A 41,734-nucleotide genomic window follows, 5' to 3' on the forward strand; every position below is an offset into this window, starting at 1 on the left:
CCACACCCCGCGCCCCAGAACACCCGCCCCGTCGCGGGGGCGCGTGGGGGGCCCCCTCCGGGCGGGGATACCGGGTGCGGGGGCTCCTGGCCGCGCCCCCGACCCCCCCGGGCGGGTGGGGGGGACCGCCCCCGGCCCTAACGCGGGGGGCGCGCCCGCGCCGGGCCCCCGCCGCCGTCGTACGTCCGGGGTCGGCGTGAGTACCGGGACGGTCGGGGCGACGACCGGGGCCGGACGCATGGCAGCGGTCACCGTCTGCGGCGCCACGGCGGGAATGCTGCTGCTGGACATCCACAAGGTCTCGCTCGCCATCCCCTCCATCGAGCGGTCCCTGGGCGCCGGACCAACCGGGATCCAGCTCGTCTCAGCCGCCTACGTCGTCCTGTTCGCCATCACACTCGTCCCGGCCGGGCAGATCGGAGACCGCGGCTACCGGATGCGCCTGGCCTACCTGGGCCTGTGGGGCGGACTGCTGGCCGGCCTCATCTGCACGCTGGCCCCCAGCATCGAGGTGCTGGTGCTCGGACGAGCCCTGGCCGGCATCGCGGCAGGAATGCTGATGCCCCAGATGATGGGCATCGTCCAGCAGCTGTTCGAGCCGGCCGAACGGGGTCGCGCCTTCGGCCGGTACGGCGTGTGCGTGAGCCTCGCGACGGCGCTCGGGCCCAGCCTGGGTGGCGTCCTGATGGCGCTGCCCCAGCTCGGCTGGCGTGGGGTGTTCGCGCTCAACGTGCCGATCATCCTGGGCCTGCTCGTCGCGGCGTACCGGGTACTGGACGGCGTGGCTGCCACGCGGGCCGAGGAGCAGCACCGCCTCGACGTGGACCTGACCGGGGTCCTCCTCGGCAGTACGGCGTTGGTGCTCGTGCTCGCACCGCTCGTCACCACGACGGGCCGGGCAGACGACTCGCCCGCACGGTGGCTGGTCCTGGTGCCCGCCGCTGCGCTCACCGCGGCCTTCGTCGTGCACTGCCGGCGCCGCAGCGCCCTCGGCCGCACCAGCGTGGTGGACCCCCGCCTGCTCCGGATCGCGACGTTCCGCAGCGGCGTGCTGGTCTCGCTCACCTGGTTCGCCAGCGGTCCCGGCGTCAACCTGGCGCTGATGATCTACCTCCAGTCGGCGCGCGGCCTGAGCGCCCTCGAGGTCGGCCTGCTGACCCTGCCGGCGTCGCTCACCTCGGTTCTCGGCGCCCACCTGGGCGGTCGGCTCGTCGACCAGTGGGGCCGGGCCCTGACCGTCGCCGGGATCCTGGTCTCGGCGGGCGGAGTGCTGGGTGTCCTCGGTCTGGTCCGGGCCGAGGCGCCGACCGCGACCTTGGCGGTCGCCCTCCCCTGCCTCCAGCTGCTGTCGGGCCTCGGGGCAGGGCTCGTCGTCTCGCCGAACCACACCCTGACTCTGCAGGACGTGCCCCGCGACCGCGGCAGTGCCGCCGGCGCCATCGGCCAGCTCGGGCAGCGGATCGCCAACAGCCTCGGGGTCGCGAGTGCCTCGATGGCCTACTACGCACCGGTCTACGGCGCCGGTCTGAGCCTGCAGTCAGCGCCGGAACAGGTCCACCGCACCGCGCTCTTCAGCGCTACAGCCGTCGCCCTCGGCTTTCTCGTCGTCGCGCTGCTGGTGGCCGTACGTGACCTCGTCCTGGCACGTGCCCGACCTGGTGTCCACCGTCCACCGGGTCGTTGAGGGGTGGTCGCTGCCGCGATCTCCACCACGGGACCTGACCGAAATGCCGCAGAAATGCAACCGAATCACCCTCGCCTCATGATGTCGCTACCGTCGCCTCCGGATCGGGCGAGAGACTCGTGCCGACCGGTCGGACGGAGGTCGTGGATTGCGGGACGACAGGCGGCACCGTCCCCAGTTCCGCGACCGGTCCGTCTTCGACGGTCTGGCTCGGCGCCGGGTCGACCAGGTCGATCTGGTCGCCCATTCCGTCGCGGTCCTCACTCCCTCGCTGAGCGCCCTGGGTACGGGGCTGGCCCTACCGGCCATGGTCGGGCCGGGCTTCTGGGTGAGCACCCTTCTCGGGTTCGGTCTCGCGGCGTTGCTGGCGCTGGTGTTCGACCAGTTCGCCTCCCGCTTCAACGCCGCCGGTTCTCTCTACACCTACGTGGCCAAGGGCCTCGGCACGTCGATCGCGCTCGTGGTCGGCGTCGCGATGGTCCTGGGCTACGGCGCGCTAGCCGGGTTCGGTCTGACCGGTGGCGCCCGCCGGCTCGAGGCCGCGTGGATCGCCAGCGGCGGCGACGAGCCCGGCGAGCACACCGGCCTGCTGCTCGTGCTGCTCCTCACCGCCGTCTGCCTGTTCGTGATCCATCGCGGCATTCACTGGTCGACTCGCGCGGCGTTGGCGACCGAGGTGGTGAGTGTGTCGCTGCTGGTCGTCATCCTCGCTCTGTGGCTGATCCGCTACGGCGTACCGGGCCCCGAGGTCTTCTCGCTGGCAGGTGCGTCGCCGGAGCGGATCATGGCCGGTGCCGCGCTGATCGCCACCCTCACGGTCGCCTTCGAGAGCTGCGCCTCGCTGGGACTCGAGGCCGATCGGCCCTTGCGGGCCGTTCCGGTCTCGATGCGCATCAGTCTGCTCGTGGCAGGCGGGCTCTTCTTCGCTGCGAGCCTGGTCGGCACCGTCCAGCCCACTCGCGACTCCGCCATCACGTGGCGCTGGTTCGCCGTCGGGCATCAGGTCTCCCGCCTCGACGCCGCTGCGCTCGTCATCCTCGGCATGTCGATGGTGGCCCTCGCGCTGTGCGTGTGGACGGCACTGTCACGACTGCTGTTCTCCTTCGCACGCGAGGGCATCGTGTGGGCCGGCCTGGGGCTCACCAACCCCCGCGGCGTTCCCGTCGTCGCCACCTGGTGCGTGGTCCCCGTCGCCCTGGCCGGCCCCCTGGTCGCGTGGGTGATGGGGAGGAGCGCGTCCGCAGCGTCTTGGAACCTGCTCCAGGCCACCACCGTCATCATGTGCATCACCTATGCCTGTACAGCGCTGGCGCTGGTGCCCTTCCTGCGCTCGCTCGACGAGCTTCGGCCGGCGACGGCGGCGCTGGCGATCCTGGCCCTGCTGGGGGTGGGCAGCGTCACCTGGCGCTGGGCGACCGGCAACTTCTCCTCCCTTGCGGTCTCCTTGGTGTGCGGCACCGTCGTTCTCGGTCTGGGTTGGCGAGTCGTGCTGGGCGTCCTCCTCCCCCGCCGGCTTCGCCGGGTGGGCACGCACGAGGAGCCACTGGCGTGCGACGTGCTGATCCCCGCGGCGCCGGAGGACCATCCTGACCGCCGGTGACGGGGGCGACGGCTTCCTGGCACGCCAGCCCGCAGCCGTCGACAGCGCCTTCGCGGTGCTCGAGGCCGTGGCCGAGCTGGGGGCAGGGGTGAGCACGCGCGAACTGGTGGATCGGCTGCCGATGTCGCGGGCGACCGTCTACCGGATCCTGAAGCACCTGGTCGCCCAGGAGTACCTGGTCAGGACGCCCGACCTTCGCGGCTTCGCCCTGGGCGCGCGCGTACGGGCGCTCGGCGTCGCGGCCGCCGGCCTGATGGAGCCCGAGTCGGCCGAGACGGCGGGCTGAGCGTCCCGGTCGTCTCATTTGGACTCACACCGTCGTAGCGCCGGCGGAACGGTTCCGGCACCCAGCGGTGATCGACTCGGGTCCAGGTCGGCTCGTGCGGGTCGGCCCTGAGTGACCTGAGCGAAGAGAGAGTCCATGTACACACGAATTCCCCAGTTGCGGAGCGGGATGCGCCGGGCCGGTTCGGTGCTGCTCGCCGGATCGGTCCTGTCGGCCGGTGCGGTGACGGCAGTGACGGCCGCACCTGCGAGCGGAGCCGTCGACGCTTCGGCGCTCATCCTGGCGGACACCGATCGGGACGGGGTGCTGAGTGCGGCAGACGCCGAGGGCCGCGACGCCTGGTCGCAGGACCGAGGCGCCTTGTTCCTGGCGAACCTGGACGACGACACCAGCCGGTGCCCGACGATCGCCGCCCACGGCAGTCAGCTCACCGACGTCCAGCTGGCGTCGTGCAACGACGCCGCCGACCGGACCGTCAACGGAGACACCGACGTCAAGGACCTCGCCCGCGTCCAGGTGCAGCCCGTCGACACCGACGAGGTCGGCTCGATTCGCGTCGAGCTCCGCGGGGTCGGTGCGGCCAAGGTCAACGTCTTCGTCAAGGGCGGTGACGGCGCCTCGGCAGAGGACTGGACCCCGCTGGCCGCCAACGGCGCCCTGCCCGCCGGCCTGATCGGCGAGGGTGTCGAGCTCGGGGTCGAGGGCAAGGACATCATCCGCGACGGATCGTGGGACGGCACCGTGGTCCTTCGGGTCGTGCATCGCCGTGGCACGACGCAGGTCGCCACCGACCAGGTGGAGATGCGGGTCGCGCCGCTGCTGTTCGCCACCGATCGCATGCCGATCCAGAAGCTCTACATGGCCGACAACGAGACGTCCGTCTACGAAGGGGCCGAGCTGCCCGAGCCGACGGCGGGACTGCTGCGCAGCCAGCACAACGCCGAGGCCCTGGCGACCGACTTCCTGGCGGGCATGGAGCGCATGGGCGCCGATGTCGAGCTGGAGCGGCTGCCCAGCCTGCAAGGCGCCCGCGGTGGCGGCAACGGGACCGACATCTGGACGCAGGACATCATGGAGCCCGGGCTCATGTCGATCCCGTCCGCCGAGGGCGAGCAGCAGATGCGCGTGTTCGTCCGGGCGCCGGTGCGCGACGGTCGCGACAATGCCGGTGGCAACCCGTTCCGGCAGACCGGGCGGGTGGTCTTCACCGAGCTGCGGGGGCCCGACGTCGCTGGCATCCAGCACTTCGATCCCGCCTACGTGCCGCCGACCATCCCCGGGATGAGCTACGACAGCCGCGGCTCCACCGGCAACTACGGCACGATCCCGGCCTACGAGCACGACGGCAAGAGGTACCCGCTCGGCCGCAAGGTCCTCGGGGCCGTACCGGGGACGGAGTACACGGCTGATCCTGCCTTCAACAAGATGCTCGAGCTGCAGGGCTTCCAGGACCCGATCACCCTGGACACGAGCTGGCTGAGCGTCGGTCACATCGACGAGTTCATCTCGGTGATCCCCGCCGACAACGAGCGCGGCTGGGCTCTGGTCGCCGCGGACCCGCAGCTGGCCATGAACCTGCTCGAGGAGCTCGTCGACGCGGGCCGCGGTGACGAGCAGCTCTACGCGCCCTACGGCCTGGTGCCGCCGACCGGATCGAACCCGCCGAGCATGACGGTGGCCGAGGCGGTCAGCGACGCGCGGATCATCAGTGGCGTCGCGATCGGCCACGCCGGCGTCAACCGTGGACTGCGCGTCCTTCGCGAGGAGGTCGGACTCACCGAGGACGACATCATCCGCGTCCCCGTGCTCTACCGCGACAACGGGTACGGACGGGTCGGCGTGCAGATTCCCAACGCCGCCAACCTGATCGGCACGGGCCACAACGTGGTCTTCATCCCCAAGCAGCACGTGCCGGCGGTCGACGGCCAGGATCTGTTCCAGGCCGAGATCGAGACGCGGTTCGCCGAGGTCGGGACCGACATCCAATGGGCGGAGGACTACTTCTACACCAGCCGCAGCGGGCAGATCCACTGCGTCACGAACACCCTGCGCGACACGACCTACGGCGACTCGTGGTGGTCCGAGGGCGAGGAGCGGTCCGAGGAGCCGGGACCCCGGGAGTTCGTCGCGCTCTCACAGCCCGCGGTCTCCGGCGTACTCGAGGCTGGTCGGACGCTGACGGTCCATCAGGGCGCCCTGACTCCGTCACCGGACTCGGTCTCCTACCAGTGGTACCGCGGGACCACCGCGATTCCGGGCGCGACCTCCCCGCAGCTCGAGCTCAGCGCGGCGTGGGCCGGACAGACGATCCAGGTCGCGATCGTCAGCCGCAAGGCGGGCTACTCGACGCTGACCACGGTGACCACCATCGGCACGGTTCCGGGCAGCTTCACCCAGGCCAAGCAGCCCTCGGTGCGCGGTGTGAAGAAGGTCGGCCGGACGCTCACCGCCCGGCCGGGGTCGCTGAGCCCGGAGGCATCGAAGGTCAGCTACCGCTGGTACGTCGGCAACAAGCCGATCGCTGGTGCCACCACGTCGCGGCTGAAGCTCGAGAGGCGGTGGGCCGGCAAGTCCGTCAAGGTCGTGATCACGGCCCGGACGCCCGGCTACACGCCGCTCAAGACGACGCTCAAGGTGGGCAAGGTGCGTCGCTGAACCCCGGGACGCCGAACACCAGGCAGTAGCCGCAGACGCCCGTCCCTCCCGCGGTCCGCGGGAGGGACGGGCGTCTGCGAGGTCGAGGCACCGCGCAGAGTCAGATCGACACGGTTGTCGCTACCTCCACCGGCTTCTCCACCGACGCGGAGTCCAGCTCCGGCAGCAGCCGGTCCAGCCATCCCGGCAGCCACCAGTTCGCGTCGCCCAGCAGCTTCATGGTGGCCGGCACGAGCACCAGCCGTACGACGGTCGCGTCGAGGAAGATCGCCGTGGCCAGTCCCAGTCCCGTCATCTTGATCGCCGGGTCACTGCCCAGGATGAAGCCGGAGAAGACCGCCACCATGATCAGCGCGGCTGCGGTGATGGTGCGCCCGGTGTTGGCGATCCCCGCGACGACCGCGCGGGTGTTGTCGCCATGGCGGCGGTACTCCTCGCGCACCCGCGACAGCAGGAACACCTCGTAGTCCATGGAGAGCCCGAACAGGATCGCGAACATGAACAGCGGGATGAACGACACGATCGGCACCGTCGACTCCACGCCGATCAGCCCGGCCGCCCAGCCCCACTGGAAGACCATAACCAGCACGCCGTACGCCGCGCCGACGCTCAGCAGGTTCAGCAGGACCGCCTTCAGCGGCACCAGGACCGACCGGAACAGCAGCATGAGCAACAGGAACGACAGCACCAGCACCGCCGCGACGAAGCGCGGCATCCGCTCCTGCACCCGGTCACCGAGGTCGGCGAAGGTCGCGGTCTGGCCGCCGACGTGGGCGGTCGCCGCGGTGCCGTCGAGCACCGTGGGGATGACCTCGCTCCGCAGCCGCGCGACGGTCTCCTGCGTGGTCTCGTCCTGGGGCGACGTGGTCGGCTGGGCCACCAGGGTCGCCACGCCCGCGGCGACGTCGATGGTCGGCTCGCCGACCGAGGTGATGCCCGGGTCGGCCGCGACGGCCTCGGCGAGCGGCGTCACGACGGACTCGTCCCGCGAGATGTCGACGGCGATCACCAGCGGGCCGTTGGCGCCCGGGCCGAAGCCGTCGGCGATCAGGTCGTAGGCGCGTCGTTCGGTCCGCGACTCAGGCTTGGTCCCGTCGTCGGGGAAGCCCAGGTTGAGGGCGAGGACCGGCGCGGCCAGGGCGACCATGAACACCGCTCCTGCGACGAGGTACGCCGTGGCGTGACGCGTCACGTGGGTGCCCCACCGGGTCCAGCCGGCGCTCGGCCGGTGTGGCGTACGCCGGCGTCCGTTGATCCGGTGCCCCGCCAGTCCGAGGAGTGCCGGCAGCAAGGTGACCGAGGCGAGCACCATCACGAGCACCATCGCGGAGATGGCGACCCCGCCACCGGTCACGAACGGGATCCCCGCGACGAGCAGCCCGAGGATCGCCACGACGACGGTGCCTCCGGCGAAGATCACCGCCTGTCCCGCGGTAGCCAGGGCCCGGCCGACCGATTCGGCGACCGGCATCCCGAGGGCCAGGTTCTCCCGGTGCCGGGTGACCAGGAAGAGCGCGTAGTCGATGCCGACGCCGAGCCCGACCATCGCCGCCAGCTGCGGCGCCCACGCCGGGATGTCGACCAGGTACGTCACCAGCTTCATCGACGTGATGCCGATGACCAGGCCGAACAGCGCCATCCCGATCGGCAGCCCCATCGCGACGAACGAGCCGAAGGCGATCAGCAGGACGATCATCGCGACGACGATCCCCGCGACCTCCCCGAGCCCGGTGGGTGCCTCCTCGAACGCGAAGAACAGGTCGCCTCCGGCCTCCAGTGTCAGCTCCGACCCGTCACGCAGGTCGGCGACGGCGTCCTTGAGGTGGCCCAGGTCGGAGGCATCGAGGTGCTCGATCGCGGGGTACTGAACCCGCACGAGGGCGACGGTGCCGTCCGGGGAGACGTCGCTGGTCGTCATGAGCACGCGAGGAAGTGCCGCGAGAGCGGCCTCCACCGGCGCCAGCCGTGCCGCCGCGTCGTGGGCCTCGGCCTCGAGGACGACGTGGGCGGTGACCCCGCCCTCGTCGGCCTGGGCCTCCGCGAGCAGCTCCGCGGCCTGGTAGGAGTCGAGGCCGGGTGCCTCGAAGCTCTCCTCGAGGTCGCGCCCGAAGGCGACGGAGGAGGAGATGACGACGAGCGCGAGGACGACCCAGGCGCCGATGGCGACCCAAGGCCGGGTCGCGGCGGACCGACCGAGTCGGTGGAGGAGGTTCGACATGTCTCCACGGTGACCCGGCGGCGGACGATCCGCATCGGGCCAAGGACCGGCCAGCTCCTCAGCCGAAAGTACGACGAGCAGCTCGTGCTTGTGCCCCGTACGACGGGCGTCTCCGCTCTCTAGGCTGCAGAGGTGCCCACCGCCTTCGTCCGCTCGATCCTCGCCGAGCCCCGTGCCCCGGACCTTCCGGCACGGGCGTGGTGGGACTGGGCCCTGGTCGCCGCCCTGCTCGTCGCGGCCGCGGCCGAGGCGACCTTCCGCGCCGACGTACCGGCGCGGCCCCTGGCCACCGTGGTCGCGCTCCTGGTGATCCCGGCCCTGCTCTGGCGGCGTACCCATCCGCTCCGGGCGACCGCGATCGGCTTCGGCGGCGCGATGGTCATGCACGTCCCGATGCTCGTCGACGGCATCGCCAACGCCGGGCTCAACACCATGGTCTGCCTGCTGCTCCTGCCGTACGCCTTGTACCGCTGGGCCTCCGGCCGCGAGGCACTGATCGGTACGGCGATCGTCGCCGTACCGGCAGTCCTGGGTCTCGCGACCAGCGGGAACCTCGGGGACGTGATCGGTGGCACCACCGTGCTGGTCGCGGCGTTCGCCCTGGGGGCCGCGATGCGCTACCGGGCGGTGGCGCGCCAGCGCGAGGTGCAGCAGGTCCGGACACTCGAGCGCGGCGAGCTCGCCCGCGAGCTGCACGACACCGTCGCCCACCACGTGTCGGCCATCGCGATCCAGGCCCAGGCGGGCCGGGCGGTGGCCGCCATCGACCCGGCGTCGGCAGTCGAGGCGCTGGCGGTGATCGAGGCGGAGGCGTCCCGGACCCTGCACGAGATGCGCACGATGGTCCGGGTGCTCCGTGACGGCGAGGTGGCGGACTACGCACCGCAGCGCGGCATCGCGGACCTGGACGAGCTGACCCGGATGAGCCCCCTGGTGCGGGTGCACCGCGACGGTGACCTCGCCGACCTGCCGCAACCGGTGGAGACGGCGGTCTACCGGATCTGCCAGGAGGCGGTCACCAACGCGATCCGGCATCCGCTGAACGCCACGTCGGTCACGGTGGAGGTCACCGGGGACGTCGGCGTCGTACGGTTGCGTGTGCACGACGACGGCGAGGCGGCCCGCCCCGCGACCACCGTGGGCTACGGCCTGCTCGGGATGGCAGAACGCGCGAAGCTGCTCGGCGGCGTCTGTCAGGCCGGGCCGGATCCGACCGGCGGCTGGACCGTCGAGGCGACCCTGCCGCGGGAGATGGCCCGAGAGATGGCGCGGGAGGTGCCGCAGTGACCATCCGGGTGGTGGTCGCCGACGACCAGATGCTGGTCCGCACCGGGCTCACCACGATCCTCAACGCGCAGCCCGGGATCGAGGTCGTCGGCGAGGCGACGGACGGTCACGAGGCGGTGGCCGTGGCACGCGAGCTGCGTCCCGACGTCTGCCTCTTCGACATCCGGATGCCCGGCATCGACGGCGTCGAGGCCACCCGCCGGCTCGCCGGCCCCGGCGTCGAGAACCCCTTGGCCGTCGTGATCATCACGACCTTCGATCTCGACGAGTACGTCCATGGCGCCCTCAAGGCCGGCGCCCGGGGCTTCCTCCTCAAGGACGCCGGTCCCGAGCTGCTGGTCCAGGCGATCAACGCAGCCGCGAACGGCGATGCGCTCATCTCGCCCGACATCACCCGCCGCCTGCTCACCACGCTGGCCGGCCTGGAGCGAGCAACGCCCCCGGCCCAGCCGATCGAGCCGCTCACCGAACGGGAGGAAGAGGTCCTGCTCACCGTCGCCCGCGGGCGTACCAACGCCGAGATCGCCGAGGAGCTGCACATCACCCTGAGCACCGTGAAGACCCACGTCGCCGCACTGATGAACAAGATCGGTGCCCGCAACCGGGTCGAGGTCGCGATGTGGGCGTACGAGACCCGGCGCGTCCAGGGATAGGGCCGGGCGGCGGGGACGACGGCGTGGCCGTTCCCGTCACGTCGGCGGGGTGAGACGCGGCCGGAACAGTCCGAACGCCTTCAGGAGCCTCAGGCCGACGACCGGGAAGCGCCGGTGGAGCCAGGTGACGAGTGCGAGCTGCCAGGGGAAGATCACCTCACGTTGGTCTCTCCGGATCGCCTGCACCGTCCGACGCGCGACCGCCTCCGGTTCGAGCACGGGGAACCAGCTGGACATGCGGGGATACCAGCCCATGTCGGCGTCATTGCGCTCGAAGTAGCCGGTGTTGACCTCCGAGGGACACACGAGCGAGACGCCGACGCCGTAGCGGCCGACCTCCTCGCGGAGGCTGGTGGAGAGGCCGACGATGGCGTGCCTGGTGGCGGTGTAGGGAACCATGAACGGCAGCGGGAAGTAGCCCGCGGGACTGGTCATGTTGACGATGTGGCCCTCGCGGCGGCGGACCATGCCCGGAAGGACTGCCCGGCTGGCATGCAGCGCTGCCGCGAGCGGCAGGTCGATGGTCATCGCGATCTCGCGCTGCTCGATCTGCTGCAGGGGCTTGAACGTTCCCGCGCCCACGTTGTTGACGAGAATGGCCACCGGCCCGAGGTCGCGCTCCACGTGGGCGACCATGGCTTCGATCGCCTCCGGATCGCTCATGTCGCACGGATACGACCGGGCGGATGCGCCGATCTTCGCCGCCTCGGCCTCCAGGGCCTCACGTCCGCGTGCCACGAGCGCCACCTGTACGCCTTCGCGCGCCAGCTCCTCGGCGATCGCCGCACCGATCCCCATCGACGCACCGGTGACGATCGCGACCTTTCCCTCGAGTGTGCGCATGACGACTCAGGCGTCGTAGTCGACCGCGACCGACGGTGTCGTCGGACGGGACTGGCAGGTGAGCACGTGGCCGGCCTGGAGGTCAGCCGCGGAGAGGGCGAAGTTCTGCTCCATCGCGACCGACCCCAGCAGCACCTTCGCCTGGCAGGTGCCGCAGGCACCTCCGAGGCAGGCGTACGGCGCGTCCAGTCCTGCCTTCAGCGCCGCCTCGAGGACGGTGTCTCCGGCTTCCAGGGAGACTTCGTGCTGGCGGCCGCGCAGGGTCACGGAGGCCGCCGCGGAGGTGAAGCCGTCGGCGACCCTTGCCTTCTGGTAGCCGTGGAAGAGCTCGACATGGACGCGGTCCGGCTCGGCTCCTCGTTCGAGGAGCAGGTCGCGCAGGTCGCTCACCATGGCGACGGGACCACACAGGAACCACTCGTCGACGGTGCTCGTCGGGAAGTCGGCGCCGAGCCATCGTTCGAGCTTGGAGCGGTCGATGCGCCCCCGGAGATGAGCCGGGTGCCTCGGCTCGCGGGAGCGCACGTGGAGGTTCCGGAGCCGGTCCGCGTAGCGCGCCTCCAGGTCCGCCAGCTCATCGCGGAACATCGTGCTCTCGTCGTCCCGGTTGCCGTAGACCAGGGTGAAGCGGCTCTCGGTCTCGACGGCGAGTGTCGTGCGCAGGATCGAGAGGATGGGAGTGATGCCGCTGCCGGCGGCGATCGCCACGTAGTTCCTTCTCGCGAGCGGATCGAGCGGCGTGCCGAAGGAGCCGGTGGGGGTCATCAGCTCGAGCGTGTCGCCGGCGCGGAGCCGGTCCATCGCGAACGTGGAGAAGGCGCCCTCGGGAATGTGCTTCACGGCGATCTCCAGGCTGCCGGAGGTGGCTGCCGAGCAGATGGAGTAGTTGCGGCGTACCCCTTCGCCGCCGAGGTCGGTACGGACCGTGACGTGCTGCCCGGGCTCGAAGGAGAACTTGTCGAGCAGCCGGTCCGGTACGTCGAAGCGGATCAGCACACTGTCGGCGGTCAGCCGATCGACGCCGGCGACGGGGACCGGATGGAACTCCGCGGCCCGGGCGGAGGATCGCTTCGGCATCCGCACCGGGAGAAGGCGGGCCAGCTTGCCGTTCAGCCGTTTCCACTCGCGGTACTCGTCAGCGTCCAGCTGCTGGCCGAACACCGTGCCCACCGCGGCGTCACGCTCGAGGTATGCCTCCTCGTTGCGCCGCCACGCCGCGACGTAGCGGTAGAACGGGATCGAGGGGTGCAGGTGGTGCACCAGGTGGTAGTTCTGCGAGAGGAGCAGCGGGGTGAGGACCCACTCGGAGCCGACGCGGTTGCGGGTCGCGCGGTAGCGGTTCTCCTGCTGCGTGTCCTCGAGGTCGTGGTGGGGCAGCCAGTCGAACCACCAGGCCAGGACGAACATGGCGACCCGCTCGGGGATCAGGTAGAGCACCGCCAACGTCCACAGGTGACCGGTCAGCGCGCATGCGACGATCACGGAGACGCTCAGGACCATCAGCAGCGACGTCTCCAGCACCTCTGCCCGGGGCCGGCGCCTCACGTTGCGCACCAGGAAGGTCAGGTACGGAAGGTCCATCAGCGGAAAGCGCACGGGGACCTGCCACCACGGTGCGCCGCTGACGAAGTGATCCGGGTCGTTGTCGTCGTCGTTGGTGTTGCGGTGGTGCTCGATGTGGATGAACGCGAACGACCTGAACGAGATCAGCGACGACACGAACAGCATCGCGACCCGGCCGAAGGCCACGTTGACCCAGCGGTGCGTGCTGATCGAGTAGTGCGCTGCGTCGTGCAGCACCGTGAACAGCACGAAGATCGCGGTCGCGCTGAGCAGGATCGTCACCGGCTCCGCGAGCGCCCCACCCAACGCCGCCCATGTGGAGAAGGCGAAGAGCGCGAGGGCTGCGCAGAAGATGGCCACGATGGGCCACGAGATCGTCGGAACCCTCTCGCCCGGGTCAGGGAGCGCGTGACGAGAGGCGGCGGATTGCTCCGTGGTTGCTGACATGCCTGGCAACGTACGAACCAGGAACCGGCCCCGCGAGGGGTGCCGAGCCCATGCCCATGTGCGGGCAGCACATCACGATCAGGCCTGGCCCGACACCGGCGCCAGCACCACCGGGCCAAGGACCTGAGCCAGACGCAACGCAGCGTGCAGCTCGGCCACGCGCTCGGTCGCCGCACGCCCTCGTCGCTCCTCGGCCCGCCGCATCCGCTGGAGCACCGTGTTGCGATGCACCCCCAGCGCCTCGGCCGCCGCAGCCAGTCCGCCCTGCGCGTCGAGGACCGCGAGCAGCGCCCGTCGCTCCTCGTCCTCCCGCCGGCCCACGACCGCCAGGGCACCGAGCTCGGCAGCGACGAAGGACCGGGCCAGGTCCAGATCGCCGCTCATCGTGTCCACGAGCGCGATCCCCGCGTAGGACGTGACCGGTGCTGAGCGCCCACCGAGCTCGACGATCCGTCGTCCGCGCTGCGCCTGGACGTGCGAGGCCCGGAAGCCCCCGGCATCCTGCGCGGGCATGCCCACGGTGACCCGGACAGCATCCGGTACCTGCTCGACCAGAGACCGGAGATCGCTCTCCGCGACCCCAGGGGCGGCGGGCGTGGAGACCCATCCCCAGAGCGCCTGGGCCCCGTCCGGGACGAGCAGCGGGTGAGACGAGCCGAGCTGGGCGCCGACCGCTGCCCCCAGTCGCATGAGGTCGACATCATCACGATCGGTCCAGCAGACGAAGGCCGTCTGCCATCCGGTGAGCCGGTGGGACAAGGTGCGCTCCGCGCGGCGCAGGTCGACCCGTCCGCCCGAGATCAACGCACGCACCGCATCCGTCCTCGCTGCCCGGGCCCGGGTCTGGATACGGTCGAGCTCGGCGACGTACTCGGCGGCAACCTCGCTGGAGATGCGGTCGACGTACGCGAACGCGTAGCGCTGCAGGCTGTCCAGGACGTCGACCGCGAGGCCCGGGTCCGGCACGAGCTCGGTGATGCCGGCCAGGATTCGCTCGGTGAAGTAGGCGTGGCCCATGCGGTAGAAGCGCAACATCACGTCGACGCTGTAGCCACGGGCCGCCATGGCGCGGGCGTGCTCGAGCGCGGTGACCGGTGCTGCCGCGGCGCTCACGTCGATGCCGTGTCGCACCATCGACAGCGCCGCCTCGAGGTTCGACGAGCACGACCCCAGCGTCAGCCCACGGAGCTCGTCATCGGCGCTGGCCTCGGGGATCCGCTCGACGATGTAGGTGAGCATGTCGTCGGCGTACGAGGACACGTTCCCCAACAGCTCGGCCGCAGTACGGCGCAGCTGGACCAGCACCGACTCGGGAAGGTCTGCCTCCTCCCCCACGCTCACGCCCATGGTCGGAGACTATCGAGCGCTCTGGGTGATTGCGGATGCCGTCGACAACACCTGTGAGATCTGCCGAGCCGCCTACCCGTCCCGCTGCGTCCACGCCAGCCTCATGCACGGCACCATCGGCACCCAGTCCGACCGCGCGCGCATCCCCTACGCCGACGGCACTCTTTCCCTAGCGGTCGGGGAAGCCGGCATCGAGGTTCCGCACGCAGGTGCGGACCAGGTCGAGCAGGTCGGTGCGCTGACCCTCGGGGACTTCGTGGAGCATCCTGGCCTCGATGGCGTCGGCCACGACGTCGCACTGCGCGGTGACGGCATGTCCGTCCTCGGTGAGCGTCAGCTCCAGGATCTTGCGGTGGTCGCTGGACGGCGCGCGGTCGACGAGACCGCGGTCGACGAGGGCTGCGAGCACCTGGGTCATCGAGGCCCGGGTGACGCTTGCTCGCCGGGCGAGCTGGGCGCTGCTGAGGCCGCTGCGGGCACGCAGCATGGTGAGGGTGGCGTACTGCGGACGGGAGATCCCCAGCGGCTCGAGGCCCGCCTGCAGCTCGTTGCGGATCGCCCGGTCGAGGCGGCCCACGGCGTACAGCAGGCGCAGCTCCGCAGGACGCCGTTCCGGGGACACCGACACGTCGCGAACCCTATCGGCCGGCAGGGCGGCAGGCACGGGACTTCCGGTGAGGCCGCGGTCCGGGACGGGTGCGGACGCAGGGAGCGAGGGCTGGTGGGCGGAGACGCTCACACCACACGCTCAGAGCGCGGCCACGGCCGCGACGACCGCCACCGAGCGGTCGATGACACCGAAGCGGTGGAAGAGATCGGCGGCGTGCTGCTGCTCGGCCACCACCTCGCCGCTCATCGGGTGCACGCCCCAGTGCCGCCGGGTCAGTGCGGGCAGCCAGGTCTCGGGGTGACCGCCGCGCTTGCTCGTCGAGAGCAGGGCCGCCACCTCCTCGACGTGCTCCGCGGCCCACTGCTCGGTGGCGCCGAGCGCGGCGACATAGGCAGCGACGGTCTCGGGGTTCTCGCGGACCCAGGCCCCGCGGCCGAAGAACATCGACCGGTTGTGCACCAGGGACTCCGTCGGCGCGACGACGCGGACGTCGACCAGCCCGGCCAGGCCGGTGTACGTGGGGTCGACGAGCAGCCAGGCGTCCGCACCGGTGTCGAGGAACTCCTGCGCGTGCGCCGTCGCGGGGACGTCGAGGATCGTCACGTCATCCCAGGCGATGCCGGCACGGTCGACCGCGACGGCCAGCGCGTGGGTCTGCCAGGACCCGACCGCGAAGGCGATGGAGCGCCCGGCGAGGTCGGCGAGCTCGCGGATCGGCGAGTCGGCGGGCACGACGATCCCGCCGGGGTCGGGGTGCGACTCGGACGCGGCGAGGTAGACCACGTCGAGGCCCTCCGCCTGCGCGCTGATCGGCGGGGTGGTGCCGGTCGCTCCCACGTCGATCGTGCCGTCGACCAGGTAGGGCATCGTCTGGCGGCCGTCGTCGTAGGTCACGAACGCGACGTCGGTCACCGCGCGCAGCGACGCCTGCAGGTGCGGGGTGTGCGCGAGGATCCAGGTGGCGAGGTTGTTGGGGTGGGTGCCGATCGTGATGCTCATCAGTCGTCCTTCGTAGGGTTGAGGGCGGGCGGATGCGGAACGGTGGTGCTGTCGGTGAGGCCGGTGCCGTCAGTCCCGTCAGTGCCGTCTAGGAGCGCCGCGGAGGCCAGGAGCGGCCGGCGGTCGGCCCAGTCGGCGACCGTGAAGGAGTCGGCGACGATGTTGTGGCGCACCAGGAACCGGCGCTGGTCCTCCAGGAGGTCGAGCCAGGTGTCGGGCAGGGCGGGCTCGAGGCGGGCGTGCAGATCGGGGCCGTACGCCCGTGCGACACCCGCCGGGCTGGATCCGGTCTCCTCGGTGACGACGGCGGCGACCTCGGCCGGGTGGGAGGCCGCCCACCTGGCGGTGCGGCGCAGGGTGGCGACGTACTGCGCGACGATGTCGGGACGCTCGTCGAGCAGCGCGGCGCTGACCGTCAGGGTCCGCGGCGTCCCGTTGTTGACCTGGCCCCGGCGATCGTCGCCGGTGGCGAGGTCGTGGAGCACGACCAGGTCGGCGGCGGCCAGGGCGTCCGCCCCCGGCGCGCCCTTGAGGTAGGCGACATCGCCGAGTCCCTCCTCGAGCGCGCGGAGGGTGGAGCCGTAGAAGCCCTCCGCTCCGGTGTCGGTGACGCCGGGCAGGGCCGAGGGCACGTCGACGAGCACGATGTCGCGCAGGTCGAGCCCGTGCGCGCGCAGCGTCGCGTCGATGCCCCTCAGCGCCATCGCGCGGAAGAAGTCGACCCGGTCGCCGCCGTGGGTGGGCAGGACCACCCGCGCTCCGGCCAGGTCCGAGGCGTCCCGCAGTCCGCTGTCCCGCCGGGCGACGATCGCCTGCATCTCGGGTACCCAGGTGAGGCCGATCAGCCGGGTGTCCTCACCGCGGCCACGTGCCCAGAGCGCGGGGACGTTGCCGCCCTCCCGGAACAGCGCGGGCAGCCGGTGGTCGAAGTGCGCCTCGCCCGCCGCCGTGCCGGTGATCGAGGCGACCCGGGCCCCGCACCGGGCGAGGCCCTCGGACAGCAGCCCGGTGTCGATGGCGACGCCAGTGGCGGTCGGGACCGGGCATCGGGTGCACCAGACCGCCACCGGCGGGGCCGACGCCGTCACGACGCGACCGCCCGCGTGTCGACATCGGTCGAGGGCTCGCCGGTGAGCTGGGCGAGGAAGCGCCGCGCCCGTGGGTGCTGCGGATGCTCGAGCACCTCCGCCGGTGTGCCGACCTCGACGATCCGGCCCTCGTCGACGAAGGCGACCCGGTCCGCCACGTGGCGGGCGAAGTCGAGCTCGTGGGTGACGACCAGCATCGTCATGCCGGCCCGGGCCAGGTCGCGCATGACACCGAGGACGTCGGCGACGAGCTCGGGGTCCAGCGCGCTGGTCGGCTCGTCGAAGAGCATCACCTTGGGGTCCATCGCCAGCGCGCGGGCGATGGCGACCCGCTGCTGCTGTCCACCGGAGAGCTGACGCGGATAGGCATCGGCACGGTCGGCGAGGCCGACCTGGTCGAGCAGCTCCAGCGCGGTCGCCCGGGCCCGGGCGACGCTCCGGCCGCGGACGGCGACGGGAGCCTCGATGACGTTCTGCAGCACCGTCAGGTGCGGGAACAGGTTGAAGGACTGGAAGACCATGCCGATGTCGGCCTGCTGGCGACGCAGCTCGCGTGGGGCGAGGGCGCGCAGCGCGTCGGGGCGGCGTCGGTCGGGGCGGAAGCCGATCAGATCGCCGTCGATGTGGACCGTGCCGCCGTCGGGGCGTTCGAGCTGGTTGACGCAGCGCAGGATGGTGCTCTTGCCGGAGCCCGACGCGCCGAGCAGGCAGACCACCGCGCCCACGGCCACGTCGAGATCGACGCCATGCAGGACCGGCTGGTCGCCGAAGGACTTCCGTAGGCCGCGGATGGTGACCCGGGGCGCAGGGATGGTGCTCATGGTGCCTCCTTGCCGAGCGAGGGGACGAGCCTGGCTCGCGTGAGGGCGCGCCTGGCCCGCTGGACCGGGGTGGGAGTGAGCCCGTTGCGCGAGCCGCGCGCGAAGTGCCGCTCGACGTAGTACTGGCAGACCGACAGGACGGTGGTGACGAGCAGGTACCAGAGGGTGGCGACCAGGAGGAGCGGCACCACCTGGTAGGTGCGGTTGTAGACGAACTGGACGGAGTAGAGGAGGTCGCCCACCGCGATCACGCTCACCATCGAGGTGCCCTTGAGGGTGCCGATCAGCAGGTTGCCGGTGGCCGGGACGATGCTCCGCATCGCCTGCGGGAGCACGATCCGGCGGAAGATCCGGCTGCCGCTCATCCCGAGCGCGGTGCCGGCCTCGGCCTGGCCGCCGTCGACGGCGAGGATGCCGCCCCGGATGATCTCGCCGGCGTGGGCAGCCTCGTGGAGGGTGAGTCCGAGGACCGCCGCGGTCGTGGCGCTGATCAGGTCGTTGGAGCTGGCCTCGAGCAGCGCCGGACCGCCGGGGATGCCGAGCGTGATCTTCGGGTAGAGATAGCCGATGTTGAACCAGAACAGCAGCTGTACCAGGACCGGGACCGACCGGAAGAACCACACGTAGGCCCAGCTGACGGCCTGCAGCACAGGATTGCGCGACAGCCTCATCGCCGCGATCCCGATGCCGCCGAGGAACCCGAGGGCGGTCACCACCGCCGTCAGCCACAGCGTCAGCCACAGGCCGTCCAGCACCTGGGCCGTGGTGAGGTACTCAGCCACCACGTCCCACTCCATGGCAGGATTGCGGGCCAGGGACAGCACCAGGGCGACGACGAGCGCGGTCGCGACCAGCCCGCTGACCCAGGTGAGGGGACGGCGGCGGTCGAGAAGGACCGGGCCCGCGACGCCGCTCATGCCAGCCCCAGGATCGCGCAGGTGACGCGGGCGGTCGCGACCCGCCGCTCGAGGTCGTCGGTGACGACAACCTCGTACGACGCTCGGGTCCGGCCGCGGTGGAGGGCGGCGGCCCGCGCGGTGACATCGCCGTCCCGGACCCCTCGATGGTGGGTGATGTTGAGCTCGACGCCGACTGCGACGGCACCGAGCCCGGCGGCATGGAGACTCGCGGCCTGGGAGGCCGTGCTCTCGGCCAGCATGCAGGACGCGCCCCCGGCCAGCAGCCCGGCCGGCTGGCGGTTGCCCTCGACCGGCATCCGGGCGACGACCAGGTCCGCCGACGCCTCGAGCACCTCGATGCCGAGGCGCTCGCGCAGGAGGCCGGTGGCCGGCGGAGTGACGGTCATCGCCGCGCTCCCGTGGAGGCGAGGTCGGTCAGGATGCGGGTCACGCTGGTGATCTCCTCGGTGGTGGTGAAGGGGGCGACACAGAGGCGGGTCGCGTCGACCGCGGCCACGTCCCGCGTCAGGACGCCGGCCGCGCCGAGCTGTCGAGCGACCTCGACCGACGGATGGCCGGCCACCCGAACGCTGACCAGGCCGGCGTGCCGATCGGGCGTGAGGACCGTGATGCCGGGCACGGCAGCGAGCCCGGCATGCAGCCGGGCCGCGCCGTCGGCGACGCGCCGCGCCAGCCACGCCTCGCCGTACGACGCGCGCCAGGCCAGAGCGGCGAGCAGCCCGGCGACCTGGACGCCGCTCGGCAGACGGATGTCCAGGGCGGGGGTCGGGTCCCGGGAGACGAGGACGCCCGTGCCCTCGGGGCCGCACAGCCACTTCTGGCCGGGCAGGGCGTAGAAGTCCGCCCCGCTGGCGGCGACGTCCACGGCGAGGGCGCCGGCCGCCTGCGCTCCGTCGACGATGAGCACTCCCCCGCGCCCGCGCACGAGATCGCCCAGGTCGGTGACCGGCAGCAGGCTGCCGGTGGCGTAGGCGACGTGCGAGACGACGGCCAGCCTGATCCGGTCCGGCAGCCGGACGGCGACCGCGTCGGGCACGTCCGCGGGGCCGACGCCGTCGAGGTCGACGACGAGCAGTCGGGCGGCCCGCTCGGCGGCCAGCTCGCGCAGGAAGGCCAGCACCTCGGGGTGCTCCATCGACGTGGTGACCACGACATCGCCGGTGGCGATGTCCGCTGCCCCGGCGGCGCGGCGGATCCCGTCCACGGTGCCGGCGGTGAGCGTGCACTGCTCGGGCCGTACGCCGAGCAGGGTGGCGAGCGCCTCCCGCAGCGCGTCGCGACGCTCGGCCAGCAGCCGGAAGCGCCGTCCGGTGGCCCGGCCGCGGGCGAGGTCCGTGTCGAGCGCCTCGACCATGGCGCCGTGCACCGGCGTCGGCAGCGGACCGGCCGTGCCGGTGTTGAGATAGACGAGCCGCTGGATCGCCGGCAGGTCGGCGCGCAGCGCCGCAACCGGGTCGGGCGCGGTCATCGCGCGCCTCCGGATCGCGCTTCCCCGGCCGGAGCGATCGCGCGGCGGTTGGCGGCATGCAGGATGTCGTCGGCGGCGTCGACCGCCCCCGCGAACGTCGCCGGAGCCCCGGTCGAGCGCAGCCGGCGCAGCCAGCCGTGGGTCGCCCGCAGGGCATCGGCGGGCAGTGCGGCGATCGCCGCGGCGAGGGAGACGGCGGTGTCGAGCTCGTCGCCGTCGGCGACCACCCGGGCGGCGAGACCGAGGCGCACCGCCTCCTCGGCGCCGACCCATCGGCCGGTGAGGACGAGGTCGGCCGCGACCTGCGCCCCGACCCGCTGATGGAGCAGCCAGCCGCCGAGGATCGCCGGCATGCCGGCGGCCAGCTCGCGCATGGCCAGCCGGCCGGACCTGCCGACGACGACCAGGTCGCTGTGCAACAGCAGCTGGAAGGACGCGCCCACGGCGATGCCCCGCACCGCGGCGACCACCGGCAGCGCGCCGTCGGCCAGGGTGCGCTGCAGGCGCAGCATCGCCGCCTGGTGCCGGTCACGCTGCTCGACCGATCCCTCGGCGAGCTCGCGAACGTCGATCCCGGCGCCGAAGGCGCGCTCGCCGGCCCCGGTCAGCACCACGACCCGGGTGCGATCGTCCGTGGCCCGGGCCACGAGCTCGTCGGCGAGCTGGTCTGCCAGGGCGGCCGAAAGGGCGTTGAGTCGCTCGGGCCGGCTCAGGGTGAGCACGGCGACGCCGTCCGCGGGCTCGTCGACCCGGAGCACCTGCGCGCTCACGCGGCCGGCTCGCCCGGTCGCGGGACGACGGTGGCGGTGTGCTCCCCGACCGCCGGGACCCGGCGGGGCAGGATCCGCTCGTCCCAGCCGCCGAAGCGCAGGGGCGTGCGCACCAGGCGCAGTGCGCTGCCGTCGTGGTCCGAGCCGCCGACGAACGAGTCGTCGGGCGCGGCCGCGACGGCATCGGCGTAGGTTGCGATCCGGCCGGCCGTCAGGCCGGCCTCGGCGAAGACCCCCAGCCACTGCGCCACCGTCCGGGTGCCCAGGACGGACTCGATCGCGGCGGTGAGCTCCTCGCGGTGCGCCACCCGGGCGCCGACCGTGGCGAACCGCTCGTCGCCCGCCCACTCAGGATGACCGAGCAGCTCGGTGAGCCGAGTCCAGTGGGTCGGCAGGTGGGCGGAGAGGACCAGGTCGCCGTCCGCGGCGCGGAACACGTCGGCGGGCGCGGCGTACGGCGCGGCGTTGCCGACCCGCTCTGGCTCCTGACCCGACTCAAGGAACTCCGCGAGGGGTTGGGCCTGCAGGTGCAGCCCGACATCGCGCATCGAGACGTCGACCTGCTCGGCCCCGCCGCCACGCTCGCGGCCGAGCAGCGCAGCCACGATGCCCAACGCCAGCACGTACGCCGACGCGGCGTCGACGATGGGCAGGCCCACCTTGGTGGGCGGCTGGTCGGCCCCGCCAGTGACCGCCATCAGGCCGGTCTCCGCCTGCAGCACGATGTCGACGCCACCACGGTCCGCCTCCGCACCGGTTCCGAACGCCGACAGCCGTGCCACGACGACCCGCGGATTCACCTCGCGCAGTCGCTCGACGCCCAGGCCGAGGCGATCCATGACACCGGGCCGGAACGCGCTGACGACCACATCCGCCTCAGCGCACAGGTCGAGAGCCCGGGCGTGTCCCTCGGGCGTCTTGAGGTCCAGCACCACCGACCGCTTCATCACGTTGTACGCCGCGAACGACGGCGCGGTCAGGCCGTGCTCGACCCGACGGGAGCGGGCGTTGCGCATCGCGTCACCCGCGGCGTCCTCGACCTTGACCACGTCGGCACCCATCGCGGCCAGCAGGTCGCCGGCCGCGGGGCCGGCGATCAGCCGGGTGAGGTCGACGATCCTGATGCCGGCCAGTGGTGCCTGGCTCACGCGCCGAACCCGCTCGCCTGGTCGCCGACGTTGACGCCGGGCGCGATCTTGTTCGGCGTCAGACCCCAACGCTCGAACGCCTCGTCGTAGTAGCCGTCCTCGACCAGCCGCTGCAGCGCACCGGCAACCGCGTCACGCAGGCCGTCGTTGCCCTTGAGCAGGGTCCAGCCGAGCACCAGGTCGCCGGCCTCGGGAAGCTCGACCGCTTCGACCCGCTGGCCCTGGGACTGGTCCCAGACCACCGAGAAGTCGCTGCCGATGTAGGTGTCGATCCGGCCCGACGTGAGGGCGAGCTGCATGGCGGGCACATCGTCGAAGGTCGACAGCTCCGGCTCGTCCAGCCCGGCGTCGGCGCAGACCTCCTGGATCACGCTCAGCAGCGAGAACGAGCCCTTGACCTCGCCGAACGCCCTGCCGCAGACGTCCGTGGCGGCCTCGATGTGCTGCGGGTTGCCGGCCGCGACCAGCAGCACGTTGCCGGAGATGAGCGTGTCGACGAAGTCGTACTTCTGCTGCCGCTCCGCCGTGTCGCCGTTCGTCGAGGTCGTCAACGCCACCCGCCCGGAGTCGAGCGCCAGGAGCTGGGCCGCCGTGCTCGGGTAGATCTCCGAGTCGAACTCCAGCCCGAGCAGCTGCTCGACAGCCGCGATGAGGTCGGCGTTGAGCCCCTTCACCTCGTCCCCGTCGGCGCCCGGGAAGTTGATCGGCGCAAGGCCCACGCTCGTCGCGGTGGCGACACTCCCGGCATCGCGGATCTCCTGGGGAAGCAGTGCCACCAGCTCGGCGTCCGGTTCGAAGTCGGGCACGAGCTGCGGCTGCGTCGCCAGGTCGGTGGTGCCCTCACTGGCGCCGGAGGGCGGCGATCCCGCTCCCCCGGCGTCGTCACTGCCGCACGCGCTCAGCCCGAGCGACAGCGCGACGACGGCGGCCACGGCGACACCGAGCCGGGCCGAGCGGCGGGACCAAGGAGCAGTGGACATCGTGATGCCTTTCGTAGGTGTCCCGAGAGGAGGTGACCCCTGAATGCTAAGTCACCTAACACGCTAAACAAAAGGTCATTACGCGTGAACTGCTTCACACCGGCGCAGGTCCCCGGCCGCCGACCCTGGGGCCGGATCGGCGGCGTCTCCAAGAGCAGCTCGAGGCCAGAGGATGTCTGACCTCGAGCTGGTCACCTGGATCGTTCGCGGACAGCTCAGCCCACGCGGGTCGGCTCGTCACTCAACGTCGGGGGCGAGGTGCGTTCGTACGTGCTGTGGCCGGCGCGCTGCGGGGATCCTCGGGCCAGGCGTGCTTGGGATAGCGCCCGCGCAGGTCAGCACGCACGCCCGGGTAGCCGTTGTCCCAGAAGGACTCCAGGTCTGCCGTGACGGCTGCCGGGCGTCGCGCCGGGGAGAGCAGGTGCAGCAGGAGCGGGACCCTGCCGTCCGCGAGGACCGGTGCTGCGGTCCAGCCGAAGACCTCCTGCAGTCGTACGGCGACCACCGGTTGCTCGGCGGAGTAGTCGATCCGCACGCTCGACCCGCTGGGGACCTGCACTCGCTCGGGAGCCAGGTCGTTGAGCCTGCCCGCCTGGGGCCACGGCACCATCGCCCGCAGCGCGGCAGCCACGTCGATGCGACGCAGGTCCTGGGCGGAGCGGACCCGTGCCAGCTGCGGTCCGAGCCACGACTGGAGGTTCTGGGTCAGTGCCGCGTCGCTGACATCGGGCCACGGGTCGCCGAGCGCGCGGTGCAGGAAGTCGAGGCGGGCACGCAGCGCCGTGGCCGCGTCCGTCCAGGCGAGGAGCGCGATCCCCTCACTCGCCAGCGCCTCCCGGATGGCGTCGCTCACGGCCTGCGCCGGTGGATCGCTGACCGGGACGGAGCTGAGCTCGATCGCGCCCAGCAGCGTCCGCCGGCGAGCCAGCACCCGCCCTCCGGTCCAGGTGACCTCGTCCGCCTCGGTCCACAGGGACCCCGCCGCCTCCAGCGCGAGGTTCTCGGTGAGTGGTGCTGCCGCTCGGATCCGGGCCTCACGTTGCCCGGGCCGCCGCTCCGCGTCGCCGACCGCGAGCCACTCCAGCCCGGCCAGCGGCCCCGGGGCACGCGGATCGAGTGCCGCGCCCGTCCCGGACGCCATCAGGTAGCTCGAGGAGCCGGAGCGCTTGCGCGCGATCCGGTCCGGATGCGCCAGGGCCACCACCAGCCCCACCGCCACGTCGTCGGTGAGTGCTCCGGCGTGGTCCGGTGCCCCTCTCCGGTCGCCGGCGGTGTCCTGCTTCTCCACGATCTTCTCCAGCCGGGCGACCTGGCTGCGCCACGAGCCCGCCCGCCGGTCAGCGCGCAGCGACCGGAGCGCAGCAACCAGGTCGCCACCGGGAGCGCGCACGTCCTCGCTCAGCATGGCGACCACCTCTGCGGCCCGCCGGGTCCCGACGAGACCAGCCCCGTCGATGAGGGCGCGCGCCAGCCTGGGATCAGCCGGCACGCCGGCGATCACCCGGCCCCGCGGGGTGGCCCTTCCGTCCTCGGTCATCGCCCCCAGCTCCACCAGCACGTCCCTGGCCGAGGACAGTGCGTGCACCGGAGGCTGGTCGAGCAGTGCCAGGTCGTGCACGTCGTGACTGCCCCAGCACGCCACCTCCAGGGCGAAGGCCGTCAGATCGGCCGTGGCGATCTCGGGCTCCGGGTGAGCGGCCAGGTGCGCGTGCTCCGCCTCCGACCAGCAACGCAGGACGGCCCCCGGCCCCAGTCGTCCGGCCCGTCCCGCCCGCTGCTCGGCCGCTGCCCGGCTCACGGCGACGGTGACGAGAGACGCCAGTCCGCGACGGTGGTCGGTGCGCGGCTCGCGCGAGAACCCGGCATCCACCACCACACGTACCCCAGGCACCGTCAGCGACGACTCGGCGACCGCGGTCGAGACGATCACCCGACGCGGACCGTCGCTGAGCGCACGATCCTGCTCGGCGCCGGACAGGCGTCCGTGCAGGGCGTGCACGTCCGCGTCGACGCCGGCCAGGCGACGTACGGTGGCCTCGACCTCCGCGACACCGGGCACGAAGACCAGGACGTCACCCTCGTGCTCGACGAGCGCACGACGTACGGTCGCCGCGACATGGTCGTGGAAGGCCGGCGTGATCCCCCGGTCGTCGGTACGGCGCGCCCCAGCAGACAGCGGGCACCAGACCGCTCGGACCGGGTGCAGCGCACCCGGGACGCGGATCACCGGAGCCCCGTCAGCACCGTCGTCCCCTCCGAGCAGGGCGGCCGTCCGCTCGGCCTCGATGGTGGCCGACATCGCCACCAGTGCCAGGTCCTCGCGCAGGTTGGCCCGGACGTCGATGAGCAGCGCCAGGGTCAGATCGGCGTCGAGGTGACGCTCGTGCACTTCGTCGAGCACGACGGCCCCGACGCCGGCCAGCTCGGGATCGTGCTGGATCCGCCGGAGCAGCAGGCCGGTCGTGACGATCTCGACACGTGTGCGTCGGCTGGTGCGCCGGTCTCCGCGTACGGAGTACCCGACCGTCTCCCCGACCGGCTCACCCAGCAGATGCGCCAGCCGACGGGCGGCAGCCCGGGCTGCGATGCGGCTGGGCTGCGTGACGACGACCCGGCCGGTGACGACCTCGGCGACCGCGGGTGGGACCAACGTGGTCTTGCCGGTACCGGGCGGTGCGTGGACCACCGCGATCCCGCGGGTGCGAAGCGCCTCGTCGAGAGCGGCCAGGCCCGCGGTGACCGGGAGGTCGGGTGGCGCGGCGATCAGGTCGCGCAGCGGGTCGGACACTCCTGCAGTGTGCCTGACGCGGAGGCGGCGGATCGACCCAGCTGGAACTGCGCGGATCGCGGCAGATCCGAACACATTCGAGCGCAAAGCCCGGTCGGTTCGAGTCACCGGCCCGGGTCCTAGGTCGTTTCCGAGCCAGCGAGGCGGGACATCGGGCAAGATCCGCCCTACGTTTGTGCGGTGCCGCTCCGCGGTTCCATCCCCTGACAGGAGACCCCATGCCCCACGACCCGAGCCAGTCGAAGACCGTCCGGCCCTTCACCCGGCAATCCACGGTGCTTGAACTGGCCTCGACACTGCCCGGGCGCGCGTTCAAGGCGCTGATCGTGCGCCAGCTCCCTCCGGTGGCCACCGAGAAGGAGCGTCAGGAGCTGGAGGACATGACCGTCGGTCTTCCGCTGGAGACCTTGGTGGAGCTGTCCGAGGGCAAGCTCACCTGGGGGATCGCCGACTCCGTCGTCGATCTGGCGAACCGCAAGCCGCATCGCGTCATCGCTCGTGGTGCGGGCGCGGGTGCGGGCGTCCTGAAGAAGGCCACGCGCGCGGTCCGCCGCTGATTGGGCGCCCGATCGCATCGATCCGTGGTCGCGCGAGATCACGTACGCCATCGGTGGCTCCCCCGGCACTCGGCACGTGAGGAGGTGGCCGGCGCGAAGACAACGCGAGCGGTCGTGCGCAACCGCCATCTCCGGCTACGCGGGTCTCGGCCAACACGTCACGACCCTCGCCTCCTCATGACCGACAGCACGATCGGCATGACGAGCAGGACGGTGAGCAGTCGCGCGATCTGGGTGACCGACACCAGGGCGGCGTCACCCCCGGAGTCGAGGGATGCGGCGAGCACGACCGGGAGCCCTCCGGGCGAGGTCGCGAGATAGCCGTCGAGGGACGAGACGCCGGCCCAGGAGGCGAAGGGCACGGCGATCGCCGCACAGAAGGCGACCAGGAGAGCACTCGTGACCACGGCGACCGGCAGGAGCCCGCGCAGATCGGCGAGCGTCCGGCGATCGAAGCCGCGGCCGGACTGGAGCCCGATCACCAGGAGCGCCGCGGACTGGACCAGAGGCGGGGTCAGTGCGGCGTCGAAGGGCGGCGTCAGCATCAGCAGCGTCCCGGCGAGCAGCGCACCCACCACCGCCGGCGCGGGCAGCCGGAGCAGGTGGCCCACCAGGAGTCCGGCCGGCGCTGCGGCCGCGACGTACGCCCAGTCCCAGGCATCGATGCCGGACGGTACCGGCGGGCGCCCCGCCGACACTCCGAAGACCGTGGCCAGGAGCACGGGAAGCGTGACGATCACCACGACGACTCGCAGGTACTGCACCACGACGACGACGCGCTGGTCGGCGCCGAGGTCCGCCGCGATCGCCGTCACGGTCGAGGCGCCGCCCGGCACCGACGCGAGGACGGCGGTCGTGCGCGAGACGCCGTGCCGGCGCAGCAGATGGCCCATCGCGACCGCGACGACGATGGTCAGCGTCCCGGCCGCGAGGACGGCCGGCAGTTGGGCGTGCACGCTCCCCCACCCGTCGACGTCCACCTGCGTGGCGACGCTCCCGCCCAGCACCGCCTGCGCGCTGCGGCCCAGGGCCGTGGGAACGACCACGTGCCGCTCCAGCAGCAGTGCGAGCGCCACCGCCGTGGTGAATCCCACGAACAGCGCGGGCGCCGGCGCGGAGACGACGATCACGAGTGCACTCACACCGCCGATCACTGCCACGGCGAGCGCGATGCGCCCCACCGACGGCCTCACCGGCCCACCGCATCGCCGAGACAGCCAGGGCAGCCAGGGCAGCCGGGAGTGAACGCAGCGGACACGGATGGTCCCCCTTCAGGCCGTTTCCCGCTCCTGCTGGCGGGCGGCCTGCTCGAGGGTGCGGCAGGCCTGCTTGTAGTTGGCCACGTCGATGAACCTCCCCTGGTGCATGAGCGAGCCCCTCCCCTCCCGGGCCGCCTCCTCGAAGGCCGCGACCACCTCGCGCGCCGCCTCCACCTCGGCGTGCTGGAGACCGAAGACCTCATTCAGGACAGGCACCTGGGAGGGATGGATGCAAGGCGCACCCCGACTGCCCAGGCTCCTGGCCTCCTCCGCCAATCGGCGGAAGGCATCGATGTCGCTGAAGTCGACGATCAGACCGGGCAGGCCCAGCGGCCGCACGCCGGCGGCGCGGGCCGCCAGGGTCACCTCGAGGAACGCCTGCCTGATCCCGTCGCCGTCGGGAGCGAGCCGGGACTCGATCGCGAGATCGCCGGTGCCGATCGCCGTTGCGACGACCCGCTCGCTCGCGCCGAGGATGTCGTCGATCCGGCGGACTCCGCGGGCCGTCTCGATGCGAACGAAGATCCGCACATGCCCCGGCTCCAGGCCGCGGTGTGCCTCCAACTCGTCCAGCATCTCCGAGACGACCCGTACGACGCCGGGGTCGTCGACCTTCGGCAGGTTGATCGCCGCCACGGCGGGGTGCACCGTCGCAGCGAGATCGGGAACGAGGTCCGACCAGTTCCGGTTCACCCGGACCAGGACGTCACCGCTCCCCTGCGCGACGGTCTCGATCGCCGCAGGGAGGCCCGCCCGGGCAGCCGCCTTCTGCTCCTGCGGCACCGAGTCCTCCAGATCGAGGATGACGGCATCGGCTCGGCGCGCGACAGCGCCGGCGACGAACCGGGGCCGATTGGACGGGACGTACAGCAGCGAGCGCCAGGAGGCGGCGGCGTGCTCACTCATGGTTCTCCTCGATGATCTCGTCGGCCAGCAGGGCGGTGATCCGCTCGGGTGCGATCCCGGCCTCGCGGAGCACGTCGGTGGTGTCCTCACCGAGCAGGGGCGCGGGTCGGCGGATCCCCGACGGGGTGACCGACAGGTGCGGAACGATGTTGTGCATGGCGATCCGCTCCGGTTCGCCCGGACGGCCGGGGAGGTCCACGAACACGTTGCGCGCCCGGAAGTGCGGGTCGCGGCGGGCGTCGGCCACGGCGTAGAGAGGGCCGGCCGTCACACCGTGGCTGTGGAAGTGCGCCAGTGCCTCCTCCCGCGAGCGCTGCGCGACCCAGGCGCCGATGATCGCGTTGATCTCCTCGCGGTTCTCGAGCCGGTCGTCGTACGTCGCGAACCGGGAGTCGGCGGCGAAGTCGCCCATGCCGAGCGCCTCGAAGACCCGCTGCACGATCGAGTCCGTCCCCGCCGACAGGGCGATCCAGAGGCCGTCGGAGCACTCGAAGATGCCCTTGACCGAGGAAGCACGCGTCCCCTCACCCCGCACCGGGAGCCGACCGAGCTGGTCGAGCAGTGCGTCCGGCCCCATGATCGAGGTCATCGGCTCGAACAGCGACACGTCGACGACCTGGCCCGGTCCCCCGTCGCGGACATGGAGAACGGCCGCGATGGTGGCGCAGGCGCCATAGAGACCGGCGACCATGTCGGCCAGCGCGGTGGGAGCCGGCACCGGCGGGCGATCGGCGTACCCGTTGCGCAGCATGTAGCCCGAGACCGCCTCGGCGAGGGTGCCGAACCCGGGGCGGTTCGCATACGGGCCGGTCTGGCCCCACCCCGACAGCCTGGTGATGACCAGGCCGGGGTGACGCGCCAGCAAGGCGTCGGGACCGAGCCCGAGGGACTCCAACGTCCCGGGACGGAAGTTCTCGGCCAGGACGTCGAACTGCGGCAGGATCTCCAACAGCAGCTCGCGACCCGCATCCGACTTCAGGTCGAGGGCCAGGCTCCGCTTGTTGCGGTTGTAGACGACCCAGTAGGGCGACAGGGCAGCGCGCCCCATCCCGCGCATCTCGTCGCCGACCTTCGGCTTCTCCACCTTCACCACGTCGGCGCCGAGGTCGGCGAGCACCAGTCCGCAGTGCCCGCCCGCCGCGAGCCGGCCGAGGTCGAGGACCCGCACCCCCTCCAAGGGTCCGCGGGCATCGGGCTGGTAGTCGACGGGGTTCAACGGCGGGGCGATCGTGAGTTCAGGCATGGACAGGCTCCTGGTTCGAGGGGGCGGAGGGCGTCGCGTCGAACACGCGCGCGCCGCTGGGGATGTGGGCATAGGCCGACGCGCCGGTGATCGCGTCCCGGCTGTCGACGAAGAACGAGATGCCGGCATGCTCGACGCCATAGCGGTAGTGCGCTCCGAGGAACATCCGGGACTCGATCCGGACCGGGATCGCCGACTGGTCCCGCGCCTGCCCGCTCAAGCGGACCTCCTCGGGACGCACCATCAGCTGGACTTCGGCCACGCCTGCGGGGACCGGTCCATCGACCGACACCACCGCTCCGTCCCGTCCGATCCGGACGTCGGTGCGTCCGGCCGAGGCGCCCACGACCGTGCCGGCGATCAGGTTGCTCGACCCCAGGAACGAGGCGACGAACGGCGAGGACGGCTCGCGATAGACCTCCTCCGGAGCTCCGATCTGCTCGATCGCGCCGTCCTTCATGACGACGATCCGGTCGGACATCGCCAGAGCCTCGTCCTGGTCGTGGGTGACGAAGATCGTGGTGAGCCCGAGGCGCGCCTGGATGTCCTTGAGCCACACCCGGGCCTGCTCGCGGAGCTTCGCGTCGAGGTTGGACAGCGGCTCGTCCAGCAGCAGGACCTGGGGCGAGTAGACCACCGCACGCGCCATGGCGACGCGTTGCTGCTGGCCGCCCGACAGCTCGTGCGGGTAGCGCTGGGCGAGCTCGCCCAGCCCGACGAGCGCAAGGGTCTGCGCGACCGCCGCCGCGATCTCCGCCTTGGGCCGGCGGCGCAATCTCAGCGGGTAGGCGACGTTGTCGGCGACACTCATGTGCGGCCAGATCGCGTAGGACTGGAAGACGACGCCGCAGTCACGACGCTCCGGAGGCCGGTTGATCCGCTTCGCGCCGTCGAACAGCGTCACCTCGCCGCAGGAGATGGAGCCGCGGGTCGGCTCGGCCAGCCCGGCGATCGACATCAGCGTGGTCGTCTTCCCGCAGCCACTGGGCCCGAGCAGGGTGACGAACTCTCCCTCCGCGACGTTGAAGGAGATGTCCTTCAAGACGGTGGTGTCGCCGTAGTCCAGTCCGAGCTGGCGGATGGTGACGTCAGACATGGGCTTTCACTCCAAAGAACAGGCGGCCCGCGCCGAGGACGAGTGCCGTGATGAGCATCTGGACGACCCCGAGGGCGGCGACCGGGCCGGCGAATCCCGCCAGCCACTGCCGCAGCATGGTCAGGCCGATGACCTCGTTCCCGGACGTCATCAGGAAGATCGCCGGGTCGTAGTCGTTGAGTAGCGCGACGAACATGAGGATGAAGCAGGCGCCGAGCGCCGGCCGCAGGAGCGGGATGACGATGGTCCATCCGGTGCGCAGCCAGCCGGCACCACAGGTCCGCGCTGCCCCGTCGAGCTCGCTGCTGATCGACAGCAGGGTCGACTCGATGGCCGCGTAGCCCACAGCGGTGTTGCGGACGATGAAGGCGATCATGATCCCCCAGATCGACGTGCGGACCCAGCCGGAGGGGTCGACCACCACGAAGGCCCAGAACAGGCCCATGCCGACGACGATCCCGGGCATCGCCCGTGGGAAGAGGAGCAGCGGCGGGAGCGCCGTACGGAACCGGAACTCCGAGCGGTGCGCCACCAGGGCGGCCACGGTCAGGGCGACGGTCGAGACGATGGCACCCACGACCGCGACGATGATGCTGTTGCGGATCGAGCGCACGAACGCCGGGCTCTCGAAGACGGTCGAGAAGTTGTGGGTGGTCAGCACCTCCCACGGCGAGATCAACGGGGAGAAGATCTGGGTGAACGCGGTCATCAGGAGGCCGAAGGTCGGCATGACGATCGCGAGCATCACCCACGCCAGGCACAGGGCCGACGCCAGCGGACCAAGGACGCCGAGCTGGAGCGGACGACGCGCCTTGGGCTTCCCCGAGCTCGTGATGAACCGCTTGCTGTCGCCTTCGAGCCTGCTCCGCAGCAGCATCATCAGCGTGACGATGAGCAGGAGGGTCGATGCGGTGGCCGAGACCAGGCCCTGGTTGTCGGCCGAGCTCGTCCAGTTGTTGTAGATGTACGTCGACACGGTCTCGATCCCCGACGACGTGCCCAGCAGCAGCGGCAGACCGAGCGACTCGAACACCATCATGCTGATCAGCACGCCGGCCAGCAGCAGGGACGGCCGCATCATCGGCAGCGTGATCGTGCGCAGGATCCGCATCGGTCCGGCGCCCGCCGACCGCGCGGCGTCCTCGATCGAGGAGTCGAGGGTCGAGAGCCGGGCTCGCGCGAGGAGGTACACCATGGGCACGGTCCGCTCGAGCGAGACCAGGGCCATGCCCGGGATCGAGTACAGGTTCCAGGGGACACCGCCGAAGGTGTTCGCGAACCAGGTGGAGATGTAGCCGCTGGGGGCGTACATCGACACCCAGCCGAGCGTGGCCCCCAACCCGGGGAACAGCAGCGGCGCGAGGAGCAGCACCCCGATCAGGGACCGGCCGGGCATGTTCGTCCGGGTGACCAGCACCGCCAGCGCGGTGCCGATCAGAATGGACGGGACCGCGGTCAGCACGGCGAGCAGGCTCGTGTTGCGCAGTGCGGTCCAGAAGGCCGGATCCGAGAGGAACGCGGTGTAGTTCTCGAGGGTGAACGACCCGCCGGACTCGTAGAGCGGGACCGAGCGCAGCGCGGCGTACCCGATCGGGAGGACGGCCCCGAGCAGGAGGAGCGCGGAGACCGCGAGGGTCGCCCACCAGGTCAGCGACGCCGCCGACAGCCACCGCCGGTCGCGCGCCGCTGCGCGACCGGCGTCGTTGGGAAGCGACACGCTCAGTCCTCGACGAGCGCGTCGACCCGCGCCTCGAAGTCGGGCTTGCCCTCGAACACCTGGGGGCCGAACGGCACGAGGTGGACGTTCTCCTCGCCCAACTGGTCCTGGATGTGCCTGAGCGCGAAGTCACCGCAGGTGTCGACGACGTCCTCGCGCACCGCGGTGAGGCCGCTCGCGCACACGACGGTCTGCCCCTCGGCGGACAGCAGATAGTCCTGGAGCAACGCTGCCGCATGGGGGTGCTCGGCGTTCTTCAACGGGGCGGCGTACCGCGGCTGGACCGGCGTGCCGTCGGCGGCGTACGACCAGCCGACGAGCTTGTCGTAGCCCATCGGCTTGAGCAGGCCGCGCGCCAGACCGGACTGGAAGTAGCCGCCGACGTACTCGCCCTGGGCGACCTTCTGGAGCATCGTGCCGCCCGCCGACTCGTAGGTCGTCTCGGGGACCAGGTCGGCGTACAGGTCCCATGCCGCGTCGCCGACGGCGTCGGCCAGCGTCCACATCTGGCTGTAGCCGTTGTCGTTGCCGAGGTCGTACGTCGTCAGCTTCCCCGGGTGCGCGGCACCGATCTCGGCAAGCTCGGTCATCGACGCCGGGTACTCGTCCTTCGGCAGGACCGCCTTGTTGTAGACCAGGATCCCCGGATCCGCCGCGAAGGCGTAGATGCCGCTCTCCGGCTGGGTGAACGCGGGGAGCTCGTCGGTGAACGGCGAGGTGCGCGGCGCGACCTCGTCCGCCAGGTCGAGGAACGTCTTGCTGTTCGAGTCGATGACCAGGTCGGCCGATCCGGCGCCGGTCTTGGCCTCGGAGAGGACGCGCTGGACGAGCTCGGAGCCACCGAGGTCCACGGTCTCGATCGTGATGCCCGGGTACGCCTTCTCGAAGGTCGGGATCAACCGCTTCCACATGTCCTCCGGCGGGTTGCCATAGACGACGACCTTCCCCTCGGCGGTGGCCTCGTCGACCTCGTCCTGGCCGATCCCGGCGGCGGCCTCGGTACTCCTGGCGATCGGCTGACCGGCATCTCCGCTGTCGGAGCAGGCCGTCAGGAGCCCGCCGGACAGCAGGGCCACCGCACTGACCGCGAGCCAGCGTCGGGTCGAAATCTTCATGGTCGTCCTTCCTCTCGAGTCGAGTCGTGTGTCGAGCGCCACACGACCGAACGGCCGTGAGCCTAGGCCGCCGTCCGCGCCGTTTGCAATAGCAAAGTGCTAATGCTGCTGCAACAGTTTTGCAACATGAATTTGATATCCAGGAACTTTGCTATCTGTAGTAGCATCCGGCCCATGCCTCCCGCGCTGGAACGACTCGAGACGCAGAGCGTGGCCGATCGCTGCTACGAAGCGATCAGTCTCGCCATCACCCAAGGGGAGCTGCGGGCCGGCGAGCGTCTGACCGAGCGCGCCCTGGCCGCCAGCCTCAACGTCAGCGCCACCCCGATCCGCGAAGCGATCAAGCGCCTCGAGCGCGAGGGACTGGTGGAGCGCCCGGCCCCGCGCACGCTGGTCGTGACCGCAATGACTCCCGCCACGCTGAGCCAGATCATCGAAGCGCGCGCGGCGATCCGCGGCGTGCTGGCGCGGTTCGCCGCCCGCCACGCCACCCAGGAGCAGATCGACGAGCTGTCGAGCGTCCTCGACGAGTCCGACGACCTGTGGCGCCTGATCGCGAGCCGCCGCGCGGACGGCCTACCCATCGACGACCACCTCAGCCGCGTCGCCGACATGACCGATCGCTTCAACCGCCTTCAGTACACATGCGCAGGCAACCCGCTGCTCGTCCGCCTGCTCGAGCAGACCGAGGCGTTCAACCACCGCGAGATGCGCGAGCGCACCCAGCGCGCCATGGTCGACCAACAGGTTCCCGGCAACTACCGCTGGAAGGATGACCGCGCGGTCGTCGAAGCGATCGCCCGCCGCGACGAGGAGGCGGCCGAGCGGATCACGATCCAGCACGTACGCAAGGCCATGACCGAGGTCCTCGAGATCTGGTCGCAGGACACCGGCGCCGAGCGGGCGCCCGCGCCCGAACGACAGCACGGGAGGCCCGACACCCCCACGGAAGACGAGACCGCCCCGGGCTGATGAGGAAGGACCCGAGCTGAGGGACCCGAACTGAGGAGCCCGCGGCGCTGGCGAGCACCTCCCGGGACCAGGCTCAGTCGGGCCGCGGCACCCTGATCACCTCCGGCGGCAGGCCCCACTCATCGCCGCCCAGCCGCGATATCGGGGCGAGCCGCTCGGGGGAGGGCCGGCCGTCGACCAGGACGTCGGGATCGACGGTGACCGCCACGACCTCGCCGAGGACGATGGTCGAGTCGCCGACCGGCACCGTCCTGATCAGCCGGCACTCGAGGGACGCCGGCGACGCCGCCACCCGAGGCGGCGCGACCACGACGCTCGGCCGCATCTCGATATCGAGCTCCCGCGCCTCGTCCACCCCCGCTTCGTACGTCGCACTCGACGCGTTGACCGCGCCGAGCAGCGGTCGGCTCGCCACGCTGATGGTGAACTCACGGGTCGCCAGGACGTTGCTCAGAGTGTCCTTCGCGCCGACCGACGTGAACTGGACGACCGGCGGACGAGCACTCGCCACGGTGAAGAACGAGTGCGGCGCCAGGTTGCCGATGCCCGCGGCCGAGATGCTGGAGACCCAGGCGATAGGACGAGGGACGACGAGACCGGTCAGCCATCGGTACCCGTTGACGCCGTCCTCGCCGGGACGCAGGACCAGGTGCTCGGAAGCCATGGCTCGATCACGCCGGGAAGGTGTGTCGCTGAACCGGACGGGGCGGTCGGACAACGGGTGGTGGTCACACGCCCCGCGCAGGGCGTCAGGATCGGCCCGGCCGCGGTCTCGCGACCGGGCCACGGTGTTCGAGTGCGACGACGCATGCCGCACCGAGGAGACAGGCGGACGTCGCCAGCGCGAGCGGCAACGCACTGGCCGCGCCACCGAGCCCGGCCAGGGTCGCGACCACCGCGCCGGTGCCGAACTGCACCACGCCGAGCACCCCCGACGCCGTCGCCGCCCGCTCGCCTTGGGCGCGCATCGCCCACGCGGTCGCGGGCGGTACGACGAGCCCGACCGCGCTCACCATCGCCAACAGGGGCACCGCCAGAACGGGCCAGGGCAGGTCCGTGGGCCCGGGCGGGCCGCCCGCCCGGTCCAGCGTGGCCATCGCCAACGACGCGGCACCGGCGACGACCAGTCCGGTCAGTGCCGTGCGTCGTTGTCCCCAGCGGCCGCTGAGGCGGATGCTGGCCTGCGCGGCGAGGAGGTGGCCCAGCCCGTTGAGACCGAAGAGGAGACTGAAGACCAGCGTGGGCACGGCGTACCGCTCCTCGTAGACGAACGACGACAAGGAGACGTAGGAGAAGACGCTGGCATAGCCGGCGGCCACCGCCAGGGTGCCGACGAGGAAACCGCGATCGCGCAGCAGCGCTCGAGCTGCCGAGGGGCGCGGGCCGTCCGAGACGACCTCAGCGGCGCGGCTCCCTGTCTCCGGAAGGGTGCGCCAGGCGATGACCAGCGTCACCGCGCCGATCGCGCCGAGGACCGCGAAGACCACGCGCCACGGCGCGACGAGGAGGACGGCGCTGCCCAGCAGCGGGCTGACCACCGGCGCGACTCCGCTGACCAGCGCCAGCCGGGCGTAGCCGCGGACCAGCGCATCACCGGAGGCGAGGTCACGGACCACCGCTCGGGCGAGGGCCATCGCGATGCCGCCACCGACGCCCTGGACGAAACGGAGCAGGTTGAGGACGGCGATCTCCCCCACCAGGGCGGACGCGAGCGAGGACCCCGACCATGCCATGAGGGCGAGCAGCAGCGGCCCTCGTCGGCCGAGCCGATCAGCGATCGGGCCGATCACGGCCTGCCCGGTCGCGATGCCGAGGATGCAGGAGGTCAACGTCGCCTGGGCGGCTGCGGTCGTCGTACCGAGATCGTCGGCCAGGCTGGGCAGAGCAGGCACGACCACGCTCATCGAGGACGGCCCGAGCACCGTCAGCAGACCGAGGAGCACGATCCTGCCAGGGCCGAGCCCGGACGCGGGAGCCCGGCCCGGGCGGGTCGTCGTCACGCGCTCAGAACTCCAGCAGGTTCTCGCGCAGCGTCGGGTAGGCGTAGGCCTCCCGGAGCAGCCCTCGGCGGGCCAGCGCGGGGGCGAGACCGTCGGTGACTTCGTAGACCGTGCGCCGGTTGATCGGGAGCGCGATCAGGAAGCCGTCGCCGCCGACCGCCCCGTTGATCTCCTCCATCTGCGCGGCGACCGCGTCCGGGGAGCCGACCAGGTCGACACAGCCCCGTTCCGGCCGGCTGCAGAACTCCCGCAGCGTCGCGCCCTCGCTCTTGACCCGGTTGTGCTCGATGGTCGTCTTGCTCGCGTTGGTCCGCACCACGGGCATGGGTGCGTCCAGGTCGAACTGGCCGAAGTCCACTCCCGAGTAGTAGGTGAGGATGGCGAGATTGCGCTCGATATTGCCCTCGACATCGTCGAGCATCCGCTGCCAGCGCCCCGACGCCTCGGCGTCGGTCTCTCCCAGCACCGGGGAGACCAGGTAGAGCACCTTGCAGTCGCCGGGATCGCGGCCGTGACCGACGAGCCGGCGCGAGATGTCCTCGCGATACTCGCGCATCGAGTCGATCCCCTGCGCGTTGCAGATGACGAGGTCGGCGAAGCGCGCCGCGAAGTCGCGTCCGGCCGGTGACGCCCCGGCCTGGCAGATCACGGGCCGGCCCTGCGGTGACGGGGCGACGTTGAGTGGCCCACGGCTGCGGTACCAGGTGCCCTCGTAGTCCAGGCGGTGCACCTTCGCCGGGTCGGCATACACCCCGGCCTCGGCATCCTTGACGATCGCATCGGGCTCCCACGTCTCCCACAGCCGGCCCACCAGCTCGGCCCATTCGTGACCCACCTCGTAGCGCTGGCCGTGCTCGCGTTGTGCGTCGTAGCCGAAGTTCTGCGCGGTGCGGTCGTTGTGGGACATCACGAGGTTGGCGCCGACCCGGCCCCGGGTGACATGGTCGAGCGTGCTGAGCAGCCGAGCGGCGAGGTACGGCGGGTAGAAGGTCGTGGTCACCGTCGGGATGACGCCCAGGTGCCGGGTCGCCGCCGCGATGACCGGCACGTAGGGCATCGGGTCGTGCTTGGGTGCGTAGAGCGCGTGCTCCAGCGTCCAGTCCGCGGACCCGCGGAACACGTCCGGCACGAACAGCGCGTCCTCGATCACCATGCAGTCGAAGCGCGCCCGCTCCATCGCCTGCGCTGCCTCGACGTAGATCTCCGGAGTCATCCAGTCGGTGTCCCCGTCGCCTGACCAGACCTGGTTCCAGGACTGGACCTGGAAGCCGAAGAACCAGCCCAGGTGCATCTTGCGTGGCATCAGAACTCCAGCAGGTTCTCGCGGAAGGTCGAGTGGCCGTAGCCGCTGCGGACCACGCCGCGCCTGCGCAGTGCCGGGACCAGGCCGTCGGCGATGCCCGCGACGGTGCGCCGGTCGATGTCGCAGGCCAGCAGGAAGCCGTCGCCGCCGACCTCCTCCATCGCCTCAGCCATCTGGGCGGCCACGGTGTCCGGCGAGCCGACCAGCTCCAGCGACTCGACGACGTCGTGGCCCAGCGCCAGCTCGCGCAGGGTCTTCCCGTCCTCACTGTCCTTGGCGTAGCGCGCCATCGAGCTCTGGTGACCGTTGACCTTGCCGGTGAGGTCGGGCAACGGCTGGTCGAGATCGAACTGCGAGAAGTCGATGCCGGAGAAGTAGGACATCGTCGCCAGCGCCCGGTGCAGAGCCCCCTCGGAGCGCATCCGCACCCGCCGTCGGGCGAGCTCCTCGCGGGCCTCGGCGTCGGTCTCGGCCACGACCGGGTTGACCAGATACATCACCTTGCACTCGTCGGGCTTGCGACCGGCGGCGACCATCCGGTCGGAGATGTCCTCCCGGTATGCCTTCATGCCCTCGACCCCGACGGGGACCGAGATGATCGTGTCGGAGTTGCGCGCCGCGAACGCACGGCCCGCGGGGGAACCCCCGGCCTGGGAGATCACGGGACGTCCCTGCGGTCCGGGCGGCGCGTTGAGCGGGCCACGAGACTTGAAGAACTCGCCCTCGAAGTTGATCTCGTGGACCTTGCTCGCGTCGGCGAAGATGTCCGCCTCCTGGTCGAGGACGACGGCGCCCGGCTCCCAGGAGTCCCACAGCCTCGTCACCAGCTGTACCCACTCGTCGGCCATCCGGTAGCGCAGGTCGTGCTCGAAGTGCTGCTCGTAGCCGAAGTTCTGGGCGGCGCGGTGGCTGGAGGAGGTGACGAGGTTGCCGCCCGCGCGTCCGCCGGTGAGGTGGTCGAGCGTGACCAGCGACCGGGCGGCCATGAACGGCGGGTAGAAGGACGTCGAGATGGTCGGGATCAGGCCGATGTGCTCGGTCGCCTGCCCGATGATGCCGACGAGCATCGTCGGGTCCAGCCGAGGTGCCTCCAGGCCGTAGCGCAGGTAGGCGTCCAGCTTGCCCTGGTAGGCGTCCGGGATCATCAGCCCGTCCTCGAAGATCATGTAGTCGAAGCCGGCCCGTTCCAGGGCGCGAGCGGTGTCGACGTACAGCTGCGGTCTCATCCACTCCTGGGCGCCGACGCCCGACCACGGGCCGCGCCAGGACTGGAGGCTGTAGCCGCTGCCGACGAACCAGGCGAGGTGGAACATGGGGAGACTCCTTCGTGTGTAGGGATGCGCGAGTGCGCAGGCACCAGTCGAGTGCCGCGGGGTTGCCCGGCGATATCCGCGCCGTTGAGGTCGCATTGCGCCAGATCCGCGTGCCGCAGCAGGCCTGCTGACCTGCGGATTCCGGCGCTGCGGGAGAGATGCAGCCCCCCGTCCGCCGCGCGGGGACGCGATCGCGCCCCGGCGGCGGGCGGGGCGTCAGTCGCTCTTGGCGATGTGGGCGAAGTCGAGCGTGCCCTCGGTCCGGTTCGCGAAGCCGTCGACCTCGTCGGCGAACGCGACCAGAGGCTGGACGAACGCCACGGTGATCATCGGCAGCTGCTGCTGCCAGATCAGCTGCGCGGCCAGCCACTCTCGACCAGCGGCCTCGGACAGGGCGTCGCCCGCGGCGATCCCGCGGTCGACGGCGTCATAGAAGGACTGGTCGGTCCACCCGGTGGCGTTCAGCGGCGAGTCCTTGGTGAACTCCAGCATCAGCTCGTACGGCGGGGCCTGGCTGATCGCCTGGTCGCGCTGCAGGTAGGCCTGGAAGTTGCCGGTGCCGGTCGCCTCGCTCACCGCCGCTGACGACTGGTTCACCACCGAGATGTCGAAGCCCGCGTCGGCGGCGTACGACGCCATCTGCACCGCGACCTCCTGAAGGTCGGGCACGGCGTTGCTCACCAGCAGGTCGAAGGGGACCGTGTCCAGGCCGGCTTCGACGAGCAGCGCCTTGGCCGCGGCAGGGTCGTAGGTGCCCTGGTCGAGCCCGGTGTCGTCAGCGCCGGGGTAGTTCGGGTTGATGAACCCCTTCATCGGCACGGCCCGGTCGCGGTAGACGTCCGTGATGATCTCGTCGTACGGAATCGCCAGGCGCAGCGCCTGCCGGACCCGTAGGTCGTCGAACGGCGCCTCCAGCACGTTCATCTTCAGCCGCGTGTAGTTGACCGAGTCCACCCCGTCGAAGGTCTTCACCCCCTCGGTCGACTCCAGCTCGGCGATGTCGGTCGGGCGCAACTGGACGGCCACGTCGACATCGCCGTTGCGCAGGAGACTGGCGCGCATGCCCGGATCCTCGACCACGCGCTGCACGATCTTCTTGACCTCCGGCTCACCTTCCCAGTAGTTGGGATTCGCCTCCAGGACGAGCTTCTCGCCCGGCGTGAACGACGTCATCTCGTATGCGCCGAACCCGTAGTTCCCGTTCTCCGCCGACCAGGCGATCGCGTGCGGGTCCTCGGGTGTGACGTGCTCCTTGAGCAGCGTGCTGTCGTAGATGTCGGCGCTGACGTTGGCCAGCAGCGACAGCAGGGTGATGCCGTCGCCTGCCCGGTCGAGCGTGATCGAGACGGTCATGTCATCGACCTTCTTCATCTGCCGGACCGGGTCCACGATGGCCGGGTAGTTGATGAACGGTGCGACGCTCTCCCCACCCCACTTGCGTTCGTACGACCAGATCACGTCGTCCGCGGTGAGCTGGTTCCCTGCGACGCTCTGCACACCCTCGCGCAGATGGAAGGTGTAGGTGAGGCCGTCGTCGCTGACGTCGTAGCTCTCGGCGAGCTCGCCCTCGAAGGTGAACAGGTCCTGTTGCCGGACGCCGTCGCCGACCTCCTCGTAGGGATTGCGGACCAGCTGGGCCTGGGTGTTGACCTGGAACTCGAAGCCGGCGTAGTCGAAGGCGCCCGCGTCGTAGGCGAAGGCGGTGGGCAGCGACGGCACGGCCTCGACGAGCACGGCGGGATCCTCGCTGCCCGTGGCGGGAGTCGTACCCGAGCAGGCACTCAGGAGGGCTGCCGCGGTAGCTCCCGCGGCAGCGAGGACGATCTGCTTTCTCATGATGGTTCCGTTTCTCGTGGACGTGCCGTGGCGGTGGGCGCTCGGGGCTGGTGGACCGCAGGCCGACCAAGCCCGCGCGCTCGCCCCCGGCGGGGTGGGGGGAGTGGTGGTGGGGGCGATGGGAAGAGGGGCGGGGTGGGGAGGGGGGGGGGGGGGGGGGGGGGGGGGGGGGGGGGGGGGGGGGGGGGGGGGGGGGGGGGGGGGGGGGGGGGGGGGGGGGGGGGGGGGGGGGGGGGGGGGGG

Annotated in this window: 34 protein-coding genes; 8 read left to right on the forward strand and 26 right to left on the reverse strand. The window is 71.5% G+C overall.

The window, feature by feature from the left end; translation table 11 throughout:
* Nucleotides 1-238: 238 nt before the first annotated feature.
* The 4 genes from KVF89_RS25035 to KVF89_RS25050 all read left to right on the forward strand — a co-directional run bounded on the left by KVF89_RS25035 (nucleotide 239) and on the right by KVF89_RS25050 (nucleotide 6,225).
* Nucleotides 239-1,684, forward strand: a complete 1,446-nt coding sequence (locus KVF89_RS25035) for an MFS transporter (RefSeq protein WP_257429622.1) — start codon at nucleotides 239-241, stop codon at nucleotides 1,682-1,684.
* Nucleotides 1,685-1,832: 148 nt separating this feature from the next.
* Nucleotides 1,833-3,284 (forward strand): APC family permease, encoded by a 1,452-nt coding sequence (locus tag KVF89_RS25040; RefSeq protein WP_257429624.1) that lies wholly within the window; start codon nucleotides 1,833-1,835, stop codon nucleotides 3,282-3,284.
* A gap of 16 nt (nucleotides 3,285-3,300) precedes the next feature.
* On the forward strand, nucleotides 3,301-3,570 hold the full coding sequence (locus tag KVF89_RS25045) for a helix-turn-helix domain-containing protein (protein WP_257430059.1): 270 nt from the start codon (nucleotides 3,301-3,303) through the stop codon (nucleotides 3,568-3,570).
* A 135-nt stretch (nucleotides 3,571-3,705) separates the two neighbouring features.
* Nucleotides 3,706-6,225 carry a protein-arginine deiminase family protein gene (locus KVF89_RS25050; protein ID WP_257429625.1) on the forward strand — a complete coding sequence of 840 codons (2,520 nt, stop codon included), beginning with the start codon at nucleotides 3,706-3,708 and terminating at the stop codon, nucleotides 6,223-6,225.
* Between the two features lie 100 nt (nucleotides 6,226-6,325).
* On the opposite strand, the gene KVF89_RS25055 is transcribed toward KVF89_RS25050, so the two are convergent.
* A complete protein-coding gene (locus tag KVF89_RS25055; protein WP_257429628.1) occupies nucleotides 6,326-8,443 on the reverse strand; it encodes an MMPL family transporter in 2,118 nt (705 codons plus the stop codon).
* Between the two features lie 132 nt (nucleotides 8,444-8,575).
* Here KVF89_RS25055 and KVF89_RS30500 point away from each other — a divergent pair, with 132 nt between their 5' ends.
* Nucleotides 8,576-9,730, forward strand: coding sequence for a sensor histidine kinase (locus KVF89_RS30500; RefSeq protein ID WP_257429630.1), 1,155 nt, complete (start codon nucleotides 8,576-8,578; stop codon nucleotides 9,728-9,730).
* Nucleotides 9,727-10,383, forward strand: coding sequence for a response regulator (locus KVF89_RS25065; RefSeq protein WP_257429633.1), 657 nt, complete (start codon nucleotides 9,727-9,729; stop codon nucleotides 10,381-10,383). The genes KVF89_RS30500 and KVF89_RS25065 overlap by 4 nt, the downstream gene beginning before the upstream one ends.
* A 36-nt stretch (nucleotides 10,384-10,419) precedes the next feature.
* Here the strand turns inward: KVF89_RS25065 and KVF89_RS25070 are convergent, their stop codons facing one another.
* The 14 genes from KVF89_RS25070 to hrpB form a co-directional block, all read right to left on the reverse strand.
* Nucleotides 10,420-11,226: an SDR family NAD(P)-dependent oxidoreductase gene (locus tag KVF89_RS25070; RefSeq protein WP_257429636.1), complete on the reverse strand. Its 807-nt coding sequence runs from the start codon at nucleotides 11,224-11,226 to the stop codon at nucleotides 10,420-10,422.
* Nucleotides 11,227-11,232: 6 nt separating this feature from the next.
* The gene (locus KVF89_RS25075) at nucleotides 11,233-13,236 is read right to left on the reverse strand and encodes a fatty acid desaturase (protein WP_257429640.1); all 2,004 of its coding nucleotides are present in this window, start codon (nucleotides 13,234-13,236) and stop codon (nucleotides 11,233-11,235) included.
* 78 nt (nucleotides 13,237-13,314) lie between these two features.
* Nucleotides 13,315-14,583 carry an RsbRD N-terminal domain-containing protein gene (locus tag KVF89_RS25080; protein WP_257429643.1) on the reverse strand — a complete coding sequence of 423 codons (1,269 nt, stop codon included), beginning with the start codon at nucleotides 14,581-14,583 and terminating at the stop codon, nucleotides 13,315-13,317.
* Between the two features lie 169 nt (nucleotides 14,584-14,752).
* Complete coding sequence (locus KVF89_RS25085; RefSeq protein ID WP_257429647.1) at nucleotides 14,753-15,211, reverse strand: MarR family winged helix-turn-helix transcriptional regulator; 459 nt, start codon at nucleotides 15,209-15,211, stop codon at nucleotides 14,753-14,755.
* Between the two features lie 120 nt (nucleotides 15,212-15,331).
* Nucleotides 15,332-16,192 carry an ABC transporter substrate-binding protein gene (locus KVF89_RS25090; RefSeq protein ID WP_257429650.1) on the reverse strand — a complete coding sequence of 287 codons (861 nt, stop codon included), beginning with the start codon at nucleotides 16,190-16,192 and terminating at the stop codon, nucleotides 15,332-15,334.
* Entirely contained in the window at nucleotides 16,192-17,280 is a 1,089-nt protein-coding gene (locus KVF89_RS25095; RefSeq protein WP_257429653.1) for an ABC transporter substrate-binding protein, read from the reverse strand. The genes KVF89_RS25090 and KVF89_RS25095 overlap by 1 nt, the downstream gene beginning before the upstream one ends.
* Nucleotides 17,277-18,101 carry an amino acid ABC transporter ATP-binding protein gene (locus KVF89_RS25100; protein ID WP_257429656.1) on the reverse strand — a complete coding sequence of 275 codons (825 nt, stop codon included), beginning with the start codon at nucleotides 18,099-18,101 and terminating at the stop codon, nucleotides 17,277-17,279. Before KVF89_RS25100 ends, KVF89_RS25095 begins: the two co-directional genes overlap by 4 nt.
* Entirely contained in the window at nucleotides 18,098-19,018 is a 921-nt protein-coding gene (locus tag KVF89_RS25105) for an amino acid ABC transporter permease (protein ID WP_257429659.1), read from the reverse strand. Before KVF89_RS25105 ends, KVF89_RS25100 begins: the two co-directional genes overlap by 4 nt.
* A complete protein-coding gene (locus KVF89_RS25110) occupies nucleotides 19,015-19,407 on the reverse strand; it encodes a PaaI family thioesterase (protein WP_257429660.1) in 393 nt (130 codons plus the stop codon). The genes KVF89_RS25105 and KVF89_RS25110 overlap by 4 nt, the downstream gene beginning before the upstream one ends.
* The gene (locus KVF89_RS25115) at nucleotides 19,404-20,489 is read right to left on the reverse strand and encodes an aminotransferase class V-fold PLP-dependent enzyme (RefSeq protein WP_257429663.1); all 1,086 of its coding nucleotides are present in this window, start codon (nucleotides 20,487-20,489) and stop codon (nucleotides 19,404-19,406) included. Before KVF89_RS25115 ends, KVF89_RS25110 begins: the two co-directional genes overlap by 4 nt.
* Nucleotides 20,486-21,259, reverse strand: a complete 774-nt coding sequence (locus KVF89_RS25120; RefSeq protein ID WP_257429666.1) for an enoyl-CoA hydratase/isomerase family protein — start codon at nucleotides 21,257-21,259, stop codon at nucleotides 20,486-20,488. Before KVF89_RS25120 ends, KVF89_RS25115 begins: the two co-directional genes overlap by 4 nt.
* Nucleotides 21,256-22,407, reverse strand: a complete 1,152-nt coding sequence (locus KVF89_RS25125; protein WP_257429669.1) for a CaiB/BaiF CoA transferase family protein — start codon at nucleotides 22,405-22,407, stop codon at nucleotides 21,256-21,258. Before KVF89_RS25125 ends, KVF89_RS25120 begins: the two co-directional genes overlap by 4 nt.
* Nucleotides 22,404-23,387: a transporter substrate-binding domain-containing protein gene (locus tag KVF89_RS25130; RefSeq protein WP_257429670.1), complete on the reverse strand. Its 984-nt coding sequence runs from the start codon at nucleotides 23,385-23,387 to the stop codon at nucleotides 22,404-22,406. Before KVF89_RS25130 ends, KVF89_RS25125 begins: the two co-directional genes overlap by 4 nt.
* Nucleotides 23,388-23,628: 241 nt before the next feature.
* Entirely contained in the window at nucleotides 23,629-26,175 is a 2,547-nt protein-coding gene (gene hrpB / locus KVF89_RS25135; protein ID WP_257429672.1) for an ATP-dependent helicase HrpB, read from the reverse strand.
* A 218-nt stretch (nucleotides 26,176-26,393) separates the two neighbouring features.
* On the opposite strand from hrpB, the gene KVF89_RS25140 reads away from it, so the two are divergent.
* On the forward strand, nucleotides 26,394-26,732 hold the full coding sequence (locus tag KVF89_RS25140; protein WP_257429676.1) for a hypothetical protein: 339 nt from the start codon (nucleotides 26,394-26,396) through the stop codon (nucleotides 26,730-26,732).
* A 158-nt stretch (nucleotides 26,733-26,890) separates the two neighbouring features.
* Here the strand turns inward: KVF89_RS25140 and KVF89_RS25145 are convergent, their stop codons facing one another.
* From KVF89_RS25145 to KVF89_RS25170, 6 genes are all read right to left on the reverse strand, one after another.
* Nucleotides 26,891-27,874 (reverse strand): AbrB family transcriptional regulator, encoded by a 984-nt coding sequence (locus KVF89_RS25145; RefSeq protein WP_257429679.1) that lies wholly within the window; start codon nucleotides 27,872-27,874, stop codon nucleotides 26,891-26,893.
* A gap of 129 nt (nucleotides 27,875-28,003) precedes the next feature.
* The gene (locus KVF89_RS25150) at nucleotides 28,004-28,897 is read right to left on the reverse strand and encodes an HpcH/HpaI aldolase/citrate lyase family protein (RefSeq protein ID WP_257429680.1); all 894 of its coding nucleotides are present in this window, start codon (nucleotides 28,895-28,897) and stop codon (nucleotides 28,004-28,006) included.
* Nucleotides 28,890-30,140: a CaiB/BaiF CoA transferase family protein gene (locus KVF89_RS25155; protein ID WP_257429683.1), complete on the reverse strand. Its 1,251-nt coding sequence runs from the start codon at nucleotides 30,138-30,140 to the stop codon at nucleotides 28,890-28,892. The genes KVF89_RS25150 and KVF89_RS25155 overlap by 8 nt, the downstream gene beginning before the upstream one ends.
* Nucleotides 30,133-31,236, reverse strand: coding sequence for an ABC transporter ATP-binding protein (locus tag KVF89_RS25160; protein WP_257429686.1), 1,104 nt, complete (start codon nucleotides 31,234-31,236; stop codon nucleotides 30,133-30,135). The genes KVF89_RS25155 and KVF89_RS25160 overlap by 8 nt, the downstream gene beginning before the upstream one ends.
* Nucleotides 31,229-32,953 (reverse strand): ABC transporter permease, encoded by a 1,725-nt coding sequence (locus tag KVF89_RS25165; protein WP_257429688.1) that lies wholly within the window; start codon nucleotides 32,951-32,953, stop codon nucleotides 31,229-31,231. Before KVF89_RS25165 ends, KVF89_RS25160 begins: the two co-directional genes overlap by 8 nt.
* 2 nt (nucleotides 32,954-32,955) lie before the next feature.
* Nucleotides 32,956-34,068: an ABC transporter substrate-binding protein gene (locus KVF89_RS25170; protein WP_257429690.1), complete on the reverse strand. Its 1,113-nt coding sequence runs from the start codon at nucleotides 34,066-34,068 to the stop codon at nucleotides 32,956-32,958.
* 102 nt (nucleotides 34,069-34,170) lie between these two features.
* Between KVF89_RS25170 and KVF89_RS25175 the strand changes: the two genes are divergently transcribed.
* The gene (locus KVF89_RS25175; protein WP_257429691.1) at nucleotides 34,171-35,040 is read left to right on the forward strand and encodes a GntR family transcriptional regulator; all 870 of its coding nucleotides are present in this window, start codon (nucleotides 34,171-34,173) and stop codon (nucleotides 35,038-35,040) included.
* Nucleotides 35,041-35,113: 73 nt separating this feature from the next.
* Here the strand turns inward: KVF89_RS25175 and KVF89_RS25180 are convergent, their stop codons facing one another.
* From KVF89_RS25180 to KVF89_RS25200, 5 genes are all read right to left on the reverse strand, one after another.
* A complete protein-coding gene (locus KVF89_RS25180) occupies nucleotides 35,114-35,704 on the reverse strand; it encodes a flavin reductase family protein (RefSeq protein ID WP_257429695.1) in 591 nt (196 codons plus the stop codon).
* A gap of 85 nt (nucleotides 35,705-35,789) precedes the next feature.
* The gene (locus tag KVF89_RS25185) at nucleotides 35,790-37,040 is read right to left on the reverse strand and encodes a Bcr/CflA family efflux MFS transporter (RefSeq protein WP_257429698.1); all 1,251 of its coding nucleotides are present in this window, start codon (nucleotides 37,038-37,040) and stop codon (nucleotides 35,790-35,792) included.
* Between the two features lie 4 nt (nucleotides 37,041-37,044).
* Nucleotides 37,045-38,343: an NtaA/DmoA family FMN-dependent monooxygenase gene (locus tag KVF89_RS25190; RefSeq protein WP_257429701.1), complete on the reverse strand. Its 1,299-nt coding sequence runs from the start codon at nucleotides 38,341-38,343 to the stop codon at nucleotides 37,045-37,047.
* On the reverse strand, nucleotides 38,343-39,656 hold the full coding sequence (locus KVF89_RS25195; RefSeq protein WP_257429703.1) for an NtaA/DmoA family FMN-dependent monooxygenase: 1,314 nt from the start codon (nucleotides 39,654-39,656) through the stop codon (nucleotides 38,343-38,345). Before KVF89_RS25195 ends, KVF89_RS25190 begins: the two co-directional genes overlap by 1 nt.
* A 216-nt stretch (nucleotides 39,657-39,872) precedes the next feature.
* Entirely contained in the window at nucleotides 39,873-41,492 is a 1,620-nt protein-coding gene (locus tag KVF89_RS25200) for an ABC transporter substrate-binding protein (RefSeq protein WP_257429705.1), read from the reverse strand.
* Nucleotides 41,493-41,734 lie beyond the last annotated feature (242 nt).

It is taken from the genome of Nocardioides carbamazepini (assembly GCF_024614185.1).
In the GTDB taxonomy this organism is placed as follows: domain Bacteria; phylum Actinomycetota; class Actinomycetes; order Propionibacteriales; family Nocardioidaceae; genus Nocardioides; species Nocardioides carbamazepini.

Bases quoted from the DNA above. Each gene is read 5' to 3' on its own strand.
- KVF89_RS25110 (WP_257429660.1), bottom strand. From the start codon at position 19,407: ATGACCGTCACTCCGCCGGCCACCGGCCTCCTGCGCGAGCGCCTCGGC.
- KVF89_RS25075 (WP_257429640.1), bottom strand. From the start codon at position 13,236: ATGTCAGCAACCACGGAGCAATCCGCCGCCTCTCGTCACGCGCTCCCT.
- KVF89_RS25140 (WP_257429676.1), top strand. From the start codon at position 26,394: ATGCCCCACGACCCGAGCCAGTCGAAGACCGTCCGGCCCTTCACCCGG.
- KVF89_RS25090 (WP_257429650.1), bottom strand. From the start codon at position 16,192: ATGAGCATCACGATCGGCACCCACCCCAACAACCTCGCCACCTGGATC.
- KVF89_RS25150 (WP_257429680.1), bottom strand. From the start codon at position 28,897: ATGAGTGAGCACGCCGCCGCCTCCTGGCGCTCGCTGCTGTACGTCCCG.
- KVF89_RS25160 (WP_257429686.1), bottom strand. From the start codon at position 31,236: ATGTCTGACGTCACCATCCGCCAGCTCGGACTGGACTACGGCGACACC.
- KVF89_RS25115 (WP_257429663.1), bottom strand. From the start codon at position 20,489: ATGACCGCGCCCGACCCGGTTGCGGCGCTGCGCGCCGACCTGCCGGCG.
- KVF89_RS25100 (WP_257429656.1), bottom strand. From the start codon at position 18,101: ATGAGCACCATCCCTGCGCCCCGGGTCACCATCCGCGGCCTACGGAAG.
- KVF89_RS25155 (WP_257429683.1), bottom strand. From the start codon at position 30,140: ATGCCTGAACTCACGATCGCCCCGCCGTTGAACCCCGTCGACTACCAG.
- KVF89_RS25080 (WP_257429643.1), bottom strand. From the start codon at position 14,583: ATGGGCGTGAGCGTGGGGGAGGAGGCAGACCTTCCCGAGTCGGTGCTG.
- KVF89_RS25175 (WP_257429691.1), top strand. From the start codon at position 34,171: ATGCTGCTGCAACAGTTTTGCAACATGAATTTGATATCCAGGAACTTT.
- KVF89_RS25035 (WP_257429622.1), top strand. From the start codon at position 239: ATGGCAGCGGTCACCGTCTGCGGCGCCACGGCGGGAATGCTGCTGCTG.
- KVF89_RS25190 (WP_257429701.1), bottom strand. From the start codon at position 38,343: ATGCCACGCAAGATGCACCTGGGCTGGTTCTTCGGCTTCCAGGTCCAG.
- KVF89_RS25195 (WP_257429703.1), bottom strand. From the start codon at position 39,656: ATGTTCCACCTCGCCTGGTTCGTCGGCAGCGGCTACAGCCTCCAGTCC.
- KVF89_RS25200 (WP_257429705.1), bottom strand. From the start codon at position 41,492: ATGAGAAAGCAGATCGTCCTCGCTGCCGCGGGAGCTACCGCGGCAGCC.
- KVF89_RS25130 (WP_257429670.1), bottom strand. From the start codon at position 23,387: ATGTCCACTGCTCCTTGGTCCCGCCGCTCGGCCCGGCTCGGTGTCGCC.
- KVF89_RS25170 (WP_257429690.1), bottom strand. From the start codon at position 34,068: ATGAAGATTTCGACCCGACGCTGGCTCGCGGTCAGTGCGGTGGCCCTG.
- KVF89_RS25050 (WP_257429625.1), top strand. From the start codon at position 3,706: ATGTACACACGAATTCCCCAGTTGCGGAGCGGGATGCGCCGGGCCGGT.
- KVF89_RS25055 (WP_257429628.1), bottom strand. From the start codon at position 8,443: ATGTCGAACCTCCTCCACCGACTCGGTCGGTCCGCCGCGACCCGGCCT.
- KVF89_RS25180 (WP_257429695.1), bottom strand. From the start codon at position 35,704: ATGGCTTCCGAGCACCTGGTCCTGCGTCCCGGCGAGGACGGCGTCAAC.
- KVF89_RS25105 (WP_257429659.1), bottom strand. From the start codon at position 19,018: ATGAGCGGCGTCGCGGGCCCGGTCCTTCTCGACCGCCGCCGTCCCCTC.
- KVF89_RS25070 (WP_257429636.1), bottom strand. From the start codon at position 11,226: ATGCGCACACTCGAGGGAAAGGTCGCGATCGTCACCGGTGCGTCGATG.